The 46453-nt window shown below is 63.3% G+C and carries 55 protein-coding genes and 1 pseudogene; 29 read left to right on the top strand and 27 right to left on the bottom strand.

The annotated features are described in order from the left end of the window. The 3 genes from WA702_RS04305 to phnG all read right to left on the bottom strand — a co-directional run. On the bottom strand, window positions 1-421 hold a 421-nt coding region (locus WA702_RS04305; RefSeq protein ID WP_425109289.1), incomplete at its 3' end, for a carbon-phosphorus lyase complex subunit PhnI. A gap of 4 nt (window positions 422-425) precedes the next feature. After that, window positions 426-1022 carry a phosphonate C-P lyase system protein PhnH gene (gene phnH, locus WA702_RS04300; RefSeq protein ID WP_425109288.1) on the bottom strand — a complete coding sequence of 199 codons (597 nt, stop codon included), beginning with the start codon at window positions 1020-1022 and terminating at the stop codon, window positions 426-428. A gap of 3 nt (window positions 1023-1025) precedes the next feature. Further along, window positions 1026-1481, bottom strand: a complete 456-nt coding sequence (gene phnG / locus WA702_RS04295; protein WP_425109287.1) for a phosphonate C-P lyase system protein PhnG — start codon at window positions 1479-1481, stop codon at window positions 1026-1028. A 118-nt stretch (window positions 1482-1599) separates the two neighbouring features. Between phnG and phnF the strand changes: the two genes are divergently transcribed. Beyond that, entirely contained in the window at window positions 1600-2325 is a 726-nt protein-coding gene (phnF, locus tag WA702_RS04290) for a phosphonate metabolism transcriptional regulator PhnF (protein ID WP_425109286.1), read from the top strand. Window positions 2326-2332: 7 nt separating this feature from the next. On the opposite strand, the gene phnE (WA702_RS04285) is transcribed toward phnF, so the two are convergent. From phnE (WA702_RS04285) to phnC, 4 genes are all read right to left on the bottom strand, one after another. Continuing rightward, window positions 2333-3181 (bottom strand): phosphonate ABC transporter, permease protein PhnE, encoded by an 849-nt coding sequence (phnE, locus tag WA702_RS04285; RefSeq protein WP_425109285.1) that lies wholly within the window; start codon window positions 3179-3181, stop codon window positions 2333-2335. Beyond that, complete coding sequence (gene phnE, locus WA702_RS04280; RefSeq protein ID WP_425109284.1) at window positions 3178-4062, bottom strand: phosphonate ABC transporter, permease protein PhnE; 885 nt, start codon at window positions 4060-4062, stop codon at window positions 3178-3180. The genes phnE (WA702_RS04285) and phnE (WA702_RS04280) overlap by 4 nt, the downstream gene beginning before the upstream one ends. A gap of 74 nt (window positions 4063-4136) precedes the next feature. Continuing rightward, a complete protein-coding gene (gene phnD / locus WA702_RS04275) occupies window positions 4137-5066 on the bottom strand; it encodes a phosphonate ABC transporter substrate-binding protein (protein WP_425109283.1) in 930 nt (309 codons plus the stop codon). An 85-nt stretch (window positions 5067-5151) separates the two neighbouring features. Beyond that, window positions 5152-5961 (bottom strand): phosphonate ABC transporter ATP-binding protein, encoded by an 810-nt coding sequence (gene phnC, locus WA702_RS04270; protein WP_425109282.1) that lies wholly within the window; start codon window positions 5959-5961, stop codon window positions 5152-5154. A 174-nt stretch (window positions 5962-6135) separates the two neighbouring features. Here phnC and WA702_RS04265 point away from each other — a divergent pair, with 174 nt between their 5' ends. From WA702_RS04265 to WA702_RS04255, 3 genes are read left to right on the top strand one after another with little or no spacing between them, the layout of a single operon-like run. After that, a complete protein-coding gene (locus WA702_RS04265) occupies window positions 6136-6798 on the top strand; it encodes a chloramphenicol acetyltransferase (RefSeq protein ID WP_425109281.1) in 663 nt (220 codons plus the stop codon). Then, entirely contained in the window at window positions 6795-7988 is a 1194-nt protein-coding gene (locus tag WA702_RS04260) for an alpha-D-ribose 1-methylphosphonate 5-triphosphate diphosphatase (RefSeq protein WP_425109280.1), read from the top strand. Before WA702_RS04265 ends, WA702_RS04260 begins: the two co-directional genes overlap by 4 nt. A 22-nt stretch (window positions 7989-8010) precedes the next feature. Continuing rightward, window positions 8011-8706 (top strand): DUF1045 domain-containing protein, encoded by a 696-nt coding sequence (locus tag WA702_RS04255; protein WP_425109279.1) that lies wholly within the window; start codon window positions 8011-8013, stop codon window positions 8704-8706. Here WA702_RS04255 and WA702_RS04250 read toward each other — a convergent pair. Next, on the bottom strand, window positions 8703-9821 hold the full coding sequence (locus WA702_RS04250) for a mechanosensitive ion channel family protein (RefSeq protein ID WP_425109296.1): 1119 nt from the start codon (window positions 9819-9821) through the stop codon (window positions 8703-8705). The two genes, WA702_RS04255 and WA702_RS04250, sit on opposite strands and share 4 nt — an antisense overlap. A gap of 379 nt (window positions 9822-10200) precedes the next feature. Here WA702_RS04250 and WA702_RS04245 point away from each other — a divergent pair, with 379 nt between their 5' ends. Then, complete coding sequence (locus WA702_RS04245; protein WP_425109278.1) at window positions 10201-11232, top strand: hypothetical protein; 1032 nt, start codon at window positions 10201-10203, stop codon at window positions 11230-11232. Window positions 11233-11254: 22 nt separating this feature from the next. On the opposite strand, the pseudogene WA702_RS04240 reads toward WA702_RS04245, so the two are convergent. Beyond that, window positions 11255-11398, bottom strand: a pseudogene (locus WA702_RS04240) (ModD protein); the annotation flags it as partial. 183 nt (window positions 11399-11581) lie between these two features. Beyond that, on the bottom strand, window positions 11582-11965 hold the full coding sequence (locus WA702_RS04235) for a carboxymuconolactone decarboxylase family protein (protein WP_425109277.1): 384 nt from the start codon (window positions 11963-11965) through the stop codon (window positions 11582-11584). A 162-nt stretch (window positions 11966-12127) separates the two neighbouring features. On the opposite strand from WA702_RS04235, the gene WA702_RS04230 reads away from it, so the two are divergent. Next, window positions 12128-13021 carry an NAD(P)-dependent oxidoreductase gene (locus tag WA702_RS04230; protein WP_425109276.1) on the top strand — a complete coding sequence of 298 codons (894 nt, stop codon included), beginning with the start codon at window positions 12128-12130 and terminating at the stop codon, window positions 13019-13021. Between the two features lie 28 nt (window positions 13022-13049). On the opposite strand, the gene WA702_RS04225 is transcribed toward WA702_RS04230, so the two are convergent. The 4 genes from WA702_RS04225 to WA702_RS04210 all read right to left on the bottom strand — a co-directional run bounded on the left by WA702_RS04225 (window position 13050) and on the right by WA702_RS04210 (window position 16186). Continuing rightward, window positions 13050-13910 carry an SDR family oxidoreductase gene (locus WA702_RS04225; RefSeq protein WP_425109275.1) on the bottom strand — a complete coding sequence of 287 codons (861 nt, stop codon included), beginning with the start codon at window positions 13908-13910 and terminating at the stop codon, window positions 13050-13052. A gap of 115 nt (window positions 13911-14025) precedes the next feature. After that, window positions 14026-14181, bottom strand: coding sequence for a hypothetical protein (locus WA702_RS04220; protein WP_425109274.1), 156 nt, complete (start codon window positions 14179-14181; stop codon window positions 14026-14028). A 143-nt stretch (window positions 14182-14324) separates the two neighbouring features. After that, on the bottom strand, window positions 14325-14681 hold the full coding sequence (locus WA702_RS04215) for a hypothetical protein (RefSeq protein ID WP_425109273.1): 357 nt from the start codon (window positions 14679-14681) through the stop codon (window positions 14325-14327). A 164-nt stretch (window positions 14682-14845) separates the two neighbouring features. After that, a complete protein-coding gene (locus WA702_RS04210; protein WP_425109272.1) occupies window positions 14846-16186 on the bottom strand; it encodes a histidine kinase in 1341 nt (446 codons plus the stop codon). A gap of 141 nt (window positions 16187-16327) precedes the next feature. Here WA702_RS04210 and WA702_RS04205 point away from each other — a divergent pair, with 141 nt between their 5' ends. Further along, window positions 16328-16948 carry a response regulator transcription factor gene (locus tag WA702_RS04205; RefSeq protein WP_425109271.1) on the top strand — a complete coding sequence of 207 codons (621 nt, stop codon included), beginning with the start codon at window positions 16328-16330 and terminating at the stop codon, window positions 16946-16948. Between the two features lie 42 nt (window positions 16949-16990). Further along, on the top strand, window positions 16991-17836 hold the full coding sequence (fghA, locus tag WA702_RS04200; protein WP_425109270.1) for an S-formylglutathione hydrolase: 846 nt from the start codon (window positions 16991-16993) through the stop codon (window positions 17834-17836). Window positions 17837-17963: 127 nt separating this feature from the next. Here fghA and WA702_RS04195 read toward each other — a convergent pair whose 3' ends face one another. Continuing rightward, entirely contained in the window at window positions 17964-18443 is a 480-nt protein-coding gene (locus WA702_RS04195) for a DUF3280 domain-containing protein (protein WP_425109295.1), read from the bottom strand. Between the two features lie 159 nt (window positions 18444-18602). Between WA702_RS04195 and WA702_RS04190 the strand changes: the two genes are divergently transcribed. Genes WA702_RS04190 through WA702_RS04170 form a run of 5 tightly spaced genes read left to right on the top strand, consistent with a single transcriptional unit; the run spans window position 18603 to window position 23068 of the window. Continuing rightward, window positions 18603-19796 carry an ABC transporter substrate-binding protein gene (locus tag WA702_RS04190; protein ID WP_425109269.1) on the top strand — a complete coding sequence of 398 codons (1194 nt, stop codon included), beginning with the start codon at window positions 18603-18605 and terminating at the stop codon, window positions 19794-19796. A gap of 41 nt (window positions 19797-19837) precedes the next feature. After that, window positions 19838-20809: a YVTN family beta-propeller repeat protein gene (locus WA702_RS04185; protein ID WP_425109268.1), complete on the top strand. Its 972-nt coding sequence runs from the start codon at window positions 19838-19840 to the stop codon at window positions 20807-20809. After that, on the top strand, window positions 20806-21621 hold the full coding sequence (locus WA702_RS04180) for an ABC transporter ATP-binding protein (RefSeq protein ID WP_425109267.1): 816 nt from the start codon (window positions 20806-20808) through the stop codon (window positions 21619-21621). Before WA702_RS04185 ends, WA702_RS04180 begins: the two co-directional genes overlap by 4 nt. Continuing rightward, on the top strand, window positions 21618-22463 hold the full coding sequence (locus WA702_RS04175; RefSeq protein ID WP_425109266.1) for an ABC transporter permease: 846 nt from the start codon (window positions 21618-21620) through the stop codon (window positions 22461-22463). The genes WA702_RS04180 and WA702_RS04175 overlap by 4 nt, the downstream gene beginning before the upstream one ends. Next, complete coding sequence (locus WA702_RS04170) at window positions 22463-23068, top strand: hypothetical protein (protein ID WP_425109294.1); 606 nt, start codon at window positions 22463-22465, stop codon at window positions 23066-23068. Before WA702_RS04175 ends, WA702_RS04170 begins: the two co-directional genes overlap by 1 nt. A 33-nt stretch (window positions 23069-23101) precedes the next feature. Here the strand turns inward: WA702_RS04170 and WA702_RS04165 are convergent, their stop codons facing one another. Beyond that, entirely contained in the window at window positions 23102-23659 is a 558-nt protein-coding gene (locus WA702_RS04165) for a PQQ-dependent catabolism-associated CXXCW motif protein (protein ID WP_425109265.1), read from the bottom strand. After that, window positions 23656-24540: a substrate-binding domain-containing protein gene (locus tag WA702_RS04160; protein WP_425109264.1), complete on the bottom strand. Its 885-nt coding sequence runs from the start codon at window positions 24538-24540 to the stop codon at window positions 23656-23658. Before WA702_RS04160 ends, WA702_RS04165 begins: the two co-directional genes overlap by 4 nt. A gap of 94 nt (window positions 24541-24634) precedes the next feature. On the opposite strand from WA702_RS04160, the gene WA702_RS04155 reads away from it, so the two are divergent. Together WA702_RS04155 and WA702_RS04150 are read left to right on the top strand one after the other, a co-directional pair. Then, window positions 24635-25558 (top strand): quinoprotein relay system zinc metallohydrolase 2, encoded by a 924-nt coding sequence (locus WA702_RS04155; RefSeq protein ID WP_425109263.1) that lies wholly within the window; start codon window positions 24635-24637, stop codon window positions 25556-25558. Between the two features lie 65 nt (window positions 25559-25623). Then, window positions 25624-26460: a quinoprotein dehydrogenase-associated SoxYZ-like carrier gene (locus WA702_RS04150; protein ID WP_425109262.1), complete on the top strand. Its 837-nt coding sequence runs from the start codon at window positions 25624-25626 to the stop codon at window positions 26458-26460. Window positions 26461-26481: 21 nt separating this feature from the next. Here WA702_RS04150 and WA702_RS04145 read toward each other — a convergent pair whose 3' ends face one another. Continuing rightward, the gene (locus tag WA702_RS04145; protein ID WP_425109261.1) at window positions 26482-26844 is read right to left on the bottom strand and encodes a hypothetical protein; all 363 of its coding nucleotides are present in this window, start codon (window positions 26842-26844) and stop codon (window positions 26482-26484) included. A gap of 74 nt (window positions 26845-26918) precedes the next feature. On the opposite strand from WA702_RS04145, the gene WA702_RS04140 reads away from it, so the two are divergent. Genes WA702_RS04140 through WA702_RS04125 form a run of 4 tightly spaced genes read left to right on the top strand, consistent with a single transcriptional unit; the run spans window position 26919 to window position 29744 of the window. Continuing rightward, window positions 26919-27899 (top strand): ABC transporter substrate-binding protein, encoded by a 981-nt coding sequence (locus WA702_RS04140; RefSeq protein WP_425109260.1) that lies wholly within the window; start codon window positions 26919-26921, stop codon window positions 27897-27899. A gap of 1 nt (window position 27900) precedes the next feature. Then, window positions 27901-28638 (top strand): ABC transporter permease, encoded by a 738-nt coding sequence (locus tag WA702_RS04135; protein WP_425109259.1) that lies wholly within the window; start codon window positions 27901-27903, stop codon window positions 28636-28638. Next, on the top strand, window positions 28628-29371 hold the full coding sequence (locus WA702_RS04130) for an ABC transporter ATP-binding protein (RefSeq protein WP_425109258.1): 744 nt from the start codon (window positions 28628-28630) through the stop codon (window positions 29369-29371). Before WA702_RS04135 ends, WA702_RS04130 begins: the two co-directional genes overlap by 11 nt. Window positions 29372-29408: 37 nt before the next feature. After that, the gene (locus tag WA702_RS04125) at window positions 29409-29744 is read left to right on the top strand and encodes a hypothetical protein (protein WP_425109293.1); all 336 of its coding nucleotides are present in this window, start codon (window positions 29409-29411) and stop codon (window positions 29742-29744) included. A 22-nt stretch (window positions 29745-29766) separates the two neighbouring features. On the opposite strand, the gene WA702_RS04120 is transcribed toward WA702_RS04125, so the two are convergent. From WA702_RS04120 to WA702_RS04110, 3 genes are all read right to left on the bottom strand, one after another. Next, window positions 29767-30003: a hypothetical protein gene (locus tag WA702_RS04120; protein ID WP_425109257.1), complete on the bottom strand. Its 237-nt coding sequence runs from the start codon at window positions 30001-30003 to the stop codon at window positions 29767-29769. A gap of 118 nt (window positions 30004-30121) precedes the next feature. Beyond that, window positions 30122-30301: a hypothetical protein gene (locus WA702_RS04115; RefSeq protein ID WP_425109255.1), complete on the bottom strand. Its 180-nt coding sequence runs from the start codon at window positions 30299-30301 to the stop codon at window positions 30122-30124. Window positions 30302-30453: 152 nt separating this feature from the next. Further along, window positions 30454-30978, bottom strand: a complete 525-nt coding sequence (locus WA702_RS04110) for a hypothetical protein (protein WP_425109254.1) — start codon at window positions 30976-30978, stop codon at window positions 30454-30456. A 167-nt stretch (window positions 30979-31145) separates the two neighbouring features. Between WA702_RS04110 and WA702_RS04105 the strand changes: the two genes are divergently transcribed. Beyond that, on the top strand, window positions 31146-31457 hold the full coding sequence (locus WA702_RS04105; protein ID WP_425109253.1) for an EthD family reductase: 312 nt from the start codon (window positions 31146-31148) through the stop codon (window positions 31455-31457). A 160-nt stretch (window positions 31458-31617) separates the two neighbouring features. Here the strand turns inward: WA702_RS04105 and pqqA are convergent, their stop codons facing one another. Together pqqA and WA702_RS04095 are read right to left on the bottom strand one after the other, a co-directional pair. Beyond that, window positions 31618-31698, bottom strand: coding sequence for a pyrroloquinoline quinone precursor peptide PqqA (gene pqqA / locus WA702_RS04100; RefSeq protein ID WP_035721241.1), 81 nt, complete (start codon window positions 31696-31698; stop codon window positions 31618-31620). Window positions 31699-31855: 157 nt separating this feature from the next. Then, window positions 31856-32224: an EF-hand domain-containing protein gene (locus WA702_RS04095; RefSeq protein WP_425109292.1), complete on the bottom strand. Its 369-nt coding sequence runs from the start codon at window positions 32222-32224 to the stop codon at window positions 31856-31858. Window positions 32225-32805: 581 nt separating this feature from the next. Between WA702_RS04095 and WA702_RS04090 the strand changes: the two genes are divergently transcribed. The 3 genes from WA702_RS04090 (at window position 32806) to WA702_RS04080 (ending at window position 35784) form a co-directional block, all read left to right on the top strand. Beyond that, a complete protein-coding gene (locus WA702_RS04090; RefSeq protein ID WP_425109252.1) occupies window positions 32806-34470 on the top strand; it encodes a methanol/ethanol family PQQ-dependent dehydrogenase in 1665 nt (554 codons plus the stop codon). 82 nt (window positions 34471-34552) lie between these two features. Beyond that, the gene (locus tag WA702_RS04085) at window positions 34553-34834 is read left to right on the top strand and encodes a c-type cytochrome (RefSeq protein WP_425109291.1); all 282 of its coding nucleotides are present in this window, start codon (window positions 34553-34555) and stop codon (window positions 34832-34834) included. Further along, on the top strand, window positions 34831-35784 hold the full coding sequence (locus tag WA702_RS04080) for a substrate-binding periplasmic protein (protein ID WP_425109251.1): 954 nt from the start codon (window positions 34831-34833) through the stop codon (window positions 35782-35784). Before WA702_RS04085 ends, WA702_RS04080 begins: the two co-directional genes overlap by 4 nt. 18 nt (window positions 35785-35802) lie before the next feature. On the opposite strand, the gene WA702_RS04075 is transcribed toward WA702_RS04080, so the two are convergent. Beyond that, window positions 35803-36756, bottom strand: a complete 954-nt coding sequence (locus WA702_RS04075) for a helix-turn-helix domain-containing protein (RefSeq protein WP_425109250.1) — start codon at window positions 36754-36756, stop codon at window positions 35803-35805. A 441-nt stretch (window positions 36757-37197) separates the two neighbouring features. On the opposite strand from WA702_RS04075, the gene xoxF5 reads away from it, so the two are divergent. The 5 genes from xoxF5 (at window position 37198) to WA702_RS04050 (ending at window position 41911) form a co-directional block, all read left to right on the top strand. Then, complete coding sequence (gene xoxF5 / locus WA702_RS04070; protein ID WP_425109249.1) at window positions 37198-39000, top strand: lanthanide-dependent methanol dehydrogenase XoxF5; 1803 nt, start codon at window positions 37198-37200, stop codon at window positions 38998-39000. A gap of 145 nt (window positions 39001-39145) precedes the next feature. Beyond that, complete coding sequence (locus WA702_RS04065) at window positions 39146-39625, top strand: c-type cytochrome, methanol metabolism-related (RefSeq protein ID WP_425109290.1); 480 nt, start codon at window positions 39146-39148, stop codon at window positions 39623-39625. Between the two features lie 64 nt (window positions 39626-39689). Beyond that, window positions 39690-40799 (top strand): S-(hydroxymethyl)glutathione dehydrogenase/class III alcohol dehydrogenase, encoded by a 1110-nt coding sequence (locus tag WA702_RS04060; RefSeq protein ID WP_425109248.1) that lies wholly within the window; start codon window positions 39690-39692, stop codon window positions 40797-40799. A 34-nt stretch (window positions 40800-40833) separates the two neighbouring features. Continuing rightward, window positions 40834-41397: an S-(hydroxymethyl)glutathione synthase gene (gene gfa, locus WA702_RS04055; protein ID WP_425109247.1), complete on the top strand. Its 564-nt coding sequence runs from the start codon at window positions 40834-40836 to the stop codon at window positions 41395-41397. 343 nt (window positions 41398-41740) lie between these two features. Then, window positions 41741-41911, top strand: a complete 171-nt coding sequence (locus WA702_RS04050) for a hypothetical protein (protein ID WP_425109246.1) — start codon at window positions 41741-41743, stop codon at window positions 41909-41911. A 67-nt stretch (window positions 41912-41978) separates the two neighbouring features. On the opposite strand, the gene WA702_RS04045 is transcribed toward WA702_RS04050, so the two are convergent. Further along, window positions 41979-42776, bottom strand: coding sequence for a fumarylacetoacetate hydrolase family protein (locus WA702_RS04045; protein WP_425109245.1), 798 nt, complete (start codon window positions 42774-42776; stop codon window positions 41979-41981). A 57-nt stretch (window positions 42777-42833) separates the two neighbouring features. Continuing rightward, a complete protein-coding gene (locus WA702_RS04040; protein WP_425109244.1) occupies window positions 42834-44327 on the bottom strand; it encodes an MmgE/PrpD family protein in 1494 nt (497 codons plus the stop codon). Between the two features lie 996 nt (window positions 44328-45323). Between WA702_RS04040 and WA702_RS04035 the strand changes: the two genes are divergently transcribed. After that, window positions 45324-45716 (top strand): VOC family protein, encoded by a 393-nt coding sequence (locus tag WA702_RS04035; RefSeq protein ID WP_425109243.1) that lies wholly within the window; start codon window positions 45324-45326, stop codon window positions 45714-45716. 113 nt (window positions 45717-45829) lie between these two features. On the opposite strand, the gene WA702_RS04030 is transcribed toward WA702_RS04035, so the two are convergent. Further along, the coding region (locus tag WA702_RS04030) for an amidase family protein (protein ID WP_425109242.1) at window positions 45830-46453 on the bottom strand (624 nt) is incomplete at its 5' end.

Here is a 46453-nt window from a genome sequence, read left to right as displayed (position 1 = left end):
GCTCCGGCTCGAAACCTTCCGCGAGCTGCGGGTCGAGCAAACGATGCGTATAGTCGAAGGTGGGCCCGAGCACCTGACCGCCCGGAATGTCCTTGAACACGGCCGAGATGCGCCGCTGCACCTGCATCTCCCCGGTGTGGACCGGCTCGGTGGCACCGAACCGCGGCAGGGTGGCGCGGAACGCGCGGACCAAAAAGATCGCTTCGATCAGATCGCCGCGCGCCTGCTTGATCGCCAGCGCCGCGAGCTCGCGATCATAGAGCGAGCCTTCACCCATCACGCGATCGACCGCAAGGCCGAGCTGCTCCGAGATCTGCGCCAGCGACAACTCCGGCACCGCACGATTACCACGACGCTCATGCGCCAGCAGCCGGTGGGCATTCTCGATGGCACGTTCGCCGCCTTTGACTGCAACATACATGCGCTTAACCTCCCGCCAGCCGCGTCGTTCGCGGGATCGCAACCAGGGCATCGCCATGCACCAGCACGACATCGATGCCCCGCGGAAACAAGCTTGCGTTCACCGCCAGCCGCTCGAGCAGATCGTCCGGCGCGATCGTGGCGTTCAGTGTCGCAACACCATCGATGCCGGGCCCGCGCAGGTCGTAAGCGCGTCCTCCGCTCAGGCTTTCGACCTGCAGAATTACGGTCGTCGAACGATCCGGATATTCGCTGCTACCCAGCGCGAAGCTATCGAGCGCGGGCAGCGCTGCAGCATCGGTCACCAGCGCGAAGCTCGCGTCCGCGCTCGCTGCCGTCACCGGCGCGCCGGTATGAAACTTGAGCCACTCGGCGACACCCTTGGCCTCAAGCTGCGGATCAAGCCAGACCGGCGTGTCGTGATCGCACAAGGTCAATGCAATGGCAGCCACGGCAGGCATCAGGCCCGCCGCTGCGCCAACCTCAGCAGCGACACGCTGCACGCTGCCGGGACGCGCCATTGCCTCCATCACGGAACGGAAGGTCGACTGCGCCGACAGCACCTTGTCCGTGAAGCCTGCGGAAAGCTCTGATACCGACATGCTTCAGCCCTCGCCCCTGACCATCGTGTAGAAATCGACCCGCGTCGCCGCGGCCTCGGCGGCGACTTGCGCGCGGCTCGCCAGCATCGCCTCCCGCAGCGGCGCGATCACCTTCGTTTCGACGACATCAGCATGGGTCTCGGTCTGGATCAGCGCGTCGCACAGCGCCATCAGCCGCGCCTTTTCACGGTCGCGGCCCAGCGCGTAGCCGAAGCCGACTTCGCCGCTCGCAAGCCTGATCGCCGCGCGCGACACGGTCGCTTCGCCGAGATTGAACGGGGCGCCGTCGCCACCGACGCGTCCACGCACCATCACGAGGCCATTCTCGGGCTCGCGCAATTGCAGATGCGCCGGCGGCCCGATGTCAGCGAGCTTGGCACATATGTCCGCGGTCGGCGCATGCGCCAGCACCCGCATCGCCGTCTTGCGCCGCTCTTGCCTTGCCGTCTCGCCGCTCACGTCCACCTCGATCTTGCCGAACTTAAGTTGTCTATGATATTAGACAACTCGATAGCGACGCGCCATGAAGATTTCGTGACACAGGTATGATTTTCACAATCCCCAGGGGAACGCGGCCATGAGCCTGCAGGATGCTGCGTCGGGCGTTGCATTGTGGCGTCGGGTGGCCGACGGCATCGAGCGCGACATCGCGGACGGCCGCTTTGCGGCTGGCGAGAAGTTGCCGGGCGAGACCGAGATCGCCGAGACCTATCGGGTCAATCGCCACACCGTGCGGCGGGCGCTTGCCGCACTGGCCGAACGCGGCCTGGTGCGCGCCGAGCGCGGCAGCGGCACCTATGTCGAGGCACCTCGATTGGCCTATCCGCTGAGCTCGCGGACGCGCTTCTCCGAGATCGTTGGTGCCGGCGGTCGCGAGCCGCGCGGCCAGCTGATCGCAGCAACGGAGGAGCCGGCGACACGCGAGCTCGCTCGTCTGCTCGCGCTGAAGACCGGTGTGCCACTGGTGCGAATCGAGGCGCTCCGCTTTGCCGACCGGACACCGATCTGCGTCAGCACCTCATGGCTACCGGCCGATCGCTTTCCAGACGCCGGCGGCGTGTTCGCGAAGGTCCGCTCGATGACCGCCCTGCTCGCGCATTACGGCGTCCGCGATTATCGCCGCGCATCAACCCGGATCACGGCTGCGATCGTCGACGCCACCGATGCGGCACGGATCGATCTCGCGCTCGGCCGTCCTGTGCTCGTGGTCGACTCAACCGATATCGATGCCGATGGCGCGCCGCTGATCACCAAGCGCTCGCGCTTCGCCGCGGAACGTGTCACCTTCGAAGTCGAGAGCTAGCGCGCTCTCATGCCACGGCCCTGCGGCCGATGATCGCAAAACGCAGCCTGCTCGAGATCCAGTCGATCGCGGCCACCGCGATCAGGATCATCAGGATCAGGAACGAGACCTTCTGCCATTCCAGCACACGGATCTGCTCCGCGAGTTGCAGGCCGATGCCGCCGGCGCCGACGATGCCGATGATGGTCGCAGATCGCGTATTGGATTCGATGAAGTAGAGCACCTGACCCGCGATCACAGGCAGCACTTGCGGCAGCAGGCCGAAGCGGATCTCGTGCAGCACGCTGCCGCCGGAGGCACGCACGCCCTCGACCTGCTTGCGATCGGCGCCTTCGATGGCCTCCGAGAACAGCTTGCCGAGGGCGCCGAAATCCGACACCGCGATCGCCAGCACGCCGGCAAACGGCCCGAGGCCGACGACATTGATCCAGACCAGCGCCCAGATCAGCTGGTCGACACCCCGGATGGTGTCGAACAACCGGCGCACCGGAGAGCGGAAGATCACCGACGGCACGATGTTGCGCGCGGCCAGCAGGCTCATCGGCAGTGCCAATATCGCGGCAATCGTCGTACCCAGCACCGCGATCGACAGCGTCTCACCCATCGCCTGGAGATAGGCTGGCAGCGACGATCCCGGATTGGGCGGCAGCATCATCAGCGTGATCCAGCCGAGCTGCCTTAGCCCGCCAATAAACCGCGTCGGCGAGAAGTCCAGATCGACCAGGCCGAAGACGAAGATGGCGATCGTCAGCAGCAGCGTCGCCGGCAGCGCGAGGCTGGCTGACGCCGGCCGCTGAAAGACATGCGGAAGGCGCTCGCGCAACACCGCCGGATCTGGCACCTCGATCGACTTCACGTGCGCGCCTCCTCGCCGAACAGGCGGCCACGGAGCCAGCCGGTGCCGATGTCAATCAGGAACACCGTGACCACGATCATTACCAGGATGGCGCTAACGTCGGAATAATAGAACTTGCGGATCGCGACCAGCAGCTCCTGCCCAATGCCGCCGGCGCCGACGAAGCCCATCACCGAGGCTTCACGGACATTGATCTCGAACCGCAGCAGCGTATAGCTCGCATAGCCCGCGATCACTTGCGGCAGCACCGCAAAACGCATGCTGGAGAGCCAGCTCGCGCCGGTCGACCGTATGCCTTCCACCGGGCGCATGTCGGCGTTCTCGACTACCTCGGAGAACAGCTTGCCGAGCGCCCCGGTGGTATGCAGCGCGATCGCCAACACGCCAGCCATCGGCCCAAGCCCGAACGCCATCACGAAGATCAGCGCGAACACGATGCCAGGCACGGTCCGAGCGAACTCGAGCAGCCGCCGCACGGCGAAGCGGAGCCAGGGCGTCGGTGAGGTATTCTCGGCCGCGAGGAAATTGAGACAGAATCCGAAGACAGTCCCGAGCAGCGTACCGACATAGCTGATCAGCAGCGTCTCGCCCAACATTCTGAGCCATTTGCGAAGGCCCCAGAACCATTCCGGAATGTCGGTCCAGACCCGCATGCCGCTATCGAGCGTCAGGACACGATCGAAATAGCTAACGAAATTGCCGACATGGGCGAATAACGTCTTCAGGTTCACTTCGGCGCCGACGCAGGCGACCAGCAGAACGACCATGAACAGCGCCGCACCGATCAGGACACGCATCCGCCTGCGCATCACCGCTTTGCGGTAGACCTCGTTCAGAGCGTTCAGTTGCGGGCCGGGAAGAATCGAGATCGCCGATGACATCGCAAGGCCGGTGTTGGCAGATAAAGGAAAGGCCGGGTCACGGAGACCCGGCCTTACGAGGTGACCCTGTACCCCTACGAGCCTTTCTTGCGGAGGCTGTCGACGAATTTGATCAACTCGACGGTCTTGTCGTAGTCGGCGTTGGTGATCGGCTCCCACGGACGGTTCTTGCCGTCCGACAGCTTCTTGAAGGCCTCCGGATCCTTCGTCGCCGCGTCGAGGAACGCCTGCTTGATCGCAGCCTTCATGTCGTCGGGAAGCTCGCTGAGATAGGCATAAGGCGAGTTGATGATCATGTCGGACTTGCCGATGATGCGGAAGTCGGCCTTGGTGAGCGTCTTGCCGTCCGATGACTTCACCATGTCCTTGTTGAGCATGCGGGTCAGGTTGGAGTCGTCCTCGCTGTTCCACCAATTGGCGGCGACATCGACGGTGCCCTGCGCCAGCGCCAGCACGGCGTTTTCGTGGCTGCCGGTGAAGATCACCTTGGAGAAATAGGCGTCGGGATCGATGCCGAGGTGGTTCAGCTTGAAGCGCGGCATGTTGTTGCCGGACGTCGAATTCGGATCGACCAGGCCGAGGTTCTTGCCCTTCAGATCCTCGATCTTTTGATACGGGCTTTTGGCGAGCACGTAGAACACCGAATAATAGCCTTTCGAGCCGTCGGAGTTGACGTCGATGACGAAGGCGTCGGTCTTCACGCCGGTGAGACGGGCGCGGGCAAACGAGGCCGGGCCGTAATAGCCGATGTGGATGTTGCCGGCACGCTGGCCCTCGATGACGGCCGCATAATCGTTGGCGACACGCAGGGTCACCTTGACGCCAAGTTCCTTCGACAAATAGCTGACGAACGGCCCATAGCGCTCGGTCACGCCGGAGCCGTTCTCGGCCGGAATCGCCGCAAAGGTGATCTCTGGATATTTGGTGCGCCAGTCCTCGGCGGATGCGGAGGCAGCGAAGGCGAGCGAGGCCATGCCGGCCAGAACGAGACGACGATCAATCATATTGCACCCCTTGGTATCAGGTTGGTAGTGACAGATGTTGGCGGGCGCCTCGGTTGGACGCGCCGCAATTTGAACGCAAAACACATCAGGCGGCGGCAACTTCGCCGAGCGCCGGGACCACTGCAGGCTGGGGCATCGACGCCCCGTCCATCACGTCATTGGCTTCGAGGTCGTAGAGCTCGCGCGCGATCTGCGCGGTCAGGGCCGCCGGCGCGCCATCGAACACGATCCGGCCGCTCGCCATGCCGATCAACCGGTCGCAATAGCTGCGGGCCAGATCGAGCGAGTGCAGATTGCACATCACGGTGATGCCGAAATGCTTGTTGATGCGCAGCAGTGCATCCATCACGATCTTGGTGTTGCGCGGATCGAGCGAGGCAATCGGCTCGTCGGCGAGAATGATGTCGGGCTCCTGCACCAGCGCGCGTGCGATCGCGACGCGCTGCTGCTGGCCGCCCGATAGCAGATCGGCCCGCTGCGCCGCCAGGGCGGCAATGTCAAACTGCTCCAGCGCCGACATCGCGACCGCGACATCCTGCGCCGGCCAGAACTGCGCCAGCGACCGCCAAGACGGAATCTCGGCCAGCCGCCCCATCAAGACGTTGGTCAACACGTCGAGCCGGCCGACCAGATTGAACTGCTGGAAGATCATCGCCGATCGCGCGCGCCATCGGCGCAACTCGCGGCCATGCAGCGCGGTGACGTCGATACTGCCGAACATGATCCGGCCGTCAGAAACCGGGGACAGGCGGTTGATCGAGCGAAGCAGCGTTGACTTGCCGGCGCCGGAGCGACCGATGACGCCCACGAAGCTGCCCGGCGTCACAGAGAATGATACGTTATCGATTGCGGCTTTCGCGCCGAACCGGCACGTCAGACCTTCAACTACCAGCATTCATTGCTCCACCGCCTCAGCCCCTCCCTCCTCGCTAGCGCCGGCATTCGACAGTTGTGTGACAGTCCGGCCGTGGTACGGAATAGTCCACACCCGTCACAGACAAGTCATGTTACTGTCATCAATGATGCGGAAGCAGATGACGACATCAGCAGTAGACGGACAAAGCTCGATATGGCCGGCAAGTCGCTATCGACGGAACCATCGATTGATCCCAGCGCCAACGTTCTCGGCGCCAAGCTCGGCGCCTATTGCGAGGTGGGCGCACGCACGATCCTGTTCGACGTCACGATGGGCGACTACTCCTACGTGGTCAACGATTCCCAGATCACCTATACGACGATCGGAAAATTCTGCTCGATCGCGGCGATGACGCGGATCAATCCCGGCAATCATCCGATGCATCGCGCAACGCAGGCGCATTTCACCTATCGCGCCAGCGCCTATTTTCCGGGCGAGCCGGATGACGCGGAGTTCTTCGCCTGGCGGAAGCAACACCACGTCACGATCGGCCACGACGTCTGGATCGGGCATGGCGCGATCGTGCTGCCAGGCCGCTCGATCGGCACCGGCGCCGTCGTCGCTGCAGGCGGTGTTGTTACCAAGGACGTGCCGGACTACACCATCGTTGGCGGCAATCCGGCGCGGCCAATCAAGCGGCGCTTCCCAGAGGAGATCGCCAAGCGGTTGATGCGGCTCGCCTGGTGGGACTGGGATCACGAGGCGCTGCGGGTTGCGCTGCCTGATTTCCGGCAACTGGAGATCGGCGATTTCCTGGACAAATACGAGGCAGCTCTCGACGCCGGGCAGCCGCTGCGGCAAAGTACCGTGTCATGAACGGACTTTTTGTCGCAGGCGGCCGGGCATTGCTCGGCCATGAACTCGTCGAGACCTCACTGTCGGTCGCGGACGGTCAGATCGTCGAGATCGGCACCATCAATCGGAGCAGCGCCCCGTCGCTCGACGCAGGCGACCTGCTCGTGCTGCCCGGAATCGTCGACATCCATGGCGATGCCTTCGAGCGGCAGATGATGCCGCGCCCCGGCGTCGACTTCCCGCTCAACGTGGCGCTGGTGGACACCGATCGCCAGGTGATCGGCAACGGCATCACCACCGTGTTTCATGCCACGACCTGGTCGTGGGAGCCAGGCCTGCGCAGTGGCGACAATGCTCGCGGCCTGCTTGAGGCGATCGAGGGGCTGCGGCCCCGACTGGCAGCCGATACCCGCTTTCATTTGCGGCACGAAACCTACAATCTCGATGCCGAAGACGAGATCGCAGAATGGCTGTCGGCACGACGCGTCGACCTGTTCGCCTTCAACGATCACATGGACGCGACCGTCGCCAGCCTCGAGCAGCCGCACAAGCGCCAGCGCATGGTCGACCGCACGGGGTTGTCGGGCGAGGCTTTCGATCGTCTTGTCGAGCGCGTGACCTCGCAGGCCGACGACGTTCCTGCATCCATCGCTCGGCTGGCCGCAGCGGCACGGCAGGCCGGCGTTCGCATGCTGTCGCATGACGACGACACCCCCGAGATGCGCAAGGCCTTTCGCGGGCAAGGCGTCGCAATCGCGGAGTTTCCGGTCAATGAAGAGACCGCGCGCGAAGCCGCCAGCGGCGGCGATGCCATCGTGTTCGGCGCGCCGAACGTGGTCCGCGGTGGCAGCCATACCGGCTGGACCCGCGCGAGCGACATGATCGCGAAAGGCCTCTGCACGGTGCTGGCGTCCGACTATTATTATCCGGCGCCGCTGCTCGCCGCCTTCCGGCTCGCGGCCGATGGGATATTGCAGTTGCCGCGGGCCTGGGATCTGATCTCCGCTGCACCGGCACAGGCCGCAGGCCTCACTGATCGCGGCATGCTCGCGCAGGGCCGCAGGGCTGACATCCTCCTCGTCGACGATCGACTGCCGCTGCGTCCCCGCATCATCGCCGTGATCGCGGCCGGCCGCCTCGTCCATCTGAGCGAACCGGGCCGTCTTGCGGCCACACCCATCGCACGTCGCGAAGCGGCCGCGGCGGAATGATCGACGTGCTGGTTGGATGTTCATGACGAGTTCGCCGCGCTACGCCATCTATTACGCGCCCGCTGCCGGCACCGTGCTTGATCGCTTCGGTGCGCGCGTGCTCGGCTACGACGCCTGGACCGGCCAGGACGTCGCCTTCGACGAGATCGTCGAGGCGGTCCCTGATTGGCGAGAGCTGACCGAAGATGCACGGAAATACGGCTTTCACGCCACGCTCAAGGCGCCATTTCGCCTCGCGGACGACAGCGGCGAGGATGGCTTGCGCACTGCCTGCGCAGCCTTCGCGGCCAACGCGCGACATTTGCCGCTGATCAGGCCGGTGGTCGATGCGATCGGCGGCTTCATTGCCGTCATTCCCGGCGATCCGTCACCCGAATTGCAACGGTTCGCAGCCGATTGCGTCCGCGCTTTCGAGCCGTTCCGGGCCCCGACGACGCCGGAGGACCGGATTCGCCGCAAGCCGGAGCACATGACACCGCGCCAGGTCGAGTATCTCGACCGCTGGGGCTACCCTTACGTCATGGACGAATTCCGATTCCACATGACGCTGACCTGCCGTCTCGACGCTGTCAGACGCGCCTCGATTCTTGCCACGCTGCGCGAACGGTTCGCGATGCTCCATCTCCAGCAGCTCGCGATCGATCGCATCGCACTGTTCAAGCAGGACGATGCGGGTTCACGCTTTCGCATTGTGGAGTCCTGGCCGCTCGCCGATTAGTTCGGCGCCCGCGCGAACTGTGCCGTGTGCGCCCCACCCTTTTCAAAAACCCCCAGCGGCGGCGAGATGTCGGCGCGATCGCGCGGCAATGCCTCCGGCATCTCGCGCTGCAGATAGGCGATCAGCTTCTCCCGGATCTCGCAGCGCAGATCCCAGGATTGCGGCGCATTGCGGGCGCTGACCAGCGCGCGCAGCTCCATCGTCCGGGTGTTGGTATCGACCACCTGCAGATTGACCACCGCACCGTCCCAAAGCTTGGACTCGCGCGCGGCTTCCCCGAGGTAGTTGCGAATCCGCGCAACATCGGCGGCATAGTCGACATGCAGAACAACCGAGCCGATCAGCGAGGCGGTATCGCGTGTCCAGTTCTGGAACGGACGCTCGATAAAGTAGGACAAGGGCACCACCATCCTGCGCCAGTCCCATAGCCGGATCACGACATAAGTCGAGGCGATATCCTCGACCCAGCCCCATTCGTTTTCGATGATCACGGCATCCTCAATCCGGATCGGTTGGGTGACCGCGATCTGCACGCCCGCGATCAGGTTGCTCAGCAGCGGGCGCGCGGCGAGACCGAGGATCAAGCCGGCGGCGCCGGCTGAGGCGAACAGGCTGACGCCGTATTGCCGCACCGAATTGAACGTCATCAGCGCTGTCGAGATCGCCACGATGATGATGAGCGTATCGACAACGCGCTTGAACACGCTGATCTGGGTGACGTGCTTCCGGGCCAGAAAGTTTTCGGCAATATCGCCCCGAATTCGCTGCAGGTAGCGGCCCGCGACGAGATCGACAGCGCGGATCGAGATCCAGCCAATCAACGCAATCGTTGCCACCGCGAAGACGTGCGTGAGCGTTCCGCGCAACTCGTCATCGAGCGGCGCCAGCGGCAATACCAGCGCCACGGCGATCAGGCAGAGCGCCAAGCGCGCGGGCCCGGCCGTCCGTTGCAGGATCGGAACCGCCAGCGAATTCTGCGAACCGGTCGCCCGCCACACCACCATGCGCGCCAGCTTGTCCACCAGCAGCGCACCGACGATTGCAAGCGCAATCAGCCCGAGCCCGACCACCCAATCAGGCATAAAGCCGAATATCCGCTCCAATACCGCCTGCATTCCCTGCTCCGTCGTGGTTTCGAAAGCAGTCAACTCGCGAGCCTCCCGTACCGGATGGCCGACTACCGCAGTGCAGCATTCTCCGCGTGCATGGCTAGATTGTTCGAAACTGATTCGGCTGGACCAATATCGTGGTGCGCCGGCAAACGATGATCGACCCGGATTTGGTAAACGACGACTGGTTCGGCGTGGGTGCGCTAACGCGGTGCCGAGTCCGTCCGAAAATGATCACACAATCGCCGCGCTCGCTGACTTGTCCTGCCAAAAACCTCCATGAAGCTATCGACCTCAAGGACGTCCGCAGGTTGTAGCGGTGCGCATCTTTGCGCGCGGACTGCGAAACATCCGAACGATCCGTCAAGCCGACAGGAGACGCGTAATGAGTTCCCCGGCCTACGATGATGCAGCAGACCAGAGCATCTCTGCCTCGCCACCGCCGCTCCTCGATCACGAATCGGAAGAGGTTCGCCGCCTCCATGACCAGGTCGCTGAAGCGGCGGAGGTGCTGATCGGCGACGCTCGCAAGCCCGCCGACCAGGACGCCGAGCCGTATGTCGGCAACGATTCATTCGACCTTGTATTGGCCACGCGACGCATGATCGAGAGTGAAGCGTCCAGGAGCGGCCTGTGGAGCCTCGCGCTTCCACCAGCACTGATACCGCCCCTGCCCGACGATGATGATGACTCGGTTGGCTTGATCGCGATGACCAAGCTGGGCTTTGCCATCGGCCTCGCCGCAGGTGTCGCCTATGTGGTGACGAGCATGGTGCAACTGCCCGGAAGCGGCCCGACGATGGCCCGCGACACGACCGCTGTGCTCAGCCAATTCACGCAGATCAGCGCCGCCCAGGCCGGCGTTCAGAAGAACGATATCGCATCGGTACCTGCGACTGCGATTCTGGCAGCGGCGCAAGCCAATATCGAGAACGCGCCGCACGTCGATGTCGAGACCGCCGGCATGCCGACGGCTCCGGCCGTGGCAGCAGAACCGGCGACGCCGGTCGCGCTCGCGCCTCCACCAGTTGCGGCCATTGCTCCGCCTGCGGCAGCGGACGTGACGCCACCGCTTGCGATAACCGAAGTCACGCCGCCGCCTGCTCCGCCCAGCCCGCCGCACGCGACATCCTCCCTCGCGCACGACGAGGTGGCAGCCCTGATGAAGCGCGGCAGGGATCTGCTTGCGGTCGGCGATATCGCGAGTGCCCGCCTGATCCTCGCCCGATTGGCCGACAATGGCGAGGCGGATGCCTCGCTGTTGCTGGCGGGAACGTTCGATCCGGTGCAGCTCGCACGTCTGCATGTGTTCGGCGTGGTCCCGGATGCCGATAAGGCTCGCGCGTGGTACGCGAAAGCGGCCGATCAAGGCTCACCTGAGGCAGGCCGGCACCTGCAACAGTCGGCATCGCGCTGACGCCGCAGTCTATTGCATCCTGCTACGCCCGCGCGATCTCGACCTGCACGTCGCGCGGACGCGCCGTATAGGGCGATGAGGTGACCAGCACGTCGGCACCGGACGCTGCATAGGCCGGCGCATTTGCAGCGTTGATGCCGCCGGCGGCCGCGATGATCGGACGTACGTCGCCGATGCCGAGCGCATCGGTGGTCAGGTCACCATAGGGCACAGCGTCTGGCGGCAGGGCATCCAGCTCGACCCGCGTTGCCACCGTTATCACTCACCCGTCCATTTTTTCGGGCGCGCCGAGACGGCCCGGAGATCCGGGCCGCCGCGTCGGTCGCGACCGCATGCGAGCGGTCGCTCCTCACGATTCTTCCATCTCCTTGAAGGCTTCACGCGCGTTGCGGAAGGCGTCGATGCCGGCCGGCACGCCGCAATAGACCGCGACCTGCAGCAGCACCTCCTTGATCTCGTCCTTAGTCAGCCCATTCTTGACCGCGCCCTTGACGTGGAGCTTGAGCTCGTGCGGACGGCCGAGGGCGCCCAGCATGGCGAGGTTGATGATGCTACGGGTGCGCCGGTCGAGCCCCGGCCGTGTCCACAGCGCGCCCCAGCAAAATTCCGTCGACCACTCCGCCATCGTGCGCGTGAACTCGTCGGCACCGGCGATGGACTTGTTGACGTAATCTTCCCCCAGCACGTCCTTGCGGACCTTGAGGCCTTCTTCGAACAGCGGGCTCTTGCTCATGATGTTTCCTCGCGGTTGAAAATCGTCGCTCCACATCGATCGCATGCCTTTGCATGGCGCCGGTGCGGAATCTCGCGCTTGCAGGTTAGCCGACAATCTGGACAATTTGCACCGGAGCAAACGTCGTGAAGATCCGCGGCAGCGGACAACAGGAGTGCAGCCATGTCGAAGCAGACCATCGGATTCGTCGGGATCGGCCGCATGGGCAGTCCCATGGCTGCCCGCCTGCTCGACGCCGGCCATGAGCTCGTGGTGCACGACGTTCAGCGCGAAGCTACCGCACCGCTCGCCGCACGGGGAGCAACTGTCGCATCATCGCCGGCGGAGGTCGCATCATCGGCGGGTATCGTGCTGACCAGCCTGCCGACACCCGACATCGCCAAGGCCGTCGCGCTCGGTCCGGACGGCATTATCGCCGGCAACCGTGCGCGCGTCATGGTCGACCTTTCGACGACAGGTCCGGGCGCTGCCAGACAGATCGCGGAAGGGCTGCGATCGAAGAATATCACCCTGGTCGATTCGCCCGTGAGCGGCGGCATCAAGGGCGCCGTGAACGGTACCCTGGCAGTAATGGTGTCGTGCCCGAAGCAGACTTACGAGATGGTCGAGCCGATCCTGAAGACATTCGGCCGGCTGTTTTTTGCCGGCGAAGCGCCCGGCGTGGCGCAGACCGCCAAGCTCGCCAACAATCTGATGGCAGCGGCGGCGATCGTGATCACCTCGGAGGCCGTCGCAATGGGCGTCAAGGGTGGTGTCAACGCCAAGGTGCTGATCGACATCATCAACGCCTCGACCGGCCGCAACAGCGCCTCGCAGGATAAGTTTCCGCGCGCGGTGCTGCCCGGGACGTTCGATTTCGGCTTCACTACCGGGTTGTCTTATAAGGACGTGCGGCTGTGCGTCGACGAGGCCGAGGCAATGGGCGTGCCGATGGTCTGCGGCGCGGTGGTGCGGCAGATGCTGGCCATTACCAATGCCAAGTACGGCCCCACCTCCGACTTCACCTCGATCGCGCGGGTGGTCGAGGAATGGGCCGGCGTCGAGATGCGCGGCTGACAAAAGCGCGGCTCAACGCCCGCCGGCCTTAGATGAACGGCTTGCCGCCGGTGACCGCGACCGTCGTTCCGGACGTGTAGCTCGACAGCGGGTCGGCCAGCATCACGTAGGCGGTCGCAAGCTCAGCTGGTTGACCGGCCCGCTTCATCGGTACCTGCTGGCCGAACGACTTGACCCTCTCCCCGGACATGGTGGACGGGATCAATGGCGTCCAGATCGGGCCGGGCGCCACCGCATTGGCACGGATGCCCTTTTCGGCCAGCAATTGCGCCAGGCCGGCGGTAAAATTCTGGATCGCGCCCTTGGTCGTCGCGTAGGCGAGCAGGCTGGGATTCGGCATGTCGGAATTGACCGAAGCCGTGTTCACGATCGCGCTGCCCGGCTTCATATGCGGCACCGCTGCCTTGGTCAGATAGAACATGGCGTGAATGTTGGTGCGAAACGTCTTCTCCCACTCCTCGTCGGAGATGTCGCCGATGTCGGCGAAGGTCGCCTGATGGGCGGCGTTGTTGACGAGGATATCAATGCCGCCAAGCTCATCGACCGCACGCTGGATCACCGAACGGCAATGGGCCGCATCCTGCAAGTCGCCGGCGACCAGCACCGCCTTGCGTCCCTCCTGCTCGATCAGTTCCTTGACCTCTTTGGCGTCATCATGCTCGTTCAAATAGGCGATCAGAACGTCGGCGCCTTCGCGCGCATAGGCAATGGCGACGGCGCGGCCAATGCCGCTGTCGCCTCCGGTGATGACCGCTTTCTTGCCATGCAGCCGTTCGGATCCCTTGTAGCTGGTCTCACCGTGATCCGGCCGCGGCTGCATCCGCGCCGTCGTTCCCGGCATGGGCTGCTGTTGCGGCGGAAATGGCGGCTGAGGATACGGCTGCGGCATCGTTGATCTCCTGTCGGTCGTGTTGCTTCAATCGGCTGGAGTTATGGTCGTTCCTGGACGCCTTTCGCCTGCTCGGACGATCGGCGGCCAAGATGCCGAACCGCCTTCGACGACGTCAATGCGTCTTGGTCTCTGCCCACTTCTCCAGGTCCTTGGCGGCCTCGGACCGCTGCTCCTTTTCCGGCTTCTCGCTCCAGGGCTTGTCGGTCTGCTTGTGCGAACCCCAGTCGGTCTGCTGACGGGGATCGTCCTTTGGCGTTTCTTTGCTCATCGTATGTCCTCTGCAGGTCAAGCTTCGATGCACGATGACGGGCAATTTCTGACGCCGAACGAAGTTCCTGCGGATGGCCGCACCCACGTCGCTGCTGGATACGCCGCCTGCAGAACTGCCGCTGGAACGAGGCCTGTGCCAGCTCAGCTGAGATCACCCGGCATGAAGCAGCGGATCGACGTGCCGAGCGTGCCCTTGATCGGCCACACCATGGTGTGGCCGGCCCGATTGGGTTCGGTGATCACGGCATCATCGGGCACGACAATCCACTCACCGTCGAGCCGGACCCGGTAGTGGCTGCCTTGCAGCTCCCAATCGGGGTCCGCAATGGCAATGCCGTCCGCAACCGAGCAGCACGGCCCGCGCCCGCTTCTCAAGCTATCGAACCAGGCTTTCAGGGGAGAGCCGGCGTAGCGGCCGTCATCGCGCGCCATTGCCCATTGCAGCGGCAATCCTGTGAGGGAGGCTGCAAATCCCAAAGCGATCAAGCTTTTGCTCATTTGATCACCGCAGAGCGGTTACGCTCCCGGGAATACGGGCTACGCGCACCGCACCAATCGTCCACAAATGCGTCGCTATGACGATGGTTCCAAGCGGAGAACACCCGGATCAGCCAGGCGCCGCGACACAACATCGTGTAGCGCTTTGGTCTGTCTGTCACACGTCAGCGTGCATCGGCGGGCACCATGGCCTCGACCGTCACGCCCGCGCTGGCGGAGGCGATATCAAGCGTGCCGCCAAGCGCGCGCAGCCGCTCGCGCATGCCGACCAGGCCGAAGCCGAGCTTGTGATTCTCGCCAAAGCCGCGCCCATCGTCACGCACCCGCACCATGGTGTAGGCGCGGCCGCCACGCTCGCCCGCCGGCGCGATCGTCACATTCACGGTGCTGGCATCGGCATGGCGGAACGCATTGGTGAGGGCCTCTTGCACGATCCGGTAGATCGTCAGATCGGCGGTCTCGCCGGTGACGCCAAGAGACGAAGAGATGTCGGTCACGATCGCAACATCTGGATGGGATTCGCGCCACAGCCGCACCAGCGCGCCAAGTGCCTCACAGAGGCCGAGTTCGGCAAGGCCGACCGGACGCAACCGTTCCAGGATTCGACGATTGAACTGCTGCACGGCATTGACCTGATCGAGGATCGCCTGGCCATGCCGGCGCATCGCGCCGACATCGATGGCGCGGGCCTCCGGCGGCCGCATTAAGGCGCTGGCATGCGCACGCAGCGCGAACAGATACGGGCCGAATTCATCATGCAGCTCGCGCGCGATCTCCTTCCGCTCCTGATCCTGTAGCGACACCGCGCGCTCGGCGAGGCGGCGCTTGTCGTCGACCGCGGTGCCGAGCGTGGTCGCAAGATGATTGAGCTTGCGGCACAGCGCGGCGAGTTCGGGCGCACCATCCGGCGCCACCCGTGCATCATAGGCACCGTGCTCGATCGCACTCATCGCCTGCGACAACTGCTGCAATGGCGCAAGCGCGCCACGAATGACCCGCGTCGTGAACAGGAACAGCAGGGCCGCGATCGCCGATCCGATCACCAGCTGGGTCGTGATGCCGTCCCAGATCTCCTCGATCTCGTCGTCGGGATGCGCAGTGATCACAAGGGCATCCGGTCGGCCGGCGATCGTCAGCGGCACGCGGACCGACATCTGCTCCGGATGCACCAGCGATACGAACCAGAGCGGTGCACGGCCCTCCCCCTCCGCTCGATCAGCGTCGGGCGATGGCGCTGCGCTCCGTCGGAAAACGCTGACATGGCGCAGCCGGCTGAGATCCGCCTCGATCCGGTTCAATTGTGCATCCGGGTCGGACGCTTCATTCAATCCGGTCACGATGGTGTCGACGAAGGCGCGCGCCAGCCGGATCACGCTTTGGTCCTCGGCCTGCACGCGCGGGCCTGCTTCCAATGCGAGCCGCGCGATATTGATCGCAAGTCCAAGCGTCAGCACCAGTGCCAACAGCACGTTGATCCGGGTTTGCAACGACAGTTCCTGCCACATTTCATTCGTCCATCGGGGCTACATGCCAACGTTGACAGATAAATCATCGAGCGATCTAATCGAAAGCATGTCGCAACACTGCGCGCGATGCATCTTTGATGCGATGCAACAACGAGAAGCGACACTCAGGGAACCTAGGTGATGCGCGTGCTGATTGTCGACGACCATCCTATTGTCGCGTCCGGCTGCCGCGCGGTCCTGTCAGGCGAGCCTGAGATTGCGCTGCTCGAGGCCGCGGATGCCGAGGGCGGCGAACGGGTGTTCACATCAGAGCAGCCTGACGTCTGCGTCATCGACATCAACCTGCCGACGGTGTCCGGCTTCGAACTCGCGCGGCGCATCCTAGAGCGTCAGCCCGCCGCGCGGATCATCATGTTCAGCATGAATGACGACCCCGTGTTCGCGGCCCGTGCAATCGAGGTCGGCGCCAAGGGTTATGTGTCGAAGAGTGGCGATCCCAACGATCTGGTCGAGGCGATCGTCCAGGTCGGACGCGGCGATACCTATCTGCCTCCGGCGATCGCCCGCAGCCTCGCCTTTGCCGGACCGACCGCGGCGCAAAGTCCGCTTGCGAAGCTGACATCGCGCGAGATGGAGATCTTGCGCCTGCTCGGCGCCGGCAAGAGCCTGACCGAGATCGCCTGGCTGGTTCAATCGTCCTACAAGACCGTCGCCAATACTTCGTCGATCATCCGCCAGAAGCTCGGCGTACGGACCTCCGGCGAACTCGTGCGGCTCGCCATCGACCATGGCGTCGCGTAACCTGACGCTGCCTGACACCATGGTGAAACAGGATAAGACAACATGACGCTCACGACCGTTTCCCAAAACCGATCCCATGGCGGCACGCAGGGCGTCTATCGGCATGCTAGCCGCGAGACCGGCACGGACATGACCTTCTCGGTCTATGTGCCGCCGCACGAGGCCGGCGCCAAATTGCCGGTGGTCTGGTATCTGTCGGGCCTCACCTGCACGCATGCCAACGTCACCGAGAAGGGTGAGTTTCGGGCCGCCTGCGCCGAGCTTGGCCTGGTGTTCGTCGCGCCCGACACCAGCCCGCGCGGCGAAGGCGTGCCGGGCGATGCCAACAACTCCTATGATTTCGGCCTCGGCGCCGGCTTCTATGTCGATGCAACGCAGGAGCCGTTCGCGCGGAATTACCGGATGTGGAGCTATGTGACGGCGGAGCTTCCGAGCGTCGTGGCCGCCAACTTCCCGGTCGATCCGCGCCGACAGTCGGTGATGGGCCACTCGATGGGCGGGCATGGCGCGCTGACGGTGGCGCTACGCAACCCCGACCGCTACCGCGCGGCAAGCGCATTCTCGCCGATCGTCGCGCCGTCGCAGGTGCCATGGGGCACCAAGGCGCTCGGCGGCTATCTCGGCGACAATAAGGACGCTTGGCGCAAGCATGACGCAGTGGCGCTGATCGAGGACGGCGCCAAGTTTTCCGATCTGCTGGTCGACTATGGCGATGCCGACCAGTTCCTCACCGAGCAGCTCAAGCCCGAGTTGCTGCAGGCGGCCTGCACCAAGGCCAATATCCCCCTGCTGCTGCGCCGGCAGGAAGGCTACGACCACAGCTACTACTTCATCTCCACCTTCATGTGCGACCATCTGCGCTGGCACGCGGCGCGATTGAATAATTGAAGGCGGAGGAGCATTGTAGCCCGGGTGAGCGAAGCGCCCCCGGGACGGCGATAATTACGGACCGAAGCCCCCGCGATCACTGCGCTCACGCGGGCTACGAGACCCTGTTGGATGTCCCCCGGCCGACCTACTGCGCCTGCGCCGCACCATAGTTCGGCGCCAGCATGCGGTTGCGGATCAGCCACTCCATGGTCCGCGTCCAGGATTCGTCGGTGTTGCCGCGCATATCCGCGCTCATGGCGGCGATCGGCTTTCCGGTATGAACATCATGCAGGTAGATGTTCATGTTGATGATGAGGTTGGAGACCTTCTGCACCAAGCCGGTGACGGCGATGTCAGCCCCGAGCTTCTCGGCAAGCTTCACATCGCAGCCGCCGCAGGCCTGCAGATTGCTGTCGTGCGCGGCAGTAGCAACCGGTGCAATATCGAGCACCTGGAACTTGCCGGAATCGGCCAATGCCTGACGCAGCTGTTGTGTCACATGAACCAGACGCGCCTGCTCGTCCTTGCGCACACCTTGCATCTCGCCCTGCAGGCTGGTGTCGAGCAGCTCGAAATCGAACACCGCGACTTTGGGCTGCTCGGCTCGGGCCGGCGGCGCCAACATCACCATCAACGCAACGAGAGCAAAGAGCAGTTTCACGGTCGTGATCCGAAATGAGGCCAGGGTTGCTAAAGTGGGGTTGCAAGCTAGGCCAATTCAGTCATCTTTCAAGCCGAAATGCCTTCGCGCCGAAAACGGCGCGGAGGAACACAGGGAGGAGTCATGATCCGATGGTTGATCGGCGCGATCGGCCTTGCTGCGCTCGCCACGTCGGGCGTGACGTCGGCCGTGGCCGCGGAGCCGACCGAGATTGCGATCGGCTATCTCGGCCGCGCGACCGTTCCGCAGACCTTGTCGCCGGTCGAGCAGCCAGCCCCCGATGACGGGCTCGCCGGCGCGCACCTTGCGATCGAGGACAACAACACCACCGGCAAATTCCTCAACCAGCACTTCACCTTGATGGAGCATCGTCTCAAGGACGGCGAGGACGTCGTTGCCGCCGTGAACGACCTCGGCGCCAAGACCGGTTTTATCCTGGCCGACCTTCCGGCCGATGCGCTGCTCAAGGCCGCCGATGCGCTGCGCGGCCGCGACGCGATCCTGCTCAATGTCGGCGCGATCGACGACAGCCTGCGCGAGCAGGATTGCCGCGCCAACGTGGTGCATGTCGCGCCGACCCGCTCGATGCTCGCCGACGCGCTTGCGCAATATCTGATCTGGAAGCAGTGGAAGCGTTGGTTGCTGGTGGCCGGCTCGCATGACAACGACAAGCTCTTTGCCGACGCGCTGCGCCGCGCTGCGACGAAATTCGGCGCCAAGATCGTCGAGGAGCGCACCTTCGAGGACACCGGCGGTGCCCGCCGCACCGATTCCGGCGTCACCTTGATCCAGCGCCAGATACCGGTGTTCACCCAAAAGGCGCCAGCTTACGATGTCCTGGTCGCGGCCGACGAGAGCGAGGTGTTCGCGTCCTATCTGCCATATCGCACCTGGGATCCGCGGCCCGTCGCAGGCTCCGCGGGCTTGAAGCCGACGAGCTGGGATCCCGCCCAGGATCAATGGGGTGCGACGCAATTGCAGAACCGGTTCGTCAGGCTGGCGTCACGGCGCATGAGTGCGCTCGACATGCAGGCCTGGACCGGCGTGCGGATGATCGGAGAGGCCGCCTCGCGCACCAATTCCGGCGACGCCAAGACCCTGCTGAACTTCGTCAAAGGCCCGAACTTCTCGATCGCGGCGTTCAAGGGCACGCGGCTCACTTTGCGCGACTGGAATCTGCAGCTGCGGCAGCCGATCCTGCTGTCGGACGGCCGCATGATCGTCTCGGTGTCGCCGCAGGAGGGCTTTCTGCACCAGGTCTCCGAGCTCGATACGCTCGGCATCGATCGTCCCGAAACCAAATGCAAGCTGCAGTGAGGCGTGAGTCCGAGATGCGGATTGGCAAGATGATGCGAACGATGTCGTTGCGACTGGCCGCGCCCTGCGCCGCGGTCTGGCTTGCGACGGCGACGCCGGGCTGGGCCTTCGTCGCCTATGTGTCCAATGAGAAAGGCAACACCGTTACCGTGATCGAGACCGACAGCTGGACCGTCACCAAGACCATCAAGGTCGGGCAGCGGCCGCGTGGCATCGAGTTCAGCCGCGACGGCAAGTTCGTGATGGTCGCGGTCGGCGACGACGACACCATCCAGGTGATCGACACCGCCAAGCAGGAGGTGGTCGACACCCTGCCCTCTGGACCCGACCCGGAGCTGTTCACGCAGGACGCCGCCGGCAAGACGCTCTATGTCGCCAATGAGAATGACAACACGGTCACCATCATCGATCTCGAAAAGCGCGCGCAAATCGGTGACGTCCAGGTCGGCGTTGAGCCCGAAGGCATGACGGTCAGTCCCGACGGCAAGATCCTGATCTGCACCTCCGAGACCACCAACATGGCGCATTTTATCGACACCGGCACCCGCCAGATCGTGGCCAACGTGCTGGTCGACGCGCGCCCGCGTTTTGCCGAGTTCAAGCGCGACCAATCCGAGCTCTGGGTCTCCTCCGAGATCGGTGGCACGGTCTCGATCATCGATCCGGCCAAGCATGTGGTCACCGGCAAGGTCAATTTCGCCATTCCCGGCCTGCGCAACGAAGCGATCCAGCCGGTCGGCATCGGCATGACCAAGGACGGCAAGACGGCGTTCGTTGCGCTCGGTCCCGCCAACCGCGTCGCCGTGGTCGACGGCACGAGCCATCAGGTGAAGAAATATCTCCTGGTCGGCCAGCGCGTCTGGCATATGGCCTTCACGCCTGACGAGAAGTATCTGATGGTCACCAACGGGGTCTCCAACGATGTCTCCGTCATCGACGTCGCAGCTGAGAAGGTGATCAAGACCATCCAGGTCGGCGAACTGCCCTGGGGCATCACGATCGCAAAGCCATGACGATGCCGGAAGCCACCATCATCAAGCAGCGTGATGTTGCCGAGCGGCGCGAGCCCGGCGGCGCGTCCGCGCTGGCCATCGACGGCATCAGTCATTCCTACGGGGCGCGGCGCGCACTCGATAATGTCTCCTTCGACGTCCAGCCTGCCAACTTCACCGCGCTGCTCGGCCTCAATGGCGCGGGAAAAAGCACGCTGTTTTCTTTGATCACGCGACTGTTCGGCGTGCAGACGGGCCATATCGGCATTTTCGGCCATGACATCGGCCGCGCGCCGGGCGAGGCGCTGCGGCTGCTCGGCGTGGTGTTCCAGCCACGCACGCTCGATCTCGATCTGTCCCTGACCCAGAACCTGCTCTACCACGCCGCGCTGCACGGCATATCGAGGCGCGAGGCGCGTGCGAGAGCCGAGCAATTGCTAACGCAGATCGGCCTCGCCGACCGCGCCGGCAACAAGGTGCGCGATCTCTCGGGCGGTCAGATGCGGCGGCTGGAGATTGCGCGCGCGCTGCTGCACCGGCCGCGATTGCTGTTGCTTGACGAGGCCACCGTCGGACTCGACGTCAAGGCGCGCGCCGACATCGTCGGCCATGTCCGTCAGCTCGTCACCGAACAGGGCATCGGGGTGCTCTGGGCGACCCATTTGTTCGACGAGATCACGCCATCAGACAATCTCGTAGTGCTGCATCAGGGCCGCGTGCTGGCCAACGGGCCGGCGACGCGCGTGATCGCCGAGGCCGGCGCGTCCGATGTCAACGCCGCGTTCGCGCGACTGACCACGCAGAACAGCACGGCGCGGAGTCCGGAATCATGAGCGTCACGATGATCGCTCCGGCGCGAACCGGCTTCTCGGCGAGAGAATATCTTACCTGTCTCACCGGTATCGTCTGGCGCGAGGGGCTGCGCTTCCTGCATCAGCGCGAACGCTTCGTCTCGGCGCTGGTGCGGCCGCTGGTGTGGCTGTTCATCTTCGCAGCCGGCTTCCGCCAGGTGCTCGGCATCTCGATCATCCCGCCTTACGAGACCTACATTCCCTATGAGGTCTATATCGCGCCGGGCTTGATGGCGATGATCCAGCTCTTCAATGGAATGCAGTCCTCGCTCTCGATGGTCTACGATCGCGAGATGGGCAACATGCGCACCTTGCTGGTCAGTCCGCTGCCGCGCTGGTATCTGCTGTTCTGCAAGCTGCTCGCCGGCACGGCGGTCTCGGTGCTGCAGGTCTACGCCTTCCTCGCGGTCGCCTGGTTCTGGGACATCACGCCGCCCACCCTCGGCTATCTCACCGCGCTGCCGGCGCTGGTGCTGTCAGGCCTGATGCTCGGCGCGCTCGGCATGCTGATCTCGTCCGGGATCAAGCAGCTGGAGAACTTCGCTGGCGTCATGAACTTCGTGATCTTTCCGATGTTCTTTGCCTCTTCCGCACTCTATCCGCTCTGGCGCGTCGAGGAAGGCAGCCCCTGGCTCGCCACTCTCTGCGAAGCCAATCCGTTCACCCATGCGGTCGAGCTGATCCGCTTCGCTCTCTATGGCAAGATGAACTGGATTTCACTCGGCGTGGTCGGCGGCTGCACCATCGCCTTCATGGTGGGCGCGATCCTGGCCTATGATCCGTCGCGCGGCTTGGTTCGCCGTGGTCCGGGAGGTGAGACTTGATGCGTCCGATCATATCAGCATTTTTCCTTGTAGCATCGACTAGCGCCTGCTTGGCCGCCGATCCTCGCTATCCGGATTGGCCCTGCGCGCAACCCAAGGTCCCGGAGATCTCGGTGGCCGCTGTGTGGGCGGGTCCGTCGCTCGACGACGTCGCGGGCAAATGGAAGGACGACGCCAAGGTTTCGGCGCTGGTCGCAAAGCTCGCCGCGCGCCGCACCCCAATGGAGGAGGCGCAGAAGGACGTGGCTGATTTCCTCACCGGCTCGGCGCAGGAAAAGACCATGAAGGGCAAGCTGCTGTTCTCCGGCCTGTTCGACACCCTCAACGCCCAGCGCAGCTCCGTCATGAACGGCCTGGAGCGGGTCATGCGCAAGCAGCGCGCTGCGGTCGAGAAGATTAAGGCCGACACGGTCGCGCTGCAGGACATGCAGGGCGCTGCCTCGCCCGATCAGGCCAAGGTCGACGAGCTCGGCAATCAGCTCAATTGGGAGACTCGCATCTTCGAGGACCGCCGCCGCGTGCTGAAGTTCGTGTGCGAGGTGCCGACCACCATCGACCAGCGCCTGTTCGCGCTCGGGCGCGAGATCCAGCAGGATATGGAGTAGCGGCTTTCATGGCTGCTGACTTCAAATAGCCGCTCACTCCTCCGGCCGCGGCTCTGGCTGCACCTCTTCGAGCGGCAGAAGGGCGGCGGCCCAGCCATCGGTACCCTCTCGATACCAGGCGATATTGGTGTAGCCATAGGATAGCGCGCGCTTAGCGGCGTTCCACGACATCCAGCAATCGGCCAGGCAATAGAGCACCAGCAGGCGCTGGCGGTCGCCGCCGGAGGCGCGCGCGAGGCCGCGCTTCAGATAGTCCTCGGTCGCGGCCGCCAGCACACCGTAACCGGTGTCCGGCAACCAGATGCTGCCCGGGATATCCTGCCGCGGCTGGTCGCGCCAGACCGTGCCTGGGGGCAGGTTCTTCGGCTTCGGCGGCCGGGGCAGCACGTCGACGAAGCTGCCCGATTTGGCGTGCCAGATCGCCTCGACGTCCTCGGTCGAAAGCACACGCGCGCCGGCCAATGTCGCCGGCACCGGACTGCGATAGTTCTCGGTGCGATAGCCATCCGGCTCAGCGACGCCGCTTTGCGCGTGCGCGGCAGCCATGAGCCACACGGCTGCAAGCGCCATGCAACCCAGCGCGCGTATCATGGCGACTTGGTGACGGCCTCGGCGGTGATCAGATGATCGCTTTCATCCAGCAGCGGCACGCCATAGTCGAGCAGGATCTTGTTGATCTCGCCCTGGCTCTCCTGGATCATCTTGTTGAGCTGCCGCTTCCAGTTCTGATCGGCAGGGCGGACCCCCATGCCGATCCGGTAGACCAGCTTCGGTCCGGTGGTTTCCTTGATCAGCGGCGTGACGTGCAGCGCGGGCGACGCCTGCTTGGCGTAGTAGCCTGCCATCGGTCCCCACAGCACGCCGGCATCGATCGCGCCAGACTTGACGTCATCGATCATCGCCTGCGCCGAGGAATCGACGCGGGTATCGATCATCAGCGGATACGGCTTCGCGGTCGCCATCAGCCCGGCTATCGCCATGTTGGTCCCCGGCGGCGTGCCGGCGATGATGCCGATGTGCCTGCCCTTCAGGCGCGTGTCTTCCAGGGTTGCAACATCGGCGAGATCAGAGCCGGGCTTGGTGACGATGGCGTAGGTCGTTCGATAATAGGGGTTGGTTCCCTGCACGAGATCGTCACCCTGCGGATAGCCCATGATGACATCGCAGCGGTGCGCTCCCAGTGTCATGCGGACGAAGCCGGTCGCCTGCGGGAAATACATGTAGTCGAGCTTCTTCTGCAGCTTTGCGGCAAACAGCTCGGCAATCTTGTTCTCGAAGCCCTCGCCCTTTTCGTCGGAGAACGGCATGTTGCGTGGGTCGGCGCAGACGCGGAGCACCTTTGGATCGATCAGCTCGATCGAGAGGTCGGCGCCGTCGCCGCTCGCTTGCGCGAACGCGGCAGGCGCCGCCGCCAGCGTGAGATATCCCGCAAGGCCAAGCAGGAGGCCGCGGTAAAGATTGCCGTTGGTCATCATCGTTTCCATCCCGCCCGGGTATGTTGTGCTATTTTTCAAAATGCTATGCTGGCGCTTCCGCGCGTGCAAGAGCGATAGAGCAGGCAAAACCATGGCACGTTCCGCCCTTTTCGTTGTCCTGCTGCTGATATTCGCTCCGCCATGCCTAGGCGCCGCGCCGCAGGAACTCGACGTGCACGAGATCGCGCCCGGCGTGTTCGTGCATAACGGCCAGATTGCGCTCATGACCAAAGAGAATGAAGGCGACATCGCCAATGTCGGCTTCGTGGTCGGCAGCGATGCCGTTGCCGTGATCGACACCGGCGGTAGCGTCCGCGAGGGCCGGCAATTGTTGGCCGCCATCCGCGCCCGCACAGACAAGCCGATCCGCTACGTCGTCAACACCCACGCCCATCCCGATCATTTGTTCGGCAACGGCGCCTTCGATCGGCCGGGAACCAGTTTTGTCGGCGCCAGGAACCTGCCGCGGGCGCTCGCTGTGCGCGGACCGCATTATATCGAGGCGTTCAGGCAGATCATGGGCGCGGAGCTGATCGATGAGGTGCGCCTAGTGCCTCCCTCCTTGCTGGTCGACGACAGCCTCACCCTCGATCTCGGCGGTCGCTCGCTGGTGCTGCAGACCTGGCCAACAGCACATAGCGACTGCGATCTCACCGTCTATGACCAGCAGAGCCGGACGCTGTTTGCTGGCGATCTCGTCTTCGTATCGCATATTCCGGTGATGGACGGCAGCCTGAGCGGGTGGCGCGGCCTGCTCGACAAGCTCGCCGCCTTGCCCGCCCAACGCGTCGTTCCCGGTCATGGGCCGGTCGGCGATTGGCCGGCCGCACTCGCCGATGAGCGCCGTTACCTCGACACACTCGCCACCGATATTCACCAGCTGATCGCGCAGGGACGCCCGATCACGGACGCTGCAAACTCGGCCGCGGCCTCGGAACGGCCGAAATGGCAGTTGTTCGACGACTACAATGCCCGCAACGCCACCGCGGCATTTTCGCAAATGGAGTGGGAATAGCAGGCGCGAGCGACTATATTGCGGCTTCGCGCTTCGGATCCCCGGGATCGATGAGGACATGCGACATGACAGCTGCAGCCCGCCTCCTCCGTGTGCCACTCTCCGGCGTTCTGCTGATTGGCGTTCTGCTGATAGTGTCTTTCGCATCTGCGAAGGCCGAAGATTATGATCCCTGGCCGGGGCTGGTGCAGGATATCTTCAACAACCGTCCAATGAACGACGGCGCCGAGGTACTCGCGATCGAGATGCCGGCGCGCGCCGAGGATGCCTCGCTGGTACCGGTGACCTTGCGCAGCAAACTGTCGCCGGCTGACACCCGTCGCATCAAGACCATCACCCTCGTGATCGACAAGAACCCGGCGCCGATGGCAGCGAAATTCACGCTGGGCCAAGACGCCAATGTCACGGCAATCTCGACCCGGGTCCGTGTCAACAGCTACACCGACGTTCACGCGGTGGCCGAGCTGAGCGACGGCCAGCTCTATGTCACCAAGGTCTATGTGAAGGCCTCCGGCGGCTGCTCGGCTCCGGCCGCGAAGAATCCGGAAGAGGCCCAGGCGCATACCGGGCAGCTGCGCTATCGCCAGTTCACGCAAGCCAGCGACGGCGCCACGAGCGGCGCGCGCGAGGCCCAGGTGATGGTCGGGCATCCGAACAATTCGGGACTGCAGATGGACCAGGTCACCCAGCTCTATATCCCGGCCTTCTTCATCGACGATCTCAAGCTATCGCAGGACGGCAGCCTGGTGCTCGCGATGGAAGGCGGCATTTCGATCTCGGAAGACCCGAACATCCGCTTCACCTATGTGCCGAACGGCGCCAAGCATTTCGAGGCCGAGGCCAAGGACACGCAGGGCCACGTCTTCCAGCACGAATGGCCGGTCGAGAGCTCCGGCAGCTGAGCGGAACTCGAAAGCGCAACCTCAGAAGCACCTCACCTCAGCCTCGGCCTGCGCGCGCCTGAGGTCGTTGACGGGTGAGGTCGCCTGCTCGGCCGAGCGGAATTCAGAACCGAGCGTACTTCGCACCTGCGACATGCTGAGCACGGTCTCCGCCGTGACATAGCGATCATAAGGGATGATGCTGGCGATCACGTCGATCGAGCAGGAACATTGCTCGATCGCCTGCCGGACCTCGCCATTCGCCTTCATGCAGCCGAACACATATTCGGCGCGCGCGGCGGTCGGATAATCGTTGAGGTCCGCGGCGCGGGCTTGGCCGAGAAAGATTTGGCCGAAAAGAATTGCGGCCGCGGCGACAATTGGTCCTGCCCGTCTGCATGTCATCATTGCTTTCCTCCCGGAGCACGACCCGAAAGCTATGCTATGAGTGGCGGGATGAAAAGATGAGAACGGCGCACATGGCACGGTTCGTTGGTTTGTTGCTGGGCGCGTTGGTCTGCGCACTCCTCCCGGTCTCCGCATGCTGCGCTGCGGAGACGATCAGGGTTGCGGCGCAAAAGACCGGCACCTTTGCCTGGGAGCTCGCGGTGATTCGCGCCCATGGGCTGGACAAGCAGCAGGACATCGAGATCCAGACCATCGAGCTTGCGAGTCCCGAAGCCGGCAAGATCGCGCTCCGCGCCGGGAGTGCCGACCTCGTGGTCTCGGACTGGCTGTGGGTGTCGCGCGAGCGGGCGCTCGGCGCCAAGCTGGTCTTCTCACCCTATTCGAGCGCGTTGGGCGCGGTGATGGTTCCGGCCAACTCGCCGATTCACGATCTTTCCGATCTCAAGGGCAAGAAGCTCGCGATCGCCGGCGGTCCCATCGACAAGAGCTGGCTGCTGCTGCAGGCCGCGTTGAAGCGCGAGGACTTCGACCTCAAATCGCAGGCCACCATCGTCTATGGCGCGCCGCCGCTGCTCGCCGCCAAGATGGCCGACGGCGAGATGGACGCTAACCTCAACTACTGGAATTTCTGCGCCGCGCTGGAAGCCAAGGGTTTTCGCCGTCTGGCCGGCATGGAGCAGATCCTGCCGAAATTCGGTGTGAAAGGGCGCGTGGCGATGGTCGGCTACGTGTTCGACGAGGACTGGGCCAACGCCCATCGTGACCTGCTGACGCGCTTTTTCGCCGTGACCGCCAAGGCCAAGGAGATTCTTGCGACGTCCGACGCCGAATGGAGCACGATCGCGCCGCTGACCGGAGCCGCTGACGCCGCTACTCTGCAGGCCTATCGCGATCGCTACCGGGACGGCATTCCGCACCGTCCGATATCAGATGAAGAGGCTGATGCCCGCATCCTCTATGGCGTGCTGGCCGGCATCGGCGGTCGCGAGCTTGTCGGCCCCGGCGCCGAACTCAGCCCGGGCACCTATTACAATCCCCAGCCGAGGGACTGAGGTGCTGCGCCTGTTCTCTTTCGCATTGTTCCTGGCGACCTGGTGGGTCGCGGCGCTGCTCGCGGGCAGCGCCAAGCTGCCCGCCCCTTCGATCGTTTTCGCCACCATGATCACGGAGGCACGGTCCGGCGCGCTGTTTCTGCATCTCGGTGCCACGCTGGCCCGCGTCGTGCTGGCGTTTACGCTCGCGATGAGCGTGGGCAGCGCCATCGGTTACCTGATGGGCCGGAGCCGGCTCGCGAACCGGGTCGGCGATCCCTGGCTGATCCTGTTGCTCAATCTGCCGGCGCTGGTGGTGATCGTGCTGGCCTACATCTGGGCGGGCCTCACGGAGGCAGCCGCGATCGCTGCCATTGCCATCAACAAGCTGCCGACCGCGGTGGTTACGCTGCGCGAAGGTACGCGTGCGCTGGATCCTGCGCTGGACGAGATGGCGCAGGTGTTCGCATTCCCGCGCTGGCGCACCTTCCGCCACGTCCTGCTGCCGCAGCTTGCGCCTTATATCGCCGCCGCCGCACGCTCCGGCCTGTCGCTGGTCTGGAAGATCGTGCTGGTGGCCGAGTTGCTTGGCCGGCCCAACGGCATCGGCTTCGAGATCGGCATTGCCTTCCAGCTGTTCGACATTCCGCTGCTGCTGGCTTACTCGCTGAGCTTCGCCGCTGTCGTGCTCGTGATCGAGGCCGTGCTGGTGCAGCCGTTCGAACTCCGTGTCTCCCGGTGGCGTCTCCGTGCAGCTTGAGGTCGATATCACCGGCAAGAGCTTCATCAGCGCAGCCGGCAAGCCGCATCAGGTGCTTGCGGATATCCGCTTCTCGCTCGCCACCGGCGAGGTTGGCGTCGTGGTTGGCCCGTCCGGCTGCGGCAAGAGCACTATGCTGCGAATCCTCGCAGGTCTCGATCCGAACTATCAGGGACGCGTCGCGCGGCCCGGTAGGGCGCGACTGGCAATGGTGTTTCAGGAGCCAAGGCTACTGCCCTGGCGCTCGGTCGAGGACAACGTCCGCCTTGCCGCGCCCGAGGCCGATGAGGCCAGGCTCACCGCGCTGTTTTCGCTGCTGGAATTGGGCGCGCACCGCGAACACTATCCCGGTGAATTGTCGCTCGGCCTCGCCCGCCGCGTTGCGCTGGCCCGGGCCTTCGCCATCGAGCCGGATTTCCTCATTCTCGACGAGCCCTTGGCATCACTCGACGACGCTCTCGCGGCACGGTTGCGCGAGGAGATCGCGGGCCTGGTCGGCCACCGGCCAATGATCACGCTCCTGGTCACGCACAGCCTGGATGACGCCGTGCGCCTTGGCGACAAGCTGCTCCTGCTGTCGTCGCGTCCGGCGCGCCTGCTCCATACCCTGCCGATCGCCATTCCGCGCGCGGCACGCGACGAGCAGACCATCGCGGCGATCAAGGCCGATATCACCAGGTTGAACCTTGCAAATTCGCAGGGCGTATCGGACGCTGGCGGACAACGACAATGAACGTTGGGTCTGGGAGAATTGAATGTCGCGCAAGCTGATGGTCGCCACTGCCCTGCTGCTCTCGATCGCGCCTGGTCAGTTGCTGGCGCAGGGCAAAGGCGTCCGGCTGTGGAATCTGACCACCGCCACCATCACCGGCTTCGAGCTGTCGCCGGCGGGCAAGACCGAATGGGGCCCCAATCAGACCCTGAACGACAAGGACAAGGAGGTCGATCACGACGAACGGCTGCGCATCAGCGGCGTCGACCCCGGGCGTTACGACGCAAGGGTCAGCTACACCGGCGGCAAGCAATGCCTCGTGCACGGCATCGAGATCAAGGCCGACGCGGTGTTCTCGGTGGCCGACAAGGATTTGAAGGACTGCAACAAGTAGTTGGGACGGTGGTCTGGTCGGATCAACCCGCGGAGCCGGTCGCGGCGCCTTCGACCTTGTCATTCGTGTGCGGAAATTCGCAGCGCCACTTGACGGCGGTCCACTTCGGATGTTCGCCGACCCATTGGGCGATATAGGGCGGCGCCTGCATTGCGCACTGCCTTAGCGAAACGCCATTGGCAAACACCAGATGCGTCTCCTCGCAGGTCGCCGGCGAAAGCACCGCACACACCGTAACGATCAGATCAATCGGATTCATGGCTGGAAATCCCGTGAAGCGCTATGTAGCGAGCATTAACAGCTACGCCGCGGCAGCGCCGCAGTTTCAAACGCTGTCATGAAACCTCCAGCCTGTCCCGAAGTTTCAACCGGCCTCGCTAGAAATTGACGCCGAAAACCAGCCGGGCCTGATGACGCTCGAACTCCCGGAAGTCGAGTCCGGCCGGCATCCCGCTGGCCCGTCCCCAGGCGTGCGTGCTCCATGACGCCGTCAGCCGCGACCGGTCGGAGAGCTGGAGATAGGCGGTGGGGCCGATGAACAGCGCCTGATCGGACAAGGTATCGAGCCCGAAGCCATCATATCGCCTGAAGTAGCGCGCTTTGCCGCCGAGCAAATCCCCGGGCGAAGCTGCGCCATCACGGCGAAGGCCGCTCCGATCGTCGCCTTGCGGTCGATCTCGGCTGAACCGGAAAGCTGTGTCCATTGCGGCTAATAGGACAGATTCAGGGCAGTAACGACGCGATCCGGCACGATCTCGCGATCGAATGCCAGGGTGAACGCCGTACCGTATCGCCGCGTCGGCGCACCACTGCTGTCATCAATCCGGCTCGCCTCGTTCTGCACGGACAATGCCATCCCGAACGGCGCGGTCTCGCGGTCGAGAAAGCGGTAGCGCAGATCGAGCGAGGCACCCTGCCAGGCCAGTTGGGGACGGTCGTCGAAGCCGGGGAGCCCGCCAATGTCATTGCCGACAAACGCGGTCCCGAGCTCGATACGGAAATTCTTCGCCGGGACCAGCTCGAGCTCCAGCTCCTGCTCGCCGCCATGGTAGTGACCGCCGCCCTTGCCGAATCGTCCGGTGGTCTCGCTCTGAAATTCGTGCTCGCCGACATCGCTGCCGATCATGAAGCCGAAGATGCGCTCGGTATCAATGCCTTCGGCATGCGTGGCGCCGGAGACCAGCATCGCGACGCACGAGACGGCGGTACAGACTGCATTTGCGGTGGCAGGCATTCACAGTCCGCAAGACATTGGTAAATCGGAGCAGCGCGCTGCGTAAGTTAACATTCTATCACGTCATCGAGAGTGGCGACCAGCGAGCCCGCGCTTGATCCCCGGGCAAAGATCGGATGCAATGACGCCGGTCCCGAGAGGCCGCAACAAAAGGGGAGGATCAAGCAATGCCGAAGGTTCTCGTGCTCTACAAGAAGCCAAAGAATGCTGAAGCGTTCGAGAAGCACTACATGTCAGTCCACGCACCGCTCGCCAAGAAAATTCCCGGCCTGACCGCCTATGACATCAGCCGCGGCGGGGTCGGCACCCCCGCCGGCCCGAGCGCGGACATTCACCTCGTCGCGACCTTGTCGTTCGATACGATGGATGCGCTGAAGGCCGGTATGGGGTCTGCGGAGGGAAAGGCCGCGGCGGGTGATCTTCCCAATTTCGCGGACGGTGGTGTCGATCTCTATATCTTCGACACTCAGGAGCTGTGAGTGGCAGTCGCGCCGTATGCCAGAATCTATGTGTCTGACTTATAAGTCAGACCTTATAATATGTCTGCCAGAATAACTAAGTCTGCCAGGCCTGGGCTTCGCGTATTACGCTCGAGCAGGTCTGGCAGATCACTGATAGATCAAGACTTTTCAGCCGTGATTACTTGCGCGCCGCACAGGCGTACATGTTGATTTCCATGCCCACCGGCACTTCAACGATCTTCGGGGTCTTCCAGGTCATGTCACTCTCCCAAGCTCTGGTTTCCAAGTGGTTGGCGCGTTGCTCGCGCCAAGTTTGAAGCTAGGGCCACGGTTGACGGAACGCAAGATGCGCCCGGAACCATAAAGTTCTGCCTATATGTCCTACATCGGCCCCGGAATCGTTCGATCCTGACCAGTCAGCGCAGCAGCTTCAGCAGAGCGGCTCCGGCCGGCGTCCTCAGCTCCTTGGCGTCGACGGTTCCGTCATTGTCTCTATTAGCGGCGTCAAAACGCTGCGTGACCACGGCAAGATATTCATCCATCGTCAATGTACCATCGTGGTCGGGATCGGCCGCTTTGACATCCTTTGCACTCAGCCTGCCACGCAATTCGCGGGCATCGAGCGTGCCTTCATGGTCGCGATCGAGCTTGGCGAACTCGGCCGCAGCGACCTTCTTCACCTCCATCAGGTCGAGCGTCCCATCATTGTCGGTATCAAAGGTCTTGATCGGATCGGGGGCACGCGCAGCCGCTAAGGCCGGCAAGCCCCCAAACATTGTACCCATCGCGATCAGGGCGATGACAGTTTTCGATCTCATGCTTGATCTCCAATCGTCGTCTTGCTGCAGGAATATTTGTCGTGCCCGGGACAGCCGTCAACAACGCCTCGGCGGCGGCGGCCTTACCAACGCTATGAAGAAGCTGTCGAATATAGCGCCCGCGAACATATTGCAACGCAAAAGCGACCACTTTCAGTCTTCCTGTTTGTAAAGCAAGGCGCTTTTTGGATCAGCTGCGCGATGCCGCTGTTCGTGCCGGCTTCCCGTCGTTGTCGTCTTTATCATCCTCCGAGCATCGGAAGGACGGTCGAGCGCATCGGACTGCGCGTGGCATACAACGCATCTGTTGCGACTAAGGAAAAATGATTCTCATGCTTGGTACAAATTCCCGCACCGCAACGCTCACCGACCAACTCCCGACGACAGCGCCACAACGCAAAATGCCTCGGAAACATTCCGTGCGGTGATGCATGGTGGCGTCGTCAGCAGCGCTTGCGCGTTTCCTTGTTGACGCATTTTCGTTTCGGGCAGAGTGTTGGTCGCGTCGCGTCAGCATAGGCGCGCAGACAATATTCGGGAGGGAATGGATGAAACGGATCGCGTTGGCCGTAAGCCTCGCTGTTCTTGCTTCGCATGGCGCAAGCGCACAGACCGCCGATGAACTGGTCAAGGGCGCAACTGATACATCGAACGTCCTCAATTACGGAATGGGCTACAATCTGCAGCGATTCAGCCCGTTGACACAGATCAGCAAGGACAACGTCAAGGACCTCGTCCCGGTCTGGAATTACAGCCTCGCGGACGACCGCAGCGAGGAATCCCAACCCATCATCTATCAGGGCACCCTCTACATCACGACGCATAATGCGACGATGGCGATCGACGCCAAGACCGGCAAGCAGATCTGGAAGACCAAGGTCGAATATCCCGCGGAAACGCCGCGTATCGTCTGTTGCGGCATCATCAATCGCGGCGCCGCACTGTACGATGGCAAGCTGTTCCGCACCACGCTCGATGCCAATGTGATCGCGCTCGATGCCAAGACCGGCAAGGAGCTGTGGCGGCAGAAAGCTGCCGACATTAAGGAAGGCTATTCGATGACCGTCGCGCCGCTGGTCGCCGACGGCGTCGTGTTGACCGGCATGTCCGGCGCCGAGTTCGGCACCCGTGGCTTCATCGACGGCTGGGATCCCGCGACTGGCAAGCGTCTGTGGCGCACCTACACGGTGCCCTCCCCCGACGAGCCCGGCGGTGATACCTGGAAAGGCGATACCTGGAAGCTCGGCGGCGGCTCGACCTGGATCACGGGCTCCTATGATCCCGAGCTGAACACGGTGTATTGGGGCATCGGCAATCCCGGACCGTTCAATGCGGCCGTGCGCCCCGGCGACAACCTCTACACCTGCTCGGTGCTCGCGCTGGATCCGAAGACCGGCAAGATCAAGTGGCACTATCAGTTCTCGCCGAACAATCCGTTCGACTATGACTCCGTTGCCGAGATGGTCCTGGCCGACCTGCCCGTGGACGGCAAGCCGACCAAGGTGTTGATGGATGCCAATCGCAACGGCTTCTTCTATGTGCTCGACCGCACCAACGGAAAGCTGCTGGCGGCGAATCCTTACGTGAAGGTCAACTGGGCCTCCGGCATCGACATGAAAACCGGCAAGCCGATCGAGACCGACGTCACGACCGGTGCACGTGAAGGCAAGAAGGTGACCGTCTTTCCGTCGATCCTCGGCGGCAAGAATTGGGAGCCGATGTCGTTCAACCCGCAAACCGGCCTTGCCTACGCCAACACGCTGGTGTTCGGCGGTCACTACAAGACCGAGCCGGCAACCTACAAGGCCGGCGAGTGGTACCTCGGCATGGATCTGACCGACACTTGGGAATGGGGCGATGGCCCGCGCGGCCAGCTCAAGGCGATCGATCCGATGACCGGCAAGGCCAAGTGGGAACAACCGAGCGACATTCCGCGCTTCTCGGGCGTGCTGTCCACGGCGGGCGGCGTCGTCTTCTCCGGCCAGTTGACGGGTGAATTCGAAGCCTTCGATGCCGACAGCGGCAAGAAGCTGTGGCAGTTCCAGACCGGCTCCGGCATTGAGGGGCAGCCCGTGACCTGGCAACAGGATGGCGTGCAGTATGTTGCAGTGGCCAGCGGCTACGGCGGCGTCTATTCGCTGTTTTCAGGAGACGAGCGTCTGGCCAAGGTGCCGACCGGCGGTTCGCTCTGGGTTTTCGCGGTCAAGAACTGAGCGCGGATTGCCAGTGAAGCGGAGTGGAATCATCTGGACGGCGGCGCATGTCGTCGCCGTCACCGTGGTGTCGGCTGTCGTGATGACAGCCGCCATCGCCCAACAGCAGAGTGGCGTCGATCAGGCGAAGATCGATCTGGGCAAGGAAACCTTCGCCCATAAGTGCTCGCACTGTCACGGACCCAACATGGTCAATTCAGGCACCATCACGCCGGATTTGCGGCGCTTTCCGGATGACGAGCCGCGCTTCGTCACCACGGTGAAGCAGGGCAAGAATGGCCGGATGCCGCCTTGGGGCGATATCCTGAATGACGACGATATCGGCGCACTCTGGGCCTATATTTCCAGCCGGAGAACCCCATGAGGCGCCTGATCGCAGCCATGATATCGGCCTGGGCGATCGCCTTGCCCGCCGGCGCCGTCACGATGTCGCTCGCGCGCGCGGCTGACGAGCCGCTGCGCGTGTGCCTCGACGAGAATTTGCCGCCGCTGTCGATGCACCATCGCGGCAAGCCGGGCACGGGCTTCGACGTCGCCTTGGCGCGAGCGGTTGCAGAAGGCCTCGGCCGTCGGCTCGAGGTCCAGTGGTTCGAAAGCAAGCTCGACGAGGATTCGAGCCCCGCGCTCGAAGCCAATGCGCTGCTCTCCGACGGCCGTTGTTCGCTCGTCGGCAGCTACGCCTTCACGCAGGATTCGCTGGTCGTGCCAGGGGTGAAGACCGCAAAGCTGCCCGACTTCGACGGCGCCACCAGAGACGACCATCGCCGGCGCATCACGATCGGCATTCTCGCGCCGACCAAGCCCTATATGTTCTCGTCGCTGACGGTGGTGCTGGGTCAGCAGGCGCGAGACAAGCGGATCACCGACATCGGCGATCTCTCCGGCCTTCGCCTTGCGATCGAGAGCGGAACGCTCGGCGACGCCATCTTAATGACCTATGACAAGGGACGGCTGATCGACAGCATTACCCATCTCGTGCCGGCGCGCGACGACCTGCTCGGAGCGCTCGAACAAGGCCGGTTCGATGCCACCCTGCTCGACCTCAGGCGCTTCGATGCGTATCGGATGGCACATCCCGACACGACCTTGGCCGCATCAGGCTATCTTTATCCAATCGGTGCCAACAGGGGCTATGTGGGCCTGGCCAGCAATGCGGGCCTCATTGCCGATGTGAACAAGGTGCTGGATGGCCTGCAGGCGCAGGGCAAGCTGGCCGCATTCGGTCAGGCGACCGGCCTCACCTATCTGCCACCGCGCGAGCCGACCGTGCTCGGAGATGCGTTTCAGAAAGTTCTACGCAACGGCGCGCAATGACGCGCGGCGCGCTCGGCCTCAGGTTCGTGCCGCCGCCGCCTTGTGAACGGACGACGGCACGACGCCGAAATACTTCCGGAACACGCGGCTGAAGTGCGACGAACTGGAGAAGCCCCAGGAGAAGGCGACGTCGGTGATGGTCTTGCCACCCTGGGTTTCGAGCTCCTGGCGGCAATGCTGCAGCCGGGCACGCCAGATATAGTCGCTCACCGTCATGCCGCGATCGCTGAACACCATGTGCAGATAGCGCTTGGTGCAACCGAGCGCCGCGGAAATCTGCTCGATCGAAAGTTCGGGGTCGCGCAGATGCTCGCGGATGAAGCCTTGCGCCCGGACATACATCGCCTCGGGGCCGCCACGATCGAACATGGCGTCGGCTTCGCGAAGCGGCAACAGCAGCAGGTCGATCAGCGAATCGGCAACGCCCGCTGCGCTATTTGGCGACAGCCGGTTCGCCTCGTCGAACGCGGCGTGGGCGAACTCGTGCGCGATGCGCGTGGTACCGCTGCGCGCCGAGAGCTTGCAGGCCGACATCTTCTCAAGGCGAAAGCCGCGCTCGCGCAGGAGTTCTTTGGGCACGATCACGACTTCGTGCCGGGTCAGGGCCGGGCTCACGATCGTATGCGGACATGAAACGTCATAGGCCAAGCAGTCGCCCGGCCCAATCTCGATACTCCGGCCGTCCTGCTCGAAATAGGACACGCCATAGGTCTGAAACAGGATCTTGATATAGGGATGTTCGCCAGAGCGCGCGCGGGCATAGCTGTGGCCGATACGATGCTGGCTCGCCTCGATCTGACACAGCTTGAGCTTCGACATCGTGGTGAAATGAATCCGTCCCTCGAAGGACATGCCCTCCAGCGGATCGATGTCAAATCGCCCACACAGATCGGTCAGCGCATCTGACCAACATTGGATCTGCTTCTTCGTCGCCAATCCCGTGGTGCTGAGCGAGCGGATCGTATCGGACATGTCCATCCACCGATTCAAGATCGAAAAACAACTGTTCCGGCACTCGCGGTGACGGCCGATGTTGAAGCAGGATTATTCCCTTTTGGGGCAGCTTCCGAACTTGGCAGGCGGAGTCCTCCTTAAGCACTATCCCCACATCGATCCTGTGCTTTCGTCCCTGCAACGTCAAGGAAAACATCAACGCTGACTTACGGTTGAGACTATGCCTTTGGCTCATTGATGCTGCGCAGCAAGAATAGCGAGATGCCGCGCAGATGAGCCGCATAGGAAAAACTCCCACCAAAAAGTACTTTTAATTCCCGCAGATTCACTCTTGAGCAAGCGCGTTTCGCTCTTGGGCAAGTTTCTCGATTCCGGACCGGATAGGGATGACAGTGAATAATCAACGACCGGGGCCGCATCTCGCGGAACCCTAAGAATCTTAACCTGGGAGGAATGACGATGCGAAAGGTGCTACTCGCAACCTGTCTCACATCAGTTGCCGCGCTTTGTACAGGCGGTGCATGGGCCAGCGACGATCTGGTCAAGATGTCGGAAAACCCCAAGGACTGGGTGATGCCGGCAGGCGATTACGCCAACACGCGGTACTCTAAGCTGAATCAGATCACCGCAGCCAACGTCGGCAAGCTCCAGGTTGCCTGGACGTTCTCGACCGGCGTGCTGCGCGGCCATGAGGGCGGCCCGCTGATCATCGGCAACATGATGTATGTGCACACGCCGTTCCCGAACAAGGTCTATGCGCTCGACCTGTCGCAGGACAACAAGATCGTCTGGCGCTATGAGCCGAAGCAGGATCCGAACGTCATTCCGGTGATGTGCTGCGACACCGTCAACCGCGGCCTCTCCTATGGCGACGGCAAGGTCTTCCTGCATCAGGCCGACGACAAGCTGGTTGCGCTCGATGCCAAGACCGGCGCGGTCGCCTGGAGCATCAACAATGGCGATCCGTCCAAGGGACAGACCGGCACCTCGGCGCCAATCGTAATCAAGGACAAGGTGCTGGTCGGCACCTCGGGTGGCGAGTTCGGCGTGCAGTGCAGCATGACCGCCTACGACGTCAAGGACGGCAAGCAGGTCTGGAAAGCCTACTCCGAAGGCCCAGATGACCAGATCCTGGTCGACGACAAGACCACCGCGCTCGGCAAGCCGATCGGCAAGGACTCCAGCCTGAAGACCTGGCAAGGCGATCAGTGGAAGATCGGCGGCGGCTGCACCTGGGGCTGGATTTCGTACGATCCGACGCTCGACCTCGTCTATTACGGCTCGGGCAATCCCTCGACCTGGAATCCGAAGCAGCGTCCAGGTGACAACAAGTGGTCCATGACCATCTTCGCGCGTAATCCGGAGACCGGCATGGCGAAGTGGGTCTATCAGATGACGCCGCACGACGAGTGGGACTATGACGGCGTCAACGAGATGATCCTCAGCGATCAGACGATTAATGGCCAGGCACGCAAGCTGCTCACCCATTTCGACCGCAACGGTATCGGCTACACCCTCGATCGCGCCAGCGGCGAGTTGCTCGTCGCAGAGAAGTACGATCCGAAGGTCAACTGGACCACCGGCGTCGATATGGACAAGAACTCGCAGACCTATGGGCGTCCGAAGGTCGTCGCGCAATATTCGACCGACCAAAATGGTGAGGACCACAACACCAAGGGGGTCTGCCCGGCCGCGCTCGGCACCAAGGACGAGCAGCCGGCGGCCTATTCTCCGGACACGCAGCTGTTCTACGTGCCGACCAACCATGTCTGCATGGACTACGAGCCCTTCAAGGTGAGCTACACCGCAGGTCAGCCCTATGTCGGCGCGACGCTGTCGATGTATCCGCCCCCGGGCGACACCAACATGGGTAACTTCATCGCGTGGGATGGCAAGACCGGCAAGATCGTCTGGTCGAACAAGGAGCCGTTCTCGGTGTGGTCGGGCGCACTCGCGACCGCAGGCAACGTGGTGTTCTACGGAACGCTCGAAGGCTATCTCAAGGCCGTCGATGCCAAGACCGGCAAGGAGCTCTACAAGTTCAAGACTCCCTCTGGCATCATCGGCAACGTCACGACCTATGAGAACAATGGCAAGCAGTACATCGCGGTGCTCTCGGGCGTCGGTGGCTGGGCCGGCATCGGTCTCGCAGCCGGCCTGACCGATCCGAACGCCGGTCTCGGCGCGGTCGGCGGCTACGCGGCCCTGAGCAACTACACGGCGCTCGGCGGCACGCTCACCGTGTTCTCGCTGCCTCAGTAAGTCGGCCTGTCTGCTTCCGGCGCATGGATGACTCCATGCGCCGGCTTGCCTCCATCCAATCTCAGGGATCAAGCACTTGCGTAGAATCTATTTTGCGGCAGCTGCGGCTCTTGTCGTGGTGGCCGGAGGAATTGCCTTAACAGCGATGGTCTTGCCGGCGACAGCCTTGGCGGATGGTTCGGGTGATCCGACCGCCGTGAAGTCCGAGGACGGCAAATATTCCGACAAGGATGGAAACCCAACCTACAAGATCCAGGCCGACGGCACCGTGGACTGGTACACCTATTCCGGCTATCGCCGCTACCATTCGGAATGTCACGTCTGTCACGGTCCTGACGGCATGGGCTCGAGCTACGCACCGGCGCTGAAGGACTCGTTGAAGACCATGAGCTATGCCGATTTTCTTGGGGTCGTTGCAAGCGGCCGCAAGAACGTCAGCACCGCTCAAGAGAACGTCATGCCGGCTTTCGGCGACAATCCGAACGTCGCCTGCTACATGGACGACATCTACGTCTATCTGCGCGCCCGAGCCAACGACGCCTGGGGACGCCAGCGGCCTGAAAAGCACGAAGACAAGCCGAAGGCCTATACAGAGGCGGAAAATTCCTGCATGGGGCGCAAGTGATAAGTGAGATGGGAGACCAGGCAACGAAGCCTGTGGCGCCCAAGCAGAGACATAGGAGTTGAAGATGAAGACGCGCGCCGCGGTCGCTTTCGAGGCCAAGAAGCCGCTGGAAATCGTCGAGCTGGATCTGGAAGGGCCGAAGGCCGGCGAAGTGCTGGTGGAGATCAAGGCGACGGGCATCTGCCACACCGACGCCTACACGTTGGACGGCTTCGACAGCGAGGGCATCTTCCCCTCGGTTCTCGGACATGAAGGCGCGGGAATCGTGCGGGAGGTCGGCGCGGGCGTCACCTCGGTGAAACCGGGCGACCACGTGATTCCGCTGTACACGCCGGAATGCCGGCAGTGCAAAAGCTGCCTCAGCCGAAAGACCAATCTCTGCACCGCGATCCGCGCCACCCAGGGCAAGGGCGTGATGCCCGACGGCACCTCGCGCTTTAGCTACAAGGGCCAGACCGTCTACCACTACATGGGCTGCTCCACCTTCTCGAACTTCACGGTGCTGCCCGAGATTGCGGTGGCGAAGATCCGTGAGGACGCCCCCTTCGACAAGAGCTGCTACATCGGCTGCGGCGTGACGACTGGCGTCGGCGCCGTGGTGAACACGGCGAAGGTCACCCCTGGGTCCAACGTCGTGGTGTTCGGCCTCGGCGGCATCGGGCTCAACGTCATTCAGGGCGCCAAGATGGCGGGCGCTGACAAGATCATCGGCGTCGACATCAACGACTCCAAGGAGGAATGGGGCCGCCGCTTCGGCATGACGCACTTTGTCAATCCCAAGACAATTTCGGGCGACATCGTCCCGCATCTGGTCACGCTGACCGATGGCGGCGCCGACTACACCTTCGACTGCACCGGCAACACCACGGTGATGCGCCAGGCGTTGGAGGCCTGCCACCGTGGCTGGGGCGAGTCGATCATCATCGGCGTCGCCGAATCCGGCAAGGAGATCGCGACCCGCCCGTTCCAGCTCGTAACCGGCCGCGTCTGGAAGGGCACCGCATTCGGCGGCGCGCGCGGCCGCACCGATGTTCCCAAGATCGTCGACTGGTACATGAACGGAAAGATCCAGATCGATCCGATGATCACGCACACGCTCAAGCTCGAGGACATCAACAAGGGCTTCGACCTGATGCATGAGGGCAAGTCGATCCGTTCGGTCGTCGTGTTCTGATTTCGACAAACGTCAAACAGGAGGAGAACTGCCCATGACTGCTCATATCCATCCGTCGGTCGATAACGGCGTCAAGCAGGGTTCCGGTAGCTTTGCCGGCGGAACGCTGGTCTGCAAGTGCCACGACAAGCCGGTCAAGGTCGGCATCAAGGGCGACGTGGCCCACAACCACGCCTGCGGCTGCACCAAGTGCTGGAAGCCGGAAGGCGCGGTCTTCTCGGTCGTCGCGGTGGTGCCGCGGCAAAACGTGACCGTGCTCGAGAACGGCGACAAGCTCCAGGTCGTCGACCCCTCGGCGGTGATCCAGCGTCACGCCTGCAAGGCCTGCGGCACCCATATGTATGGCCGCATCGAGAACACCGGGCATCCGTTCTACGGGCTCGACTTCATCCACCCCGAGCTGTTCCAGGAACAGGGCTCGGCGGCACCGGGCTTCGCCGCCTTCGTCTCCTCCGTGATCGAGTCCGGCGTCAAGCCGGAGCAGATGGGCGCCATCCGCGGACGCCTGAAGGAACTTGGGCTGGAACCCTATGATTGCCTGTCGCCGCCTTTGATGGATGCGATCGCGACCCACGTCGCCAAGGCCAAGGCCGCCTGAGGGGGCCGACGTCAACACATTCCTTCCTGACCAACTTGATGCCTCGCAGGCTTGCCGCCGGCGAGGCATTTCCTTGATTGCCCCTGCCTTCCCCTGCTCCGTCCTCCCGCTGACAACGCGATCTTTGCGGCGGACCGGAAAGCGCATTCGCAGCCTGCCGATCGGCAACCAGCCCGCCCGAAGCAACGCACAGCAACAATTGCCCTCGATCTCCACATGGATCGCAGGCGATTTCTCGTAGCTCCCCAAATCCGGCGTGTTCCGGATTGCGCAGCGGCCGCGACAGCGGCAAGCTTTCGAGCGCACGACTCACAAAGCAAGCTTCATTGGGGGGAAGCCAGCCATGCGAATCTACGAGCGACTGCCCGGACGGGCCCATGCGGCGCAGCCGCAACGCAAGCGTTACGATGGCGTGATCGCGACGCTGTCGCGCCGACCGATCGGTGATGCGGCGACCGAGCGTGCACACGACCAGCACCATCAGGCCATCGAGCCGGAACGCCGCGACGCCTGACCCGGGCTGATGGCCTGCAGCATTCCGAGCGCTGCAGGCCGTCATCTTTTCTCGTCATCCTGTCTCGTCAGACGATCTTGATCGACACGTCCGGCAGCCCTTCGAGCTTGGCCAGCAGCAAATCGCCTTTGACCACGGGCCCGACATTCTCCGGCGTTCCGGAATAGATGATGTCGCCGGCCTTCAACTCGAACGCCTCCGACAATTTCGCGATCTGCTCGGCGACGCTCCAGATCATCTTGCTGAGATCGGAACTCTGCCGCACCTTGCCGTTGACGGCGAGCGAGATTGCGCCCTTGGTGAAATGGCCGACCTTGGCGACGGGATGGATCGGGCCGATCACCGCGGCATGATCGAAGCTCTTGCCGATCTCCCACGGCTTCTTCTCGCCCGCCATCGCGTTCTGCAGGTCGCGCCGGGTCATGTCGAGGCCGAGCGCATAGCCATAGACGTGCTCCAGCGCCTGCTCCGGCGCGATGTTGCTGCCGCCCGACTTCAGCGCCGCGATCAGCTCCACCTCGTGGTGATAGTTCTTGGTCAGCGAGGGATAAGGATGGTCCGTGACCTGCCCCGGCGCGACGGTCTGGATCGCATCGGTCGGCTTCTGGAAGAAGAACGGCGGCTCGCGGGTCGGATCGGAGCCGCGCTCGATCGCGTGCGCCGCATAGTTGCGGCCGATGCAGTAGATGCGGCGCACCGGAAACACCTCCTTCTCACCGACGATCGGAATCCAGGTCAGGGGAACCTCGAAGATCGGCTTTACGGCTGCGTCCGCAGCCGCGGCGGGCGCCGCGTCCGCGATCACGCCGGTTGCGATGGCGCCCGCTGCCGCGGCAAGGAGGTTTCGTCGAGAGGTCTTGGACATGTATCTTTCCTGTGATATGCGCCGCGCACCGTTGCGGCGCGCGCGTTACCGTTTCGCTTACGACGACGCCGACATTTTTGCGATCTCGGCCGCGTTGGGCAGCGTCTCCACGTTCCAGCAGGCATCCATCACGCGGCGGATCGCATCCGGCGGAATGATGCCTTCGGCGAGATCGGAGAACTTGGTCTCGAGCTGCTTGTCGGTCATCGGGACTTCGACGCTGCCGATCGCGTGCTCGATATAGCGGTGCAGTTGCCGGCCGTCCTTGAGCACGACGGTCATGTCGACCTGCGCCGGCTTGATGCCCGGCGTCACCACCGGATTGACCTTAGCTCGCAACGCGACGACGGCTGGATCGGTCACCGCCCGGTCGCTGAACTGCTTCTCGCCGCCGGCGCCTTCGATCAAAGCCACCGCAACCGCATGGTAGATGCTGAACTTGCCTTCGAGCCCTTCGCGCGGCGTTTTCTTGCCGGTGAGCTCCAGCACCAGCGGATGCACCTTCAGATCGACGTGATCGATCTGGTCCGCCGTCAGCTTGTTCTCGTTGCGGAGCTGGATCGCCGCATCGATCGCCGGATGCATGACGATGCCGCAGGCGAACGGTTTGTAGGTGTTCAGCGCCGCCTCGTAGCGCTTGCCGAGATCGCCCAGGATCTCATTGTAATCCTGCTTGGTGCTGATGATGTTGGCCCAGCCGCGCTTGGCCTCGATCATCTGGTCGGACGAGGTGAAATTCTTCGAGGCCAGCAATGCCGCAAAGATGCCGTTGGAGGCGGCGCGGCCCGGATTGAAGCTCTTGTTCATCGAGCCGAACGATTCACGCAGGCCCACCGGCTGCGAGGCGGCCAGTCCCAACGCCCACACCATCTGCTGCTCGTTGAGCCTGAGCAGCTTGCCGGCCGCGGCCACCGACCCGAACACGCCGGCCGTGCCGGTGATGTGCCAGCCGACGTCGTAATGGTTCGGATACACCGCATTGCCGATCCGGCACTCGGTCTCGACACCCAGCACGAGCGCGTTGAGAAAGTCCTTGCCCGAGACGGGTTGGATTTCCGACAGCGCCAGGATCGCCGAAGCCACGGGCCCCGCCGGATGGATGATGGTCTTCAGGTGAGTGTCGTCGTAGTCGAAGATGTGGCTGGAAACGCCGTTGATGAAGGCGGCGTTCATGATGTCGAAGCGTTCCTTGCGGCCGAACAGCGAGGCCTGCTGCGGACCCGAGAACGGCGCCAGCGCCGAGACCGCGATGTCGACGGTCTGGGTATGCGAACCACCGATCGCAACGCCGACCCAGTTCAACAGCGTGCGCACGCCCTCCTTGCGGACATTGGCTGGCAGGTCGTCATAGCCGGCCGTGACGATGTAATGCGCGAGCTGGCGCGTGACGTCGGGCGGCGCGGGCTTCGCCGCCGCAGGCTTGGCTTCCAAAGGCTTGGCTGGCGCGGCCGGACTGTCGGACCCATCAGCCGCAGCGATGGTCACGCCGGCAGCGAGAAACGGCAGCGCGGCGGCGCCTTGCAATAAGGTCCGGCGATCGGTGCTTGACATGATGGATCTCCCGCGTTGGCACGCTGTTCGTTGTCGCTCCGGCCCCCGCGTTTGCAGTGCAAAACAAAGTGCCGGCGACCCCAGCGGTTCGACCGCATGTGGCGCGACGTATTGCCATGAGTAAAAGGCCCATATCAACCTGTTCCGCGCGCTCATCGTGCCGACGCAGGACCGCAGGTCTCGATGGCTCCGGGGACGACGCCGTCATGCGCTCGCAGTCTCACGGCGCGATCGCGCCCGAGTTGTGCCGATGAACCCTCTTCCGGAAGATCAGAGGGTGCAGGGAATGCCGGGTGCTGGCCGCAACCCATGGCCCGCCAGCAACAAAGAAAGCTGGCGGCAGTCACCACAGGTCCAGCCGAACATCCGGCATTCCCTGCGCGACAGTTTTAACGCTTATACGCGCTCTCCTTGGGGACCGGCTTGTTGCCCCCATCACCTGCGACAACGCATGAGCGTTTGCGCCGGCTTGGCCTCAGCACCGGGAGACCAGGACCACACGATTTCGCGTCCGCCTCAAGCGCGATCGTCTAAGCCGCGCCATCCACGTCCATCGCTCCCCGCCTCCACGTATCGTGACGATTGGCCGAAACGCCCTCTTCATCGAGGCGGGATGGCAGGATATAATCACATTTTCTGAAAAATAGAAACAGAAATTTTTTACACGCAGCATCTGGACAGAGGTCATCGGTTTGGATGCGCAAATGAATTTAGTTTTTCGAAGCAATGAATCCTATCGTCCAAATGATGGTCGCGCGATGAATTCGTCGGCTTCGATGTGCCCGGCGGACAAGGTTTCCCGCGTTACCTGGCCGTGAACCTGCGAACCGCCAAAGCCTCTACCCGACTTATTTGCAGGAGGACGCCGCGATCCATCAGCCGTTCGCGATTGTCGCAATCCTGGGAATGATTACTGGATTCCTGATTTTGTGGGTAAGACACTGGGACATCTAGCCCTCGGCAACATGGCGGCTCCGAAGCGAGGAAACCACGGCAATGCCGGACATGACCGCAATCGAAGTGAAGGCCTTCGTCCCGTCCAAGGACTTCGCCTTGTCTAAGCGCTTCTACCAGGATTTGGGCTTCAATCTCGCATGGTCGTCTGACGGGCTCGCCTATCTCCATCATGGGCGATCGAGCTTCCTCTTGCAGAACTTCTACGTCAAGGAACACGCCGACAACTTCATGATGCATCTGCTTGTCGAAGACGTCGAAGCCTGGTGGGCCCACGTTCGGGACAATGCACTTGCGGCCAAGTATGGCGTGAAGGCTGATCCCCCCGAGGATAGGCCATGGGGCATTCGCGACTTTGTAGTCGTTGACCCGGCCGGGGTATTGTGGCGGATCGGACAAAACATGACTGACACGCAGCAACAGACCGCTGGGTGACACCAGCACCTCGCGTTGCTGGTCGCCGGTCGGGCCGACGACCAGCACATTGCGCTGGCGCAGATTAGCGCGTCTCTGGAAGCGGATGCATGGTGAGCGCCGTAGTTTGCGCGTCACAGCTCTGGATGCAGGTCGCGCACCGTGCTCACGGATTCGAGCAGCGAGCCCAGATGCAGGATCGTGGACTCGGCGAGCCAGCTCCCGACCAGTTGCACGTTGATCGGCAGCCCTTCCTTGCTGGTTCCGAAGCGCATCGACAGGCCGGGCAGGCCGGTGACGTTGAGCGGCACGGTGGCGCCCATCACGTAGGTTGCGTTCACCTTCTGACCGTCGATGACGAGTTCAGATGCGCCGTGCTCGTGCGCGGCGATCGGCAGCACCTGCGTGATCAGCGCGTCGTAGTCCCGGAAGTAGGCGGCATAGCCGTCTCGCAAGCGCTCCGCCGCCTGCTCCGCATCGATGTAGTCCTGCATCGACGTATCGGGCAGCGAGAGCATCCTCTTCGCCATCGTGTAGAGCTCGCTTTCGCTGCGGCCCGCGGTCGCCTCCACGAAGGCAGGCTTCATCTCCCTGACGTGGAGACGGCTGAACACGTCGAGGGCGAAGTCGCGCTCGAGCGCGGGGATGCGCACCTGCTCGACGGAGAGGCCGAGGCCTTCGAGCGCGGCCGCCGCCGCCTTCACGGTCGCCGCGACCTCGGCGTCGACAGGTCCGAAACCGGGTCCGACCATCCAGCC

It is taken from the genome of Bradyrhizobium sp., assembly GCF_049798375.1.
In the GTDB taxonomy this organism is placed as follows: domain Bacteria; phylum Pseudomonadota; class Alphaproteobacteria; order Rhizobiales; family Xanthobacteraceae; genus Bradyrhizobium.
Note: the sequence above shows the minus strand (reverse complement) of the source record. Positions and strands in the feature narration are given on the sequence as shown.

Coding starts and splice junctions, on each gene's coding strand:
- WA702_RS04155 (WP_425109263.1), top strand. CDS start 24,635: ATGGCACGTTCCGCCCTTTTCGTTGTCCTGCTGCTGATATTCGCTCCG.
- WA702_RS04065 (WP_425109290.1), top strand. CDS start 39,146: ATGGTCTTGCCGGCGACAGCCTTGGCGGATGGTTCGGGTGATCCGACC.
- WA702_RS04085 (WP_425109291.1), top strand. CDS start 34,553: ATGACAGCCGCCATCGCCCAACAGCAGAGTGGCGTCGATCAGGCGAAG.
- phnF (WP_425109286.1), top strand. CDS start 1,600: ATGAGCCTGCAGGATGCTGCGTCGGGCGTTGCATTGTGGCGTCGGGTG.
- WA702_RS04235 (WP_425109277.1), bottom strand. CDS start 11,965: ATGAGCAAGAGCCCGCTGTTCGAAGAAGGCCTCAAGGTCCGCAAGGAC.
- WA702_RS04210 (WP_425109272.1), bottom strand. CDS start 16,186: ATGTGGCAGGAACTGTCGTTGCAAACCCGGATCAACGTGCTGTTGGCA.
- WA702_RS04125 (WP_425109293.1), top strand. CDS start 29,409: ATGGTCGCCACTGCCCTGCTGCTCTCGATCGCGCCTGGTCAGTTGCTG.
- WA702_RS04140 (WP_425109260.1), top strand. CDS start 26,919: ATGGCACGGTTCGTTGGTTTGTTGCTGGGCGCGTTGGTCTGCGCACTC.
- WA702_RS04035 (WP_425109243.1), top strand. CDS start 45,324: ATGCCGGACATGACCGCAATCGAAGTGAAGGCCTTCGTCCCGTCCAAG.
- WA702_RS04250 (WP_425109296.1), bottom strand. CDS start 9,821: ATGCAGGCGGTATTGGAGCGGATATTCGGCTTTATGCCTGATTGGGTG.
- WA702_RS04195 (WP_425109295.1), bottom strand. CDS start 18,443: ATGTTGGCGCCGCCGGCCCGAGCCGAGCAGCCCAAAGTCGCGGTGTTC.
- WA702_RS04185 (WP_425109268.1), top strand. CDS start 19,838: ATGTCGTTGCGACTGGCCGCGCCCTGCGCCGCGGTCTGGCTTGCGACG.
- WA702_RS04265 (WP_425109281.1), top strand. CDS start 6,136: ATGGCCGGCAAGTCGCTATCGACGGAACCATCGATTGATCCCAGCGCC.
- pqqA (WP_035721241.1), bottom strand. CDS start 31,698: ATGACCTGGAAGACCCCGAAGATCGTTGAAGTGCCGGTGGGCATGGAA.
- WA702_RS04205 (WP_425109271.1), top strand. CDS start 16,328: ATGCGCGTGCTGATTGTCGACGACCATCCTATTGTCGCGTCCGGCTGC.
- WA702_RS04180 (WP_425109267.1), top strand. CDS start 20,806: ATGACGATGCCGGAAGCCACCATCATCAAGCAGCGTGATGTTGCCGAG.
- WA702_RS04245 (WP_425109278.1), top strand. CDS start 10,201: ATGAGTTCCCCGGCCTACGATGATGCAGCAGACCAGAGCATCTCTGCC.
- WA702_RS04160 (WP_425109264.1), bottom strand. CDS start 24,540: ATGACCAACGGCAATCTTTACCGCGGCCTCCTGCTTGGCCTTGCGGGA.
- WA702_RS04110 (WP_425109254.1), bottom strand. CDS start 30,978: ATGCCTGCCACCGCAAATGCAGTCTGTACCGCCGTCTCGTGCGTCGCG.
- WA702_RS04255 (WP_425109279.1), top strand. CDS start 8,011: ATGACGAGTTCGCCGCGCTACGCCATCTATTACGCGCCCGCTGCCGGC.
- WA702_RS04090 (WP_425109252.1), top strand. CDS start 32,806: ATGAAACGGATCGCGTTGGCCGTAAGCCTCGCTGTTCTTGCTTCGCAT.
- gfa (WP_425109247.1), top strand. CDS start 40,834: ATGACTGCTCATATCCATCCGTCGGTCGATAACGGCGTCAAGCAGGGT.
- phnH (WP_425109288.1), bottom strand. CDS start 1,022: ATGTCGGTATCAGAGCTTTCCGCAGGCTTCACGGACAAGGTGCTGTCG.
- phnD (WP_425109283.1), bottom strand. CDS start 5,066: ATGATTGATCGTCGTCTCGTTCTGGCCGGCATGGCCTCGCTCGCCTTC.
- WA702_RS04050 (WP_425109246.1), top strand. CDS start 41,741: ATGCGAATCTACGAGCGACTGCCCGGACGGGCCCATGCGGCGCAGCCG.
- fghA (WP_425109270.1), top strand. CDS start 16,991: ATGACGCTCACGACCGTTTCCCAAAACCGATCCCATGGCGGCACGCAG.
- WA702_RS04230 (WP_425109276.1), top strand. CDS start 12,128: ATGTCGAAGCAGACCATCGGATTCGTCGGGATCGGCCGCATGGGCAGT.
- WA702_RS04175 (WP_425109266.1), top strand. CDS start 21,618: ATGAGCGTCACGATGATCGCTCCGGCGCGAACCGGCTTCTCGGCGAGA.
- WA702_RS04040 (WP_425109244.1), bottom strand. CDS start 44,327: ATGTCAAGCACCGATCGCCGGACCTTATTGCAAGGCGCCGCCGCGCTG.
- WA702_RS04095 (WP_425109292.1), bottom strand. CDS start 32,224: ATGGGTACAATGTTTGGGGGCTTGCCGGCCTTAGCGGCTGCGCGTGCC.
- WA702_RS04120 (WP_425109257.1), bottom strand. CDS start 30,003: ATGAATCCGATTGATCTGATCGTTACGGTGTGTGCGGTGCTTTCGCCG.
- WA702_RS04150 (WP_425109262.1), top strand. CDS start 25,624: ATGACAGCTGCAGCCCGCCTCCTCCGTGTGCCACTCTCCGGCGTTCTG.
- WA702_RS04220 (WP_425109274.1), bottom strand. CDS start 14,181: ATGAGCAAAGAAACGCCAAAGGACGATCCCCGTCAGCAGACCGACTGG.
- WA702_RS04145 (WP_425109261.1), bottom strand. CDS start 26,844: ATGACATGCAGACGGGCAGGACCAATTGTCGCCGCGGCCGCAATTCTT.
- phnE (WP_425109284.1), bottom strand. CDS start 4,062: ATGTCATCGGCGATCTCGATTCTTCCCGGCCCGCAACTGAACGCTCTG.
- WA702_RS04165 (WP_425109265.1), bottom strand. CDS start 23,659: ATGATACGCGCGCTGGGTTGCATGGCGCTTGCAGCCGTGTGGCTCATG.
- WA702_RS04215 (WP_425109273.1), bottom strand. CDS start 14,681: ATGAGCAAAAGCTTGATCGCTTTGGGATTTGCAGCCTCCCTCACAGGA.
- WA702_RS04170 (WP_425109294.1), top strand. CDS start 22,463: ATGCGTCCGATCATATCAGCATTTTTCCTTGTAGCATCGACTAGCGCC.
- phnC (WP_425109282.1), bottom strand. CDS start 5,961: ATGCTGGTAGTTGAAGGTCTGACGTGCCGGTTCGGCGCGAAAGCCGCA.
- WA702_RS04080 (WP_425109251.1), top strand. CDS start 34,831: ATGAGGCGCCTGATCGCAGCCATGATATCGGCCTGGGCGATCGCCTTG.
- xoxF5 (WP_425109249.1), top strand. CDS start 37,198: ATGCGAAAGGTGCTACTCGCAACCTGTCTCACATCAGTTGCCGCGCTT.
- WA702_RS04060 (WP_425109248.1), top strand. CDS start 39,690: ATGAAGACGCGCGCCGCGGTCGCTTTCGAGGCCAAGAAGCCGCTGGAA.
- WA702_RS04045 (WP_425109245.1), bottom strand. CDS start 42,776: ATGTCCAAGACCTCTCGACGAAACCTCCTTGCCGCGGCAGCGGGCGCC.
- WA702_RS04225 (WP_425109275.1), bottom strand. CDS start 13,910: ATGCCGCAGCCGTATCCTCAGCCGCCATTTCCGCCGCAACAGCAGCCC.
- WA702_RS04260 (WP_425109280.1), top strand. CDS start 6,795: ATGAACGGACTTTTTGTCGCAGGCGGCCGGGCATTGCTCGGCCATGAA.
- WA702_RS04075 (WP_425109250.1), bottom strand. CDS start 36,756: ATGTCCGATACGATCCGCTCGCTCAGCACCACGGGATTGGCGACGAAG.
- WA702_RS04190 (WP_425109269.1), top strand. CDS start 18,603: ATGATCCGATGGTTGATCGGCGCGATCGGCCTTGCTGCGCTCGCCACG.
- WA702_RS04105 (WP_425109253.1), top strand. CDS start 31,146: ATGCCGAAGGTTCTCGTGCTCTACAAGAAGCCAAAGAATGCTGAAGCG.